At 67.4% G+C, this 57,671-nt stretch carries 42 protein-coding genes and 1 pseudogene (1 of these 43 running past the window's edge); 22 read left to right on the top strand and 21 right to left on the bottom strand.

From position 1 onward, the window contains the following. Positions 1–2,769 carry the 5' portion of an EAL domain-containing protein gene (locus tag SM757_RS09115; protein ID WP_322465182.1) on the bottom strand. Its footprint begins 111 nt before the window's first position, so only the first 2,769 of its 2,880 coding nucleotides appear in the window; its start codon is at positions 2,767–2,769; its stop codon lies beyond the left edge, outside the window. A 397-nt stretch (positions 2,770–3,166) separates the two neighbouring features. On the opposite strand from SM757_RS09115, the gene SM757_RS09110 reads away from it, so the two are divergent. The 8 genes from SM757_RS09110 to SM757_RS09070 all read left to right on the top strand — a co-directional run bounded on the left by SM757_RS09110 (position 3,167) and on the right by SM757_RS09070 (position 15,551). Further along, positions 3,167–4,300, top strand: a complete 1,134-nt coding sequence (locus SM757_RS09110) for an FIST signal transduction protein (RefSeq protein ID WP_066337600.1) — start codon at positions 3,167–3,169, stop codon at positions 4,298–4,300. Next, positions 4,297–5,421, top strand: coding sequence for an ATP-binding protein (locus SM757_RS09105; protein WP_322465181.1), 1,125 nt, complete (start codon positions 4,297–4,299; stop codon positions 5,419–5,421). The genes SM757_RS09110 and SM757_RS09105 overlap by 4 nt, the downstream gene beginning before the upstream one ends. A 134-nt stretch (positions 5,422–5,555) precedes the next feature. Beyond that, positions 5,556–5,885: a toxin-antitoxin system HicB family antitoxin gene (locus SM757_RS09100; protein ID WP_066337601.1), complete on the top strand. Its 330-nt coding sequence runs from the start codon at positions 5,556–5,558 to the stop codon at positions 5,883–5,885. 207 nt (positions 5,886–6,092) lie between these two features. Then, the gene (locus tag SM757_RS09095) at positions 6,093–9,926 is read left to right on the top strand and encodes a response regulator (protein WP_322465180.1); all 3,834 of its coding nucleotides are present in this window, start codon (positions 6,093–6,095) and stop codon (positions 9,924–9,926) included. Positions 9,927–10,061: 135 nt separating this feature from the next. Then, on the top strand, positions 10,062–13,907 hold the full coding sequence (locus SM757_RS09090) for a PAS domain S-box protein (protein ID WP_322465179.1): 3,846 nt from the start codon (positions 10,062–10,064) through the stop codon (positions 13,905–13,907). An 873-nt stretch (positions 13,908–14,780) separates the two neighbouring features. Further along, complete coding sequence (infA, locus tag SM757_RS09080) at positions 14,781–15,041, top strand: translation initiation factor IF-1 (RefSeq protein WP_066337606.1); 261 nt, start codon at positions 14,781–14,783, stop codon at positions 15,039–15,041. Between the two features lie 120 nt (positions 15,042–15,161). Beyond that, positions 15,162–15,371, top strand: a complete 210-nt coding sequence (gene cspE / locus SM757_RS09075; RefSeq protein ID WP_066337608.1) for a transcription antiterminator/RNA stability regulator CspE — start codon at positions 15,162–15,164, stop codon at positions 15,369–15,371. A 42-nt stretch (positions 15,372–15,413) separates the two neighbouring features. Beyond that, positions 15,414–15,551, top strand: coding sequence for a cold-shock protein (locus SM757_RS09070; RefSeq protein ID WP_084267577.1), 138 nt, complete (start codon positions 15,414–15,416; stop codon positions 15,549–15,551). Between the two features lie 112 nt (positions 15,552–15,663). Here the strand turns inward: SM757_RS09070 and SM757_RS09065 are convergent, their stop codons facing one another. Next, the gene (locus SM757_RS09065) at positions 15,664–16,131 is read right to left on the bottom strand and encodes a hypothetical protein (RefSeq protein ID WP_322465178.1); all 468 of its coding nucleotides are present in this window, start codon (positions 16,129–16,131) and stop codon (positions 15,664–15,666) included. Positions 16,132–16,787: 656 nt separating this feature from the next. On the opposite strand from SM757_RS09065, the gene SM757_RS09060 reads away from it, so the two are divergent. The 7 genes from SM757_RS09060 to SM757_RS09030 all read left to right on the top strand — a co-directional run bounded on the left by SM757_RS09060 (position 16,788) and on the right by SM757_RS09030 (position 23,236). Next, entirely contained in the window at positions 16,788–17,684 is an 897-nt protein-coding gene (locus tag SM757_RS09060) for a transglutaminase-like domain-containing protein (protein WP_322465177.1), read from the top strand. 22 nt (positions 17,685–17,706) lie between these two features. Next, complete coding sequence (locus tag SM757_RS09055; protein WP_322465176.1) at positions 17,707–18,537, top strand: helix-turn-helix domain-containing protein; 831 nt, start codon at positions 17,707–17,709, stop codon at positions 18,535–18,537. A 119-nt stretch (positions 18,538–18,656) separates the two neighbouring features. Continuing rightward, positions 18,657–19,115: a DMT family transporter gene (locus SM757_RS09050; protein ID WP_066337614.1), complete on the top strand. Its 459-nt coding sequence runs from the start codon at positions 18,657–18,659 to the stop codon at positions 19,113–19,115. A gap of 269 nt (positions 19,116–19,384) precedes the next feature. Next, positions 19,385–19,549 carry a hypothetical protein gene (locus SM757_RS09045; protein ID WP_157119019.1) on the top strand — a complete coding sequence of 55 codons (165 nt, stop codon included), beginning with the start codon at positions 19,385–19,387 and terminating at the stop codon, positions 19,547–19,549. Between the two features lie 114 nt (positions 19,550–19,663). Next, on the top strand, positions 19,664–20,938 hold the full coding sequence (locus SM757_RS09040; protein ID WP_322465175.1) for a 3-methyl-2-oxobutanoate dehydrogenase (2-methylpropanoyl-transferring) subunit alpha: 1,275 nt from the start codon (positions 19,664–19,666) through the stop codon (positions 20,936–20,938). A 1-nt stretch (position 20,939) separates the two neighbouring features. Continuing rightward, complete coding sequence (locus SM757_RS09035; protein ID WP_322465174.1) at positions 20,940–21,953, top strand: alpha-ketoacid dehydrogenase subunit beta; 1,014 nt, start codon at positions 20,940–20,942, stop codon at positions 21,951–21,953. Between the two features lie 2 nt (positions 21,954–21,955). After that, positions 21,956–23,236, top strand: coding sequence for a dihydrolipoamide acetyltransferase family protein (locus SM757_RS09030; protein WP_322465173.1), 1,281 nt, complete (start codon positions 21,956–21,958; stop codon positions 23,234–23,236). A gap of 19 nt (positions 23,237–23,255) precedes the next feature. Here the strand turns inward: SM757_RS09030 and SM757_RS09025 are convergent, their stop codons facing one another. The 3 genes from SM757_RS09025 to SM757_RS09015 all read right to left on the bottom strand — a co-directional run bounded on the left by SM757_RS09025 (position 23,256) and on the right by SM757_RS09015 (position 25,730). Then, the gene (locus SM757_RS09025) at positions 23,256–24,845 is read right to left on the bottom strand and encodes a helix-turn-helix domain-containing protein (protein WP_322465172.1); all 1,590 of its coding nucleotides are present in this window, start codon (positions 24,843–24,845) and stop codon (positions 23,256–23,258) included. Between the two features lie 237 nt (positions 24,846–25,082). After that, a complete protein-coding gene (locus tag SM757_RS09020; RefSeq protein WP_084267578.1) occupies positions 25,083–25,400 on the bottom strand; it encodes a helix-turn-helix domain-containing protein in 318 nt (105 codons plus the stop codon). 204 nt (positions 25,401–25,604) lie between these two features. Further along, positions 25,605–25,730, bottom strand: a complete 126-nt coding sequence (locus tag SM757_RS09015; RefSeq protein WP_322465171.1) for a hypothetical protein — start codon at positions 25,728–25,730, stop codon at positions 25,605–25,607. Between SM757_RS09015 and SM757_RS09010 the strand changes: the two genes are divergently transcribed. After that, positions 25,729–25,956 (top strand): SWIB/MDM2 domain-containing protein, encoded by a 228-nt coding sequence (locus tag SM757_RS09010; protein ID WP_322465170.1) that lies wholly within the window; start codon positions 25,729–25,731, stop codon positions 25,954–25,956. The genes SM757_RS09015 and SM757_RS09010 overlap by 2 nt on opposite strands. Before the next feature lie 547 nt (positions 25,957–26,503). Here the strand turns inward: SM757_RS09010 and SM757_RS09005 are convergent. The 3 genes from SM757_RS09005 to SM757_RS08995 all read right to left on the bottom strand — a co-directional run bounded on the left by SM757_RS09005 (position 26,504) and on the right by SM757_RS08995 (position 28,974). Further along, on the bottom strand, positions 26,504–27,817 hold the full coding sequence (locus SM757_RS09005; protein ID WP_322465169.1) for a hypothetical protein: 1,314 nt from the start codon (positions 27,815–27,817) through the stop codon (positions 26,504–26,506). 180 nt (positions 27,818–27,997) lie between these two features. Next, positions 27,998–28,330 (bottom strand): hypothetical protein, encoded by a 333-nt coding sequence (locus tag SM757_RS09000; protein WP_322465168.1) that lies wholly within the window; start codon positions 28,328–28,330, stop codon positions 27,998–28,000. Then, the gene (locus SM757_RS08995; RefSeq protein ID WP_322465167.1) at positions 28,327–28,974 is read right to left on the bottom strand and encodes an HAD family hydrolase; all 648 of its coding nucleotides are present in this window, start codon (positions 28,972–28,974) and stop codon (positions 28,327–28,329) included. Before SM757_RS08995 ends, SM757_RS09000 begins: the two co-directional genes overlap by 4 nt. A gap of 288 nt (positions 28,975–29,262) precedes the next feature. Between SM757_RS08995 and SM757_RS08990 the strand changes: the two genes are divergently transcribed. The 5 genes from SM757_RS08990 (at position 29,263) to SM757_RS08970 (ending at position 34,750) form a co-directional block, all read left to right on the top strand. Beyond that, on the top strand, positions 29,263–30,093 hold the full coding sequence (locus tag SM757_RS08990) for a phosphogluconate dehydrogenase C-terminal domain-containing protein (protein WP_322465166.1): 831 nt from the start codon (positions 29,263–29,265) through the stop codon (positions 30,091–30,093). A gap of 80 nt (positions 30,094–30,173) precedes the next feature. Beyond that, positions 30,174–31,418 carry a ribulose-bisphosphate carboxylase large subunit family protein gene (locus SM757_RS08985; RefSeq protein WP_066337629.1) on the top strand — a complete coding sequence of 415 codons (1,245 nt, stop codon included), beginning with the start codon at positions 30,174–30,176 and terminating at the stop codon, positions 31,416–31,418. After that, positions 31,415–32,797, top strand: coding sequence for a 3-oxo-isoapionate kinase OiaK (gene oiaK, locus SM757_RS08980; protein ID WP_322465165.1), 1,383 nt, complete (start codon positions 31,415–31,417; stop codon positions 32,795–32,797). The genes SM757_RS08985 and oiaK overlap by 4 nt, the downstream gene beginning before the upstream one ends. Before the next feature lie 82 nt (positions 32,798–32,879). Next, a complete protein-coding gene (locus SM757_RS08975; RefSeq protein ID WP_322465164.1) occupies positions 32,880–33,902 on the top strand; it encodes a TRAP transporter substrate-binding protein in 1,023 nt (340 codons plus the stop codon). A gap of 137 nt (positions 33,903–34,039) precedes the next feature. Then, complete coding sequence (locus tag SM757_RS08970) at positions 34,040–34,750, top strand: transcriptional regulator NanR (protein WP_066337635.1); 711 nt, start codon at positions 34,040–34,042, stop codon at positions 34,748–34,750. 105 nt (positions 34,751–34,855) lie between these two features. On the opposite strand, the gene SM757_RS08965 is transcribed toward SM757_RS08970, so the two are convergent. The 5 genes from SM757_RS08965 to SM757_RS08945 all read right to left on the bottom strand — a co-directional run bounded on the left by SM757_RS08965 (position 34,856) and on the right by SM757_RS08945 (position 40,251). Continuing rightward, entirely contained in the window at positions 34,856–35,917 is a 1,062-nt protein-coding gene (locus tag SM757_RS08965; RefSeq protein WP_322465163.1) for an L-idonate 5-dehydrogenase, read from the bottom strand. 27 nt (positions 35,918–35,944) lie between these two features. Further along, entirely contained in the window at positions 35,945–36,910 is a 966-nt protein-coding gene (locus SM757_RS08960) for a Bug family tripartite tricarboxylate transporter substrate binding protein (RefSeq protein ID WP_322465162.1), read from the bottom strand. Positions 36,911–36,974: 64 nt separating this feature from the next. Further along, a complete protein-coding gene (locus tag SM757_RS08955) occupies positions 36,975–37,994 on the bottom strand; it encodes a TRAP transporter substrate-binding protein (protein ID WP_322465161.1) in 1,020 nt (339 codons plus the stop codon). A gap of 195 nt (positions 37,995–38,189) precedes the next feature. Next, positions 38,190–39,437: an enolase C-terminal domain-like protein gene (locus tag SM757_RS08950; RefSeq protein WP_322465160.1), complete on the bottom strand. Its 1,248-nt coding sequence runs from the start codon at positions 39,435–39,437 to the stop codon at positions 38,190–38,192. 43 nt (positions 39,438–39,480) lie between these two features. Then, positions 39,481–40,251: an SDR family oxidoreductase gene (locus tag SM757_RS08945; protein ID WP_322465159.1), complete on the bottom strand. Its 771-nt coding sequence runs from the start codon at positions 40,249–40,251 to the stop codon at positions 39,481–39,483. Between the two features lie 98 nt (positions 40,252–40,349). On the opposite strand from SM757_RS08945, the gene SM757_RS08940 reads away from it, so the two are divergent. Next, positions 40,350–41,093 (top strand): FadR/GntR family transcriptional regulator, encoded by a 744-nt coding sequence (locus SM757_RS08940; protein WP_322465158.1) that lies wholly within the window; start codon positions 40,350–40,352, stop codon positions 41,091–41,093. 355 nt (positions 41,094–41,448) lie between these two features. Here SM757_RS08940 and SM757_RS08935 read toward each other — a convergent pair whose 3' ends face one another. From SM757_RS08935 to SM757_RS08905, 8 genes and pseudogenes are all read right to left on the bottom strand, one after another. After that, the gene (locus SM757_RS08935; RefSeq protein ID WP_322465157.1) at positions 41,449–43,365 is read right to left on the bottom strand and encodes an efflux RND transporter periplasmic adaptor subunit; all 1,917 of its coding nucleotides are present in this window, start codon (positions 43,363–43,365) and stop codon (positions 41,449–41,451) included. Further along, a complete protein-coding gene (locus SM757_RS08930; RefSeq protein ID WP_169805931.1) occupies positions 43,362–44,156 on the bottom strand; it encodes an efflux RND transporter periplasmic adaptor subunit in 795 nt (264 codons plus the stop codon). Before SM757_RS08930 ends, SM757_RS08935 begins: the two co-directional genes overlap by 4 nt. Before the next feature lie 98 nt (positions 44,157–44,254). Next, positions 44,255–44,956, bottom strand: a complete 702-nt coding sequence (locus tag SM757_RS35545; RefSeq protein WP_407655747.1) for a preprotein translocase subunit SecA — start codon at positions 44,954–44,956, stop codon at positions 44,255–44,257. A 54-nt stretch (positions 44,957–45,010) separates the two neighbouring features. Next, positions 45,011–46,057 (bottom strand): annotated as a pseudogene (locus tag SM757_RS35540) (preprotein translocase subunit SecA); the annotation flags it as partial. 182 nt (positions 46,058–46,239) lie between these two features. After that, positions 46,240–48,381, bottom strand: a complete 2,142-nt coding sequence (locus tag SM757_RS08920; RefSeq protein WP_322465155.1) for a biotin/lipoyl-binding protein — start codon at positions 48,379–48,381, stop codon at positions 46,240–46,242. Between the two features lie 34 nt (positions 48,382–48,415). Further along, positions 48,416–49,885: a TolC family protein gene (locus SM757_RS08915; protein WP_322465154.1), complete on the bottom strand. Its 1,470-nt coding sequence runs from the start codon at positions 49,883–49,885 to the stop codon at positions 48,416–48,418. A gap of 134 nt (positions 49,886–50,019) precedes the next feature. Continuing rightward, positions 50,020–51,393, bottom strand: a complete 1,374-nt coding sequence (locus SM757_RS08910) for an Lcl C-terminal domain-containing protein (protein ID WP_322465153.1) — start codon at positions 51,391–51,393, stop codon at positions 50,020–50,022. A gap of 7 nt (positions 51,394–51,400) precedes the next feature. Continuing rightward, positions 51,401–57,671, bottom strand: a 6,271-nt coding sequence (locus SM757_RS08905) for a beta strand repeat-containing protein (RefSeq protein WP_322465152.1), incomplete at its 5' end; no start/stop codon positions are given.

Here is a 57,671-nt window from a genome sequence, read left to right as displayed (position 1 = left end):
GATAATGGAGCCGGGTCCGCCCGTGTCCCAGTCCGTGCGCGTCATGCAGTCCGGCAAGACGTCGACGGCGCGCGCGCCGAGCTCGGCGGCGGCGCCGGGTATCAACTCCCGAGCCCCGGCGTTGACGAATGCCAGCGTGCCGTCGCCATCGACGACGACCACCGCCCCAGGAAGGGCCTCCAGCGCATCGCGCGCGCTGGAGGCCGCCAGGGCAAGCAACTCGGTTTCGCTGCGCTGCTGCGCCAGCAGCGCCTCAAGACGTTGGTTCAACGCCTGGTAGTCCGCGTTGGCTGACTCCACCTGACGCGCCAGGCGCCGGTTTTCGTCGGCCAGCTCCTTCTGGCGAAAGGCCTCGGCCACATGACCCCGCAGCAGGCCATCGCCCCAGGGCTTGGTGAGGAACTTGTAGATGGCCCCTTCGTTGATCGCGTCAATGATCGACTGCAGCTCGGTGTAGCCCGACAGCACCATGCGGATCGTGTACGGGTACAAGTCCTTGGCTCGCCGCAGGAAATCCACGCCGGTCATGGCGGGCATGCGCTGGTCGGACACGATGACGTCCACCTCGCATTCGGCCAGGCGCTGCAGCCCTTCGGCCCCGCTGGCGGCTGTGACGATCGTGTAGCCGTCTCGGCGCAGCAGGCGCTTGAGCGAGGCCAGGATGTGCACATCGTCATCGACCAGCAGCAACGTGCGCGTCCTGCGCACCCTGGTCACGAACCGGTCGGGCAGGCGGCGTCCTTCGCGCAACAGCGTGGCAAAGGCATCGGCCGGCAGCGCCGCGCTGAAGACGAAGCCCTGAATCAGATCGCAGCGGTTGGCCGCCAGCAGGCTGAGCTGACCCTCGCTTTCCACGCCTTCAGCCAGCACCTTGAGCTGCAGCCCTTGGGCCATGGTGATGAGGGCGCGCGTGACGGACACGTCTTCGGATGCGGCCGTCACGTCGTGCACGAACAAGCGGTCGATCTTGACCACGTCGATCGGCAGGCTGCGCAGGCGGCTCAGGCTGGAATAGCCGGTGCCGAAGTCGTCCAGCGCTATCTCAACACCCAGTGCCTTGATCTCGCGCAGCACGGCGGCCGCATGGCCCACGTCGGCCATCACCGAGCCTTCGGTCACCTCGACGCCAAGTAACGCCGGGACGGCACCGGTCTCAAGGAGGATGGCCTGAATGTGCTGCGCCAGATCACGGCGCTGCAGTTGCAGCGGCGAGAAATTGACCCCGATGCGCACCGGCGGCACGCCCTCGGCACGCCATTGGGCGATCTGCTGGCAGGCCCGACGCAAGACCCAATCACCCAGCGCTGCGATAAGCCCGGCACGCTCGGCCACGGGGATGAATTCGCCCGGCGAGACGACGCCCAGGGCAGGTGAGGTCCAGCGCAGCAAGGCTTCCGCGCCAGCGACGTGCCCGTTGGACAGATCCACCTGCGGCTGATAGTGAAGCTCCAGTTCGTCGTCTGCGATGGCCTTGCACAGCAGCGCCTCGACACGCATTTCGTGCAGTGCACGTGCGTTGGACTCAGGTTCGTAGAGAACGACCGGACCATCTTGCGTCGCCCGTAGACGGGCGGTCTGCGCAAGCTCAAGCAACTCCACGGGTCGCTGTGCATCTCCCGGAAAGCTCGCAACGCCGATGATGCAGCGGGCGATGATCTCGGTGGTGGAGAGGCGAACTGTGGTCTCCAGAACCTGGCGCATTCGCTCTGCGCGCGCCAGCACGATGGACTGCGCCTCGGTGGCGTCGGCCGGCAGCTTGAGCATCAGTGCGAACTCATGGCTGCCCAGGCGCGCCACGACCTCACCCTCGCTGGCAGTCTGCTGCAACCGCGCCGCCAGGGCCATGGCCAGTGCGTCCCCTGCACAAAAGCCCAGCTTGTCGCGAAGTTCCGAGATGCGCGGCACGTCAATCGCAAGCAGCGTGACGATGTGCTTGTCCCAGCCCGCTGCGACGATGGCGGCGTCGACCTTGTCGAGGAAGGCGGCGCGGTTGGGCAGGCCAGTCACATCGTCCTGCGTTGCCAGCTGCTGCATGCGCTGCTCGGCCTCTCGCTGAGCGGTGATGTCCTGCAGCAGCGCGATGCCGCGCCGCTTGCCAGCCTCGTCCTGCTCGACGCGTCCGCGGTGCAGCACGGTCAGGCGCTGTCCCTGCGCCGTGAGCACACGGTGCTGGAAGTCGAACGGCTCACCAAGCTCAGCGCCACGCCAGATGCCCGCGACGAGGTCGCACTCGTCGGGCGGAACCCAGTCCAACGCGTCAATGCTGCACGCGGGCGCGTCGGCCGCCAGACCCAACAGCTGCTGCAATCCGCTGGACAGCTTGACCAGGCCCTCAGGCAGCGTGATCTCGAAGGACCCCGAGCGGCACAGTGTTTCGGTGCGCTCCAGCATCTGCGCATTCCAGCTCGCCCGCTGCAGCGCACCGGTGAGCTCGGTGATGTCGTTCAACGTGACCAGCACCGCTGGCCGTCCTCCAAAGGGCACCAAGGTGGCGAAGACGCGCACGTCCAAACGGCTGCCGTCGCGGCGTACCATCGGCATTTGTCCGGGGCGACCGACCTTGCCTGCCAAGCGGCGCGCGACGATCTCGCGGGTGCGCTCCAGATGCTCGGGCGGCGCGGCGACTTGATGATGCTGGCCGATCAGATCCTCCCGCGGCCAGCCGATCAGCGCCGCGAACGTCGGATTGGCGTAGACGATGCGTTCCTCCTGGATCACGAAGTGCGCAGTCTGCGAATGCTCGATCAGCGCGCGCGCATCGTCGCCCAACAAGACATCACCGTCGGCTGTCGTCTCCAGAGGGATAGGCGCTTGCATCGGGGTACAACAAGTTTGGATGGGTTGGCCTTGCCGGGCGTGCCGGAGACCGCCGCGCGCGTGGGTGGAGCGAAAAAGCCGGCGCAGGGAGGAATGCCCGCGGCGATGGCTGGGTGCCGCGGCCGGTCGCTCCAGGTGCCGGGTGTCTGCACTGATTCAGCACACATCGGAAGCACCGACCCACTGCCGGATTCTTCGACCAATCCGGCCGTGGGTTGAGGCGCTCGTGGCGCCGGTCGTGACGTTCGCCACAGGAGCGGGAAGCAAAGGCTCGATTCCACTTCGAACCGGCCGATACAAGCGCAGTCTCCCGACGCCGGTCGTCGGGCCCTAGTGCAACGGAGGCTTCATGCACATCGACCAATACCTATGGACTCCTGCCGCTGGTTGGACGCCCGTTCTGCCTGCGGATGAATCGCCGGCGCAGTTGGTATTGCTCTTTGGCGGCGGCGCCTTGCTGCAGCGCAACGAGCCCACGGACGCGCTGCGCGCGGCGTTCCCGCAAGCCACCTGCGTAGGTTGCTCGACTGCGGGCGAGGTGGCTGGAACCATCGTCCACGACGACACGCTGGTGGCTACCGCGGTGCACTTCGAGTCTTGCACCGTGGAAAGCGTTGAGGCGAGCGTCGAGCCCGGCAGCGATGGCGTCGAAGCCGCGCGCCAAGTCGTCTCGGCGCTGGTGCGGCCGGGCTTGCGCCACATGCTGGTGTTCTGCGATGGCCTGTTGGTCAAAGGTGATGCCTTTGCTCATGCAGTGCGCGCGGAACTGCCCGCCGACGTGTGCGCCAGCGGAGGACTGGCGGCCGATGGCGACCGGTTCGCCAAAACGATGGTCTTTCGCGACGCAAAGGCCAGCACCGCCCTCGTGGTTGCCGTCGGCTTGTATGGCGATGCGCTGCGCATAGGCTATGGCTCGCTCGGCGGTTGGGACAGCTTTGGGCCCGTGCGGCGTGTCACGCGGTCTGTGGGCAACCTGCTGTTCGAGCTCGACGGCGAGTCGGCGCTGGCGCTGTACAAGACCTACTTGGGCGAGCATTCACGGGGGCTGCCGGGCTCGGCCCTGCACTTCCCGCTGCTGCTCGAAGACCCTGACGGCGGGCCCGGCCTGGTCCGTGCCGTGCTGGGCGTTGACGAAGCCGCAGGCAGCCTGACCTTCGCCGGTGACATTCCCGAAGGCACGCAGGCCCGACTGATGAAAGCCAACTTCGATCGGCTGATCGATGGTGCGGCCGGAGCGGCCGGCGCCAGCGTGCACCGGCTCAATGGTGTCGAACCCAAGCTGGCACTCTTGGTCAGTTGCGTGGCGCGCCGCCTGGTGTTGCGCCAGCGAATCGAAGAGGAACTGGAAGCCGTGCGCGAAGTCCTGCCGCACGCAGTGCTCGCCGGCTTCTACTCGTATGGAGAGCTGTGCCCACAGGGCAGCGTGGGCAGTTGCGAGCTGCACAACCAGACGATGACGATCACTACCTTCGCCGAAGCATGAGTGCCATTCAGCCTACCGAAGTCAACTCGCTGCGCCTGCACAAGCTGCTGCAGCGTCAGCTCAGACGCGCCTTTGGCTCGACCGATGCGACCCCTTCAGGGCTGGGGAACCTGCTCATGGCCATCAGCCGAGCCTACGAAGATGCTGACGCCGACCGCACGATGATCGAGCGCTCGCTCGACTTGATGTCGCGCGAGCTCAACGATCGCAACGATCGCCTTCGAGCCGAACTGGCCGAGCGCCAGCGGCACGCCGACGAGCAACAGGCGCTGATCCGCCGCCTCGCGCAGACGCAAAGCCAGCTCGTGCAAGCCGAGAAAATGGCCTCTATCGGCCAGCTCGCCGCCGGCGTGGCGCATGAGATCAACAACCCGATCGGCTACGTCGGCTCCAATCTCACGAGCCTGCAGACTTATGCGCAATCGCTGCTGGCCATCGTCGCCGCGTTCGAGGCCCGCCTGGGCGCCTTGCCACCGTCGGAGGCAACAGCCCTGCGGACGTTGATGCAGGAGCACGACTACGACTACCTGCGCGAGGACGTGCCCGAGCTGTTGCGCGAATCCGGCGCGGGCGTGCAGCGCGTGCGCCAGATCGTCCAGGATCTGAAGGATTTCTCGCACGCCGCAGAGCAGGAATGGGTCTGGGCCGATCTGCACAAGGGACTCGATTCAACGCTCAACATCGTGCACAACGAGATCAAGTACGTGGCCGATGTGGAGCGTCGCTACGGTGAGATCCCTCAGGTGCATTGCCTGGCCTCGCAGCTGAACCAGGTGTTCATGAATCTGTTGGTCAACGCCGCGCATGCGCTGGCCGGGCGCGAGACGCACGGCCGCATCGTCGTCACGACCGGGTGCCTGAGCGCGGACGAAGTCTTTGTCGAGGTCGCCGACAACGGCTGCAGCATCGCGCCAGAGCATCTGGGACGCATCTTCGATCCCTTCTTCACCACCAAGCCGGTTGGCAAGGGCACGGGGCTGGGCCTGTCGGTGTCCTACGGCATCGTGCGTCGCCACGGCGGCCGCATCGACGTAGACAGCCGGCTGGGTGAAGGCACACGCTTCCGGGTCTGTCTGCCCGTACGGCACGAAGCACCCGAAGCCGAGCGGGCCGCAGATTAGCTGCGTCGGCGCGGCGCGCAAAGAGCCCACTGGCCTATCACGCACGGGCGTCTGTAGCCGGCAGTTCGACGATACTGCCTGCGGTATCGTGCCTGCTACATGTTGAAAGTCCGGTCAAACCTTGAGGGGAAGGCATGAACCGCTATCCGCTGGAGATCTTCTGGAGCAGCGAGTGCCAGGGCTTCATTGCACAAGCCCCTGATCTTCCCGGCTGCAGCGCTTCAGGCGCCACGGAAGCCGAGGCCGCAGCCGCCGCGCAGCAGGCGGTTGCGGCCTGGGTCGAGGCCGCCCGGGCAGCCGGCCGGGCTGTGCCGGCGCCGCGCGAGGTGCTGCCGCTGCACTGCTACAGCGGCAAGTTCCTGGTGCGCGTGCCACGCAGCCTGCACGCGCGGCTGGCGCGGCAGGCTGCCGCGCAGGGCGTGAGCCTCAACCAGTACGTGGCTGGGGTGCTGGCCCGTGGGTGATTCGACGGTGTCGTCGCAATCGCCCGGTGACAGGGCTTGGCCCTGTCGCGCACGCGCAGCGCCTGCGACGGCTCCAAGCGCCGGTTGCCCACGGCGGCCAGCCGCCCAATCCGGCCGAACACGGTGCTAAAGCCCGCATCACCGAACAAGGCTGCCGACAGGCATGCGCCGAGTCCGATTCAGCTGCCCGGGATTCGTTCGCTGCTGATGTGGCTGGTGCTGGCCTGCTTGCTGCCTTGCGTGCTGGCGGCGACGTTGCTGTTCGTGCATGAGTACCGCGGCGGGCGTGCCAACCTGGAGCGCGACACGGTGCAGACCGCACGCGCGCTCACCCAGGCGGTGGACAGCCAGATCCTCAGGGCGCAGTCCATCGGCCAGGTGCTGGCCGTCTCACCGTCACTGGCCGCCGGTGACTTCGCCGCGTTTCACCGTCAGGCCAAGGAAGCCGTTGTGGCGTCCGGGTTCGTCACCAATGTCCTGCTCAGCGACGCCTCCGGCCAGCAGGTAGTCAACACCGCCACCGAGTTTGGCCAGCCGCTGCCCATGCGTGCCGACCCACAGCGCGTGCGTCCTGTCTTCGACACGGGCCAACCTCTGGTCACGGGCGTCGTGCTCGGTGGGGTACTCAAGCGGCCCGTCATCGGCATCGACGTGCCGGTGCGCGTTCATGAACGTGTCGTGTACTCACTGGGCGTGGGCATTGCAGCGGAGCAGTTCAATACCGTGTTCGAGGCGCAGCGGCTGCCGCCGGACTGGATTGCCGGCGTTTTCGACCGCACCGGCACGCTCGCCGCACGCTCACGCAAGCCTGAGCAGTTCGTCGGACACAAGGCTTCCGCACAGCTGCTGCAGGCCTTCAAGCTAGCCGAGGCCGGCACGACGGAGTCCACCACCCAGGAAGGCATCCCGGTGACGACCTTCTTCAGCTGCTCCCCCACCACGAAGTGGTGCGTGGCCATCGGCATGCCGCGCCAGGCGCTGCTGTCGGGCCTGATGCGCACGCTATCCGTACTGACGGCCGGCGCCGCCGTCCTGCTGTTGTTGAGCTGGGTACTGGCCCGCCGCGTGGGTAAACGCATCGCGCGCTCGGTGGAGGCGCTGACCGTGCCCGCCACTGCACTGGGGTGCGGCGATGTGCCCGAGCCGCCTGTCGTGAGCGTCCGGGAGGCAGCCGACGTGGCGGCGGCCCTCGCTCGCGCGGCCGACCTGCTGCAGCAGCGCGATGCCCTCGTGCAGCACCGGGATGCACAGCTGGACGAGGCCCACCGCTTGGCCCGCCTGGGAACCTGGTCATGGGACCCTGTCACCGGGAGTTTCCAGGCCTCCGGTTCGCTGTGCCGTCTCCTGGGCCAGGACGCTGAGCCTTCCGGCTGGCCGCTGGAAGCGGCGTTTGCCGCCGAAGCATGGCAGCGGCTGCAGGCGGCGGCACGGCAGGCCGCGAGCACGGGCACTGGGTTCGACCTGGAGTTGCCCGCACGCGATGGCCATGGCCGGCTGCTGTGGCTGCACGCCAGGAGCGGCGTGGTGCGTGACGACACTGGCGAAACGCTGGCTCTTCACGGGACGATGCAGGACATCACCGAGAGCAAGCAGTCTGGAGCCGCGCTGCTGCGGGCGCATGAGCGGCTGGGCCTGGCGCAGCGCGCGGCCCGGGCCGGCTTGTGGGAATGGGATCTCGCCATGGGGAGCTTCCACTGGTCCGACGAGCTGTTCCTTTTGTTCGGCCTCGATCCGCAGCGGGACCACGCCGGTATGGAGGCATGGCAATCGGTGGTGCATCCCGACGATCGCCAGCGCGCGCTGGCCGCCGTGACGGCCGCGGTGCAAGAGCGCCGTGCGCTGTCGGTGTCCTACCGCATCGTGCTGGGCGACGGGCAGGAACGCTGGATTGACGCCTCTGGCGGTATCGGTGAGGACAGCGACGGCAAGGGCTTGCGCATGAGCGGCCTGTGCATCGACGCTACCGCGTGGCGCCAGGCCGAGCGGGCAGTGGCCGAGCTCAACGCGACGCTGGACCTGGCTCCGGTGCTGGTGCGCGACTTCGACGGCACGATCCGCCACTGGTCCAAGGGCTGCGAGCGGCTTTACGGCTGGCGCACCGACGAGGCCGTGGGGCGCAACGCGCACGAGCTGCTGCGCACGGTCTTTCCCGTGCCGTTGCCAGCGTTGGAGGGGGTGCTGGAGCGCGAGGGCGAGTGGACGGGTGAGCTGCACCACACCACGCGCGACGGCCGGGTGCTGGCCGTGGTCGCGCGCAAGGCGCTGCGCCGCGGTGCGCAAGGCCGTCCGCTGGCCGTGGCCGAAGCGGTGACGGACGTGACGGCGGCCCGCGAAGCACAGACCGAGCTCGCCCGGCTCAACACCACACTGGAGCAGCGCGTGCAGTCGCGCACGCTGGAGCTGGTGGCCATGCGCGATGCGGCCGAGGCTGCCACACGGGCCAAGAGCGCATTCCTGTCCAACATGAGCCACGAGATCCGCACGCCGATGAACGCCATCATCGGCTTCACCCACCTGCTCATGCGCGACGCCGCGCCGGGGCAGCAGCTGCAGCGGCTGCAGACGGTGGAGCAGGCGGCGCAGCACCTGCTGCGGCTGCTCAACGACATCCTGGACCTCTCCAAGATCGAGGCCGGCAAGATGGTGCTGGAGGACGCCGAGTTCGACCTCGACGTGCTGCTGTCGCGCGTCATCAGCCTGGTGCGCGAGGCCGCGGCAGCCAAGCAGCTGGAGTTGGTGCTCGACACCCACGGGGTGCCGCAGCACCTGCGCGGGGACTCGACGCGGCTGTCGCAGGCGCTGCTCAACCTGCTGTCCAACGCGGTGAAGTTCACCGCGAGCGGCTGGGTGCGCCTTCGCATCGAGCTGCTGCAGGACGGTGCCGCGCAGATGCTGCTGCGCTTCGAGGTCAGCGACACCGGCGAAGGCATCGCGCCCGCGCGGCTGGGGGCGCTGTTCAGCGCCTTCGAACAGGCCGACGCCTCCACCACGCGCCGCCACGGCGGCAGCGGGCTGGGGTTGGCGCTCACGCGCCACATCGCGCAGCTCATGGGGGGCGAGGTGGGCGTGCAAAGCAGCCCGGGCCAGGGCAGCACCTTCTGGTTCACGGCCCGGGTGGGATGCGCTGCGGGCCCGGCCAGGACGCTCACGCCCATCCGGCTGCAGGGGCTGCGAGCCTTGATCGTGGACGACCTGCCCGAGGCCCGCTCTGCGCTCGTCGAGCAACTCTGGGGGCTGGGGCTCAAGGCCACGGCCACGGAAAGCGGCCAGGCCGCGGTGGGCTTGGTGCACGACGCCCGCGCTGGCGGCGGCTTCTTCGACCTGCTGCTCATCGACTGGCGCATGCCGGCCATGGACGGCATCGCCACGCTGGCACAGCTGCAGCAGGCGCTCCCGGGCCCGGTGCCTCCCAGCATCCTGGTCACGGCGCAGGACGAGCCTTGTCTGCACGAACAAGCCAGGGAGGCGGGATTCCATGCCGTGCTGCTCAAGCCCGTCACGGCGTCGGCGCTGCACGATGCGCTGGTGCACCTGCTGCAGCCGGCATCGGGCACGGCGCTCGCCGTCCCGTACATGCCGGGCCGGCAGATGCTGCAGGCCCTCAGGAGTCGACACGCCGGCGCACGGGTCCTGCTGGCCGAGGACAACGCGGTCAACCAGGAGCTGGTGGCCATGCTGCTGCGCGCTGCCGGCCTGGAAGTCATCGTGGCCGAGGACGGCGAGCGCGCCGTCGAGATGGCGCTGGTGCAGGAGTTCGACGTGATCCTGATGGACATGCAAATGCCCCGCATGGACGGACTCGCCGCCACGATCGCCATGCGCAAGGAGCACAGGCAGCGCGTGCCCATCATCGCCTTGACGGCCAACGCCTTTGCGGATGACCGCAAGGCCTGCCTGGCCGCCGGCATGAACGATTTCATGACCAAGCCGGTGGTGCCGGAAACGTTGTACGCGATGCTGGCGAAATGGCTGCCGCCTATGCACGCAGAAGCTTCCCCAAGCTCTTCCGCAATCTCCGGGTACCGGCCGCCGGCGGCGTGATGGTGCGAGAGCCTGCCAGGCACGAATCGTGAGTTCATTCCCTTGTTTCTTCGCCAAGCTGCTGAGCAAATCCATGAAGCCGCTGAATGACGCACCCCTGTGCCGGATCCTGCTGGCAACAGCAACGATGCGGTTATGACCCAAGGGCCTGTGGGCCAGGCGGGCTCGGCTGCGAGCGATGGCGAGGAGCGCTTTCGCGCCATGGCCGAGCTGCTGCCCAGCATGGTGTTCGAGACCGATGAGACCGGGGCCAACACTTGGGCCAGCATGGCGTGGGTGCGCTTTACGGGCCTGAGTCGCGAGCAGCTTGCCGGCGAGGGCTGGCGAGCGGCCATCCACCCGGACGACCTCGCCACCAGCCATGCCGGCTGGCCGCTGTCGGTGGCCACTGGAGCCGAGTTCCTCGCGCGCAGCCGCGTGCGGCGCCACGATGGCGCGTGGCGCTGGCACCTGGTGCGCGCCGTGCCCCGGCGCGACGCCGCCGGCCACGTGCTGGCCTGGACCGGCTCGGCCACGGACATCGACGACCTCGTGCATGGCCAGGCCGCCCTGGAGGAGCAGGAGCGGCGCAGCCGCTTCCTGTTGGCGCTCAACGAGCGGCTGCGCGACCTCACCGACCCGCAGGCCATCGTGGACGCGGCGTCCGCGGCGCTGGGCACGCACCTGGGCGTGGCGCAAGTGGGCTATGCGGAGGTGGAACAAACGCCGTCGCATACGGTGGTGCGCGTGCATCGCGACTGGAACGACGGGCGCCTGACCTCGGTGGTGGGCGAGTGGCGACTGGAGGATTTCGGCGAGTTCGTCGCTGCGGCGATGAAGGCCGGCCGCAGCATCAGCGTGGCCGACGTGCGGCAGGATGCGCGCACCAACGCGCCCGAGGTGCTGGCGGCCTACGAGGCGATCCGCACCTATGCCTGCCTGAGCGTGCCGCTGCTCAAGCACGGCCGGCTGGTGGCGACGCTGTTCGTCAACCACTGCCAGGCACGGCCGTGGCAGGACGTCGAGATCGAGCTGGTGCAGCAGCTGTGCGAGCGCGTGTGGGCAGCGGTGGAAAGGGCGCGTGCCGAGCGGGCGCTGGCGGCCAGCGAAGCCCACCTGCAGGCGGTGCTCGATGCCCTGCCCGTGGGCGTGGGGCTGGCGGACGCCGAAGGCCGGCTCGTGCGCCATAACGCGGCGAACCGGGCGCTGTGGGGCATGCTGCCCGCGACCCACCACCGGGAAGAGTACGGGCAGTGGGAAGCGTACTGGGGCGACAGCGGCGAGCGCATCGCCGCCAGGGACTGGGCCCTGGCCCGGGCGCTTCGCCAGGGCCAGGTCGTGCGTGGCGACCTCGTCGAGTACCAGCCCGTCGGCGGCGGGCCGCGGCGCTGGTGCCTCAACAGCGCAGCTCCCGTGCGCGACGCGCAGGGCCGCATCGTCGGCGGCGTGGCCGTGACGCTGGACGTGACGCCGCTGCGCGCGGCGCAGGCGGCGCTGGCCGAGCGCGAGCGCATCCTGTCGCTCTTCGTGGAAAACGCCCCGGCAGCCATTGCCATGTTCGACACGGGCATGCGCTACCTGGCCGTCTCGCGCCGGTTCCTCTGCGACTACGGCCTGCCGCCAGACACCCCGGTGATCGGCAGCTCGCACTACGAGGTGTGGCAAGGACAGCCCGCGCACTGGCCAGCCCTGCATGCGCGCGCACTCCAAGGCGAGAACGTCGTGCAGGAGCGCGACGCCTTCGTCGGCGCCGATGGCCGCCAGGGCTGGCTGCGCTGGTCCATGTGCCCGTGGCGTGACGGCCAAGGCCGCATCGCGGGCGTGCTGCTGACAGCGGAAGTGATCACGGCGCAGGTGCAGGCCGAGCAGCAGCTCCACAGCAGCGAAGCCCAGGCCCGGCAGGCTGCGGCGCAGCTGGCACAGACCCAGCTGCGGCTGGAGGCGGCCCTGGCCAGCGGGCGCCTGGGCGTGTGGGACTGGAACATGGTCACGGGCGAGTCCTGGTGGACGCCGCAGATGTTCGAGCTGGTCGGGCTGCCGGTGCGCGAGGACGGCGCGGCGCGAGCGGACTTGTTCATGGCCATGTTGCATCCCGAGGACCGATCCGGTGTCGAGCGTGCCGTGGGGCAGGCCCTGGACGGCACACACCCGTTCGACACCGAGATGCGCCTGGTGCGCGCCGACGGAGCGACGTGCTGGGTGCTGGGCCGGGCCGTGGTGCTGCGCGACGAGCAGGGCCGGGCACAGCGCATGGTGGGCGTGAACCTCGACATCACGGCGCAGAAGGTGGCGCAGTTGCGCGTGCAGGAGCTCAACGCCACGCTGGAGCAGCAGGTGCTGCAGCGCACGGACGAGCTGCAGCTCGCAGCCGGGCGTGAGCGCGCCATCCTCGCCAGTGCGGCCAGCGCCATCGTCGCCACTGACCTGGCCGGTCGCGTCACCTCGTTCAATCCGGCTGCCCAAGCCATGTTTCAGAGGAGCGCCGAAGCGGTACTGGGCACCCCGGTCGTCGATCTCTATGACGCGCAGTACCTGCACTCGCACCTGGCCGACTTCCCGCCGGAGGTGCTGCAGGTGCTCTGGCCTGACGACGCCGCCCGCCTCCAAGGCTCACCCGGCGCCGAGCGCAGCGAGTGGATCTACGTGCGCGCGGACGGCACGCGGTTTCCCGGGCTGCTCAGCGTGAGCGTGCTGCGCGACGCGTACGGTGCGCCCCTGGGCTTGCTGGGCGTGGTCACGGACCTCAGCGAGCGCAAGGCGCTGGAAGAGGCGCTGCGGCAGCGCACGCAGCAGGCGGAAGCCGCCAACCGGGCCAAAAGTGCTTTCGTGGCCAACATGAGCCACGAAATCCGCACGCCCATGAACGCCATCCTGGGCCTGACACACCTGCTCGCTGGCGAGGGCGCCACGGCGCAGCAGGCTGCGCAACTGGCCAGGATCGAGGGCGCGGCGCGGCACCTGCTGTCCATCATCAACGACATCCTGGACCTCTCCCGTATCGAGGCCGGCAAGCTGGAGCTGGAGCAGCGCGATTTCTCGTTGCCAGCCCTGCTGGAGCAGGTTCGCTCCATGATCGGCGCCAGTGCCGCGGCCAAGGCGCTGGCCGTGGAGGTGGACATGGGCGACGTGCCGGCGTGGCTGCTGGGCGACGACACGCGCGTGCGCCAGGCGCTGCTCAACTACGCGGGCAATGCGGTCAAGTTCACCGAGTCGGGAAGCATTACGCTGCGCTCACGGCTGGAACAGCAGCGCGACGCGAAGTTGCTGGTGCGCTTCGAGGTTGAGGACACCGGCGTCGGTGTCAATCCTCAGGAGGTGGCGCGGCTTTTCGAGGCTTTCGAGCAAGCGGACGCCTCGACCACGCGCGAGCACGGTGGCACGGGGCTGGGTCTGGCCATCACGCGGCGCCTTGCCGAGCTCATGGGTGGCAGCGCCGGTGCACGGCCCCGTCCGGGCGGGGGCAGCGTGTTCTGGTTCACGGCCTGGCTGGGGCGAGGTGCCGGCGCTCCAACGGCCGAGGCCGCGCCTGCACGCCCTGACGTCGCACTGCGCCAGCGCCACGCCGGCGCACGGGTGCTGGTGGCGGAGGATCACCCCGTGAACCGCGAGGTGGCGCTGGCGCTGCTGCGTAACGTGGGGCTGGACGTCGATTTCGCCGAGCACGGCCAGGCGGCTGTGGAGAAGGCTGTCCGTGGCTGCTACGACCTGGTGCTCATGGACATGCAGATGCCGGTGATGGACGGGTTGCAGGCCACGCGCGCGCTGCGCGCGATGACGAGCCTGCAGGCATTGCCCATCCTGGCCATGACGGCCAACGCCTTCGGCGAAGACCGGCAAGCTTGCCTGGCCGCGGGCATGGACGACTTCGTCACCAAGCCGGTGGAGCCGCAGGTGCTGTACGCAACGTTGCTGAAGTGGCTCGAAAGCGGGCGTGGCGACACGGCAAGGCAGGTGCATCCGGCGCCGCAGCCACCGCCCGGGTCGGACTGGCACAGCGCCTGAGCACCGACCTGCACTGTTAGTCAAGCCGTGGCTGTCGCCGTGCGGGCGCCTTTGCTTGCTGCCCCCAACCAAGCACGCCACCCTTGGCCACAAGCAGGTCCCAGCAGCCGTGAACCGTGGCCATGAGCTCCTTGTGGTCAAAGGGCTTGGCCAAGTAGGCAGCGCAGCCCGCACCCAGGATGCATTCCCGGTCGCCCTTCATGGTCAGTGCGCTGAGCACTGAACCGAAGTCCTCTACACCGGCAGCGTCTCGACGGACGCGTGCTTTGGAGCACATGTGAAAGATACGTGCAATGCGGTTTGGCGCCTGAAGTGGTATATTAGACATGCGCTTGTATTCGATGAAACGATGACTTCCTACGAGTTCGTTTTCTCAACGTAAGCGCCTGGATCACGAGTTGATCTCTCTCCTTTCCCAGGGCTGCTGATTGCTTAGGCGATCTTGATGTTCTGGCTACCTCTGGTTCGCAGCGAATACCCCTGCCAACCAGCGCCTGGACCGAGTTCATCCGCCACACAGGCACGTGCGCCTCGCACGCCACATTAGCCAGACCCGGCCGGCCGTCTATGAAGGCCGTGCCACCGAAAGCACTACATCGACATATCCATCCGGGTAGGCAAGTACCTTGTCTCCCCTCTGACCCGATCTCTCGGGCAGGGCCGCTTCGCCGCCTCCGTCTCCATTCGCAGCGGACGAGGCAGCGCTACGCATGACCGCGTCCTGCGCTTCACGCCGGAATTCGGTTCCGGTGAGGCCGCGCTGCACTACGCCACCGCTCAAGGACTGGACTGGATCGGGCGCACTGCTGCCGACCAGGCTCCGGCCTGATCGAGCCCCGTTTTCCACCCCTTACAGACATCGAAAGTGACCTCATGGCCAAGGAAGAATTGATCGAGATGCACGGCGTCGTTGGCGAAGTTCTGCCCGATTCGCGCTTTCGCGTGAAGCTGGAGAACGGGCACGAGCTGGTGGCCTACACCGCCGGGCGCATGAAGAAGCACCACATCCGCATCCTGGCCGGCGACAACGTCTCGCTGGAATTGTCGCCCTACGACCTGAGCAAGGGCCGCATTACGTTCCGGCACCTGGAGCGCCGGGGACCGCCGCCTTCGGCTCAGCAGCGCAGGCGTTGATAACTCCGCACGCAGCCACACCTCACGACGCGGCTTCTTCGCCAAGAAGCTGCTCCACCGCACCAGCCTGAGCTGGGGCGTAGCTACTTTTCCACTACCGTCACGACAAGGAACGACGACATGACTACCGAAACCGGCACCGTCAAATGGTTCAACGAAACCAAGGGCTTTGGCTTTATCACGCCTGACAACGGCGGCAAGGACCTGTTTGCCCACGTGAGCGAGATCCAGGGCACTGGCTTCAAGACCCTGGCTGAGAACCAGCGCGTGGAATTCCAGGTCACGCAAGGCAAGAAAGGGCCGCAGGCTTCCACCATTCGGACGCTGTAACGCAGCACCGGCGTCCCAATTCTCGCCGGCAACCTTGACCACATGACTACACAAGCCGGCACCGTCAAATGGTTCGATGAACCCAAGGGCTTCGGTCTTATCAAGCCCGACAACGGTGGCAGCGACTTGTTTGCCCACTTCAGCGAGATGGTCTGCGCTGGTGGCTGCAAGGCACGCTGACGCAGCGACGCGGCATCCTCACAGTTCCTGTCGGATGCACGTGGACCGCGCAACGTCCACAGTCATGTTGGGTGGCCAGGCACCATCTTGAGGTGGTCCTGGCCGGGTCTTGTTAAGACATGTCCTTGCTGATGCTGAACACCGGCAACAGTTGGCCAATTCGTACCGGTACGCCTTGGCTGTCAAGCTCGACATATCCAGAGACACCCAACGACTGCTCGTTGCTGCTCACGGAAATCGACAGCATGGGATTCGACGGCGCAGATTCATGCGTCTCGTCTACCGTGCACACCACCATCGATTGCTGCGCTAGATACATGCTGACGGTGATGACTTCAACGCCCGCACCAGCGGCTGCCGTTGCGTCGGCGTCGAACTTGTCCATGGCCTGCAGAACGTTGTCCTTTGGTGGTTCGATATCAAGCAGGGCACGTTCTACGCCGCGCTCCAACTCGGTGGCCTGAAAGGCAATCCAGCGGCCTGGAAAGTCAGAAAACCGCATGCCAGAGCTGCTACAGCTATTGGCGAAGCGGGTGAAAATGGCAGTCAGCGACTCGGGCAACTGCAGCGTATGGTTCATTTGCATGTTCGTGTAATGTGCCATGCCACGAGCCTTTGGCCAGGCTGAAGGGCTTTGAGCGTTGCATTGATTGACAGCGCAACCTTCAGATTTGAGCAGATGCTTGGTCAAGCCCATCATTCAAAGCTTGCCATCCAAGTCGCCTGCAGCAGGCCACGCCGCAATGCCGTGCGCACCGGTCGCTCTGCAACTTTCGGAGCGAAGGTGGTGGTGTTGCCGAAGTCGCTTTCCGGCAGTCTTGCTCTCGTCCATCAAGGCGTGCTGGCGCCAGGATGCCTGGCCACGGCTGCGGCGTCACATAGAGAGTCCCGGCATTGTGGAGATCGAATTGCACACATATCGCCGGCCGCGACCAAGTCCAGGACGAAGCGCTGTGACTGAATTGCGCCCGGTACACCGACATCCTGCTCACACTCACCGAGCCTCGTCCCAAGCGGAAATGATGCGGGAACCGACAACAGCGCGTGTGCCACGAATGCCGCTGAAAGGCGCTCGAAAGTGAACGTTGGGCGGTGTTTCCGCCGCAGCCGTGTGTCTGCGGATCGCACGCCGCTGACTACACCGTCCATCGGCAAGGGATGCCGCAGCGTTGGTCCCGAAGCCTGCGTCGGCTGAATCTTCACCCACGCAACCGCCAGCCATCTTCAAGGATCGTCATGGTCAGGCTCCAGTTCGCTATCGAACTCCGCTACAACGTTCTGTCGCCCTCGTGCGATTTCATCTTCAACATCCAAGCGGCCCATACCCGCAGCCAGACCGTGCGCCACGAGCGCTTGTCTATCCAGCCCTGGCTGCCGTACGAGGTGCAGATGGAGCGCGTCCATGGCAGCCGTTTCCTGCGGCTGCATGCCGGTGCAGGTCCGCTGCAGGTTAGCTACCAGGCCAGCGTCGACATCTGCCACCATGCTCAGCGCACGGACACGATCACCGAGATGCCGGTGTCCCAACTGCCCTTGGCGGTACTGCCCTACCTCTATCCGAGCCGTTACTGCCAGTCTGACCAACTGCTGCGGCTGGCCGCCAGCGAGTTCGGCCACCTGCAGCCGGGCTATTGCCGAGTACAGGCCATACGGGACTGGGTACAGCACCGTGTCACGTTCAAGCAAAGCAGCACCCATTCGGGTACTTCGGCCTTGGACACGCTCAACGACCGGGTGGGCGTATGCCGTGACTTCGCGCACCTGATGATCGCCCTGTGTCGGGCGCTCAACCTTCCAGCCCGCTTTGCAACGGGCATCGACTACGGCGCCGACCCTCGGCTCGGGCCGAGCGACTTCCACGCCTATGTCGAGGTCTACCTCGGTGGACGCTGGTACATCTTTGACCCTTCGGGTACCGGTATCCCGATGGGGTTCGTTCGGATGGGCACCGGACGGGATGCGGCCGATGCCGCCTTTGCCACGATCTTCGGTGCCGTTCAGTCACCACCGGCGGTGCCGCGGCTGCATATCGAGGCGCTGGCAGATCCGCGGGACGGCTGTGTCATGCCCATCCATTGCCTTGAAGCACTGTCTACCGACGACGGGTCACCCCAAGCCGTCGCCCAGGCATGATTCAGTTGTCGGCTCACTCGCGTTGGCCTCGATCGAGAGTAGGATTTCAGGTGATCTGGAATGGGCTGAAGCCGGAAATGCTTCCCGGCGCACCTTTTCTGGCATTGCCTTGAGCGTGCTGATGCATCGCTTGTCCAACCACAACAAGCGGTGCAGCCCCCTTGAAAGCGCTGGCCTGTGGACGTACCGGCGGCCGGCCGGCGGTGGCCTCGTGGAGATCGGCACCGTGCAGGGTAGGGAAGTGGCCTTGCCACCTCACTTGCACGACGAGGACCAGTTGGTGTTCGTCGTCGCCGGCCAGCGCCGCTTCCTCATCGGCGAGACCGTGCGTTGCGCGAGGGCGGGGCAGGCAACGCTCATCCCGGCCGGCACGCCTCACCGGTCGCTGTCTGAGTCCTCGGACGTGGTTTGCATCAACCTCTATCTGGCACCGGGGTGCTACGCCGTGGACAACTTGATGGCAGACCTGTCCCGGAGGTGGCGTTGCGGCCCAGGCCTCGACGAGTCGAGCTTGCTGTGGCTGGTGGACGCTCACCAGATTGCCACGCCAGAGCCCTTCGCTACGAACGCCGGCGAAGGCCTCTGCGATGTACGTCCTGGCCCGGTCTGGCAGGCCGCCCGCGCTGCCGGCCTGAGCCGGGAAGGCTATTCACGGCGCTTCACGCAGCTGCACAGCATCCCGCCGGCCACGTTTCGCATGCTCATGCAGCTCAACGTCGCGCGGCGGCTGTTGAGGGCGGGTCAGCCCATCGCGGCTGTTGCCGCAGAGACCGGGTTCTCCGACCAGAGCCACCTGGGCCGGTGCTTTCGGCGCTTTTTTGGCGTAACACCGGGCCGGTACCGCGCGGGCTGAGCCCGGTCACATCCGTTCTATATCAGGGCGAGCAAGCACCCTATCGTGCCGCTGCGCGCGCACGGTCCAGGTCTTGGCGCCGGGGGCATGCGCAATCGAGCTCAACCAGGGAAAAACGGATGTCGCCTACGTCAACGCTCATTTCTTCGCTCCTTGTCATCGGCGCTGGCATCAGCGTCGCCTTGCAGCAAATCCTCAACGCCAACCTTCGAACACAGCTGGGCTCGCCCTGGTGGGCGGGCTTCGTCAGCTACTTCGTCGGCATGGTGGCCATGCTGCTGGTGGCCACGATGGCGCCCGGGCCCCGTCTGTCACTGCCGAACATCGGTTCTGGCACCGGCTCGTGGATGGCATGGACCGGCGGCGTCTTCGGCGCCATCTTCATCGGGACGGCCATCCTCATGGTGCCGCGGTTGGGCGCAGCCACGGTGTTGGCGCTGATCGTCGTGGGCCAGATGCTGGGCTCCATGGCTTTCGACCATTTCGGCCTGTTCGGAATGCCTCAGCACCCAGCGAGCCTGGTTCGGATGGCAGGCGCCGGATGCCTGATCCTTGGCGTCGTCCTAGTCCGCGCCTAGCGCACAGCCAACCGCGTGAATCGTGCGATGGCCGCCCATGGCGGATCAAAATGGTGGCCGTCGGCCATCGCATGCCACAGTGCCCAGCGCCGCATGCGCGCTACATTGGCCACGTCGAACTCGTTGAGAGGAGGGCGCTCATGCAAAGACCCAGTCCCGTGGGGATGATGCTTCAGTTCGCGTTCGGTTCTGGTCCAGCGCGGCCCAAGTCATCCGGCGGCCCGGCATCCCAGGCCAGTGACGACGCTGCCTGCGAATCATCGCCACAGATGCTGGCGCTGGTGACCGCGGCCAAGGCTTGGTGGGAAGCCAGCCGGCCCGCGGGCTGGTCGCTGGAAGAGCATCTGGCCGACCCGACCGCCGGTTGCCGCGATGGAGCGCAGGAGCGAGCGCTGGCTGAAGCGGTTGCGCAATGGGTGAGGCAGGGCGCCTGACTGGATGGCGCGGCACGGGCAGAAGTGGTGTGCGAGCCATCGCCCGGTGGCGTCTTGGTTCCGCTACGCTGTTGGGCATGTCTGCGCGACACCATCGCGCCGAGGAGCCTGTGGATGTCAAACAGCCCCCGTGAGCCGCTGCGCCTGCATGTCCCGGAGCCCAGCGGGCGACCCGGGCAGCACACCGACTTCTCCTACCTGCACCTGTTCCCGGCCGGCGCCGCGCGCCGGCCACCGATCGATGTCGCGCCAGCCGACACCGCTGATCTGAGCTACGCGCTGGTGCGCGTGCTTGACGATGAAGGCCGTGCAGTCGGCCCGTGGGCGCCGGCTGCCGACACCGCACTGCTCAGGCGTGGCCTTGCTGCGATGCTGCGCACCCGGGCCTTCGACGCGAAGATGTTGACGGCCCAACGGCAGAAGAAGATCTCGTTCTACATGCAGTGCCTCGGCGAGGAAGCCATCGCAACCGCGCACGCGCTGGCGCTGGAGCCGGGCGACATGTGCTTTCCCACCTATCGCCAGCAGGGGCTGCTGCTGGCGCGCGATGACATTCCCATGGTCGAGCTGATGTGCCAGCTGATGAGCAATGAGCGTGACCCGATGAAGGGTCGCCAGCTGCCGGTGATGTACTCGTACAAGCGCGCTGGCTTTTTCACGATCTCGGGCAACCTGGCGACGCAGTTCATCCAGGCGGTGGGCTGGGCCATGGCGTCGGCCATCAAGGGTGACACGAAAATCGCCTCCGGATGGATTGGCGACGGTGCGACCGCCGAAGCCGACTTTCACACGGCACTGACTTTCGCCCATGTCTACCGCGCCCCGGTCATCCTCAACGTCGTCAACAATCAGTGGGCGATTTCCACGTTTCAGGCCATCGCTGGCGGCGAGGCGACGACGTTCGCAGCGCGCGGGGTTGGCTGCGGCATCGCCAGCCTGCGCGTCGACGGCAACGACTTCCTGGCCGTGCTCGCGGCATCACGCTGGGCCGCTGAGCGGGCACGAAGCAACCTTGGGCCGACGCTAATCGAGTGGGTGACCTACCGCGCCGGCGCGCATTCGACTTCCGATGACCCGTCGCGCTACCGGCCCGCCGATGACTGGGAGCATTTTCCGCTGGGCGATCCCATCGAACGGCTCAGGCGCCACCTGATTGCCCTCGGCGCCTGGAGCGACGACGAGCACGAACGCACGCGCAAGGCGCTTGAAGCCGAGGTCGCTGCGGCGCAGAAGGAGGCGGAAGCCCATGGGACGCTGCTGGACGGCCACATCCCTCCACTGGAGTCGATGTTCGACGACGTCTATGCGGCCATGCCGTCACACCTGCGCGACCAGTTGCGCCAGGCCCGCGAGGCCGAAACCGCGCGCCGTGCAGGCAAGGAGGGCTGAGATGGCTCGGATGACGATGATCCAGGCGCTGCGCTCGGCGATGGACGTGATGCTCGAGCGTGATCCGAATGTCGTGATCTTCGGGGAAGACGTGGGGTATTTCGGCGGGGTGTTCCGCTGCACCGAGGGGCTGCAGGCCAAGTACGGCGCCTCGCGTGTCTTCGATGCACCGATTTCCGAGGGCGGACTGGTCGGTGTCGCGGTCGGCATGGGTGCCTACGGGCTGCGGCCCATCGTCGAGGTGCAGTTCGCCGACTATTTCTACCCAGCTTCGGACCAGATCGTGTCCGAGGCGGCGCGGCTGCGCTACCGCTCGGCAGGCGATTTCACGGCACCCGTCACCATTCGCATGCCTTGCGGCGGCGGCATCTATGGCGGCCAGACGCACAGTCAGAGTCCGGAGGCGCTGTTCACGCATGTATGCGGCATTCGCACCGTGATGCCATCGACGCCCTACGACGCAAAGGGACTGTTGATTGCGGCTGTCGAGTGTGACGACCCGGTCATTTTCCTGGAGCCCAAGCGGCTCTACAACGGCCCCTTCGACGGCCACGCCGACCGGCCGGTCGTGCCGTGGTCCAAGCATCCGGCGAGCGAAGTGCCCGAGGGCCATTACACCGTGCCGCTGGAGTCGGCTGCGGTGTTGCGCGCAGGACGCGACGTCACTGTGCTTGCTTACGGCACGATGGTCTTCGTTGCGGAGGCTGCGGTGCTGGAGTGTGGCGTCGATGCCGAGATCGTCGACCTGCGCAGCCTCTGGCCGCTTGATCTGGCGGCCATCGTCGAGTCGGTGAAGAAGACGCGGCGCTGCGTCGTCGTCCACGAGGCGACGCGCACCAGCGGGTTCGGCGCGGAGCTCGCCGCACTGGTACAGGAGCACTGCTTCTACCACCTCGAAGCGCCGATCGAGCGCGTCACCGGCTGGGACACGCCCTACCCGCATGCGCTCGAGTGGGCCTATTTCCCAGGCCCGCAACGCGTGGCTGCCGCGCTGCGTCGCGTGATGGAGGACTGAGCATGGGTGCACGCATCGTCAAGGTGCCGGACGTTGGCGAGGGCATCGCCGAGGTCGAGGTCGTCGAGTGGCACGTGAAGCCGGGCCAGGAGGTCGCCGAGGACCAGGCCCTTGTGACACTGATGACCGACAAGGCCGCGATCGAGATCCCGTCGCCGGCCGCAGGCCGCGTCGCCGCGCTCGGCGGTGAGGTTGGACAATTGCTTGCAGTGGGCTCGACGCTGGTGCGCTTCGACGACACGGCAGGCGGCGAAACCGCCGCGGTTGACCAATCGCGTGATGCCGGCGGCCCGCCAGCCGTTGAGCCGGCCGAGGTGCAAGCGCACCCGCCTTCGTCCGGGCATCGACTTGAGCCGGCCGCTTCCGGCGCAGTGCCGGCTCCGGCACACCCCGGCGAGCGTCCCATCGCGTCGCCCGCGGTGCGCCGCCGCGCCTGGGACCTCGGCATCGAGCTCAAGGACGTGCGGCCAAGCGGTACCGCCGGCCGGATTGTCCATGCCGACCTCGACACGTACCTTGCGAGCCATGGCGCTCAGCCACCACAGGTACCGGCTGCGGCGCCAAGCACGGCTGACGCCGTACGCGACGAGACCGAAGCGGTACCGGTCATTGGGCTGCGCCGGCGCATCGCAATGAAGATGCAGGAGGCCAAGCGGCGTATTCCGCACTTCAGCTATGTCGAGGAGATCGACGTCACGGAGGTGGAGGCGCTGCGCGCTGCGCTGAATGCGAAATGGGAGGGCCGGCGGCCGCGCCTGACGCTGCTCGCGTTCATTGCACGCGCGATGGTGCTGGCCTGCGGCGAGTTTCCGCTGGTCAACGCGCGCTTCGATGATCAAGCCGGTGTCGTCACGCGCCACGGTGCGGTGCATCTGGGCGTCGCGACCCAGACCGAGCACGGACTGATGGTGCCCGTGTTGCGCCATGCCGAGGCGCTCGACCTGTGGGCGATGGCGCGTGAGGTCCTGCGTCTGGCTGAGGCAGCACGCGCCGGGCGCGTGACGCGCGACGAGCTCACCGGCTCGACGATCACGCTGACCAGCCTTGGCGCACTCGGCGGCATCGTTTCTACGCCAATCATCAACCATCCGGAGGTTGCGATCGTCGGCGTCAACCGCATCGTTGAACGGCCGGCATTGCGCGGCGGGCTCGTCGTGCCGCGGCTGACGATGAACCTGTCGTCGTCATTCGACCACCGTGTCGTCGACGGCGTGGACGCTGCGCGCTTCGTGCAAGCGATCCGCGGCTTCTTGGAATTGCCGGCAACACTGTTTGTCGAATGACGCCGCCAGCACTGCTGTTTCAGAGCAAGCGCACTGTGCCCAGCAGCTCAAAGGCCTTGTCTTCCGAAAGCGCACCTTGCCGGTCCTTTAACGCCAGGATCTTGATGAGCGCCTCGGTGATGGGCGCCAAGCCGCCTTCGAGGATCAACGGCGGCGCGGACACTGGCGCCAAATCGCGCGCCGTTTGCAGCGGCTGAGGAGCGCTGACCGATAGCGCAGCGTTCACTGGCACATGGGCCAAGGCCGTGGTGTGAGCCGCCATGGCATCTGCATGCACCACCGGCAGCGTTCCTTGCTTTGGCGGCTGGACGGCCGGCTCAACTTGTGAGAGCAGGTCGGCTTGCACCGGGGTGGCGACAGCAGTGCGAGCCGTATTTCCGGGCAGGTCACTGGCCTCGCTGCGTTGCTCGTGATCGCCTTGGCGCTCAGCTTGACGGCGAGGGCGCGTTTTTCTAAGCACGGTCTCTTCACGGGGCACGCTGACGGTCACGGCCTCTTCTTCAGTGGTGCCGGTTGCGGCCCTCGCCGTCTCATTAAGCTGGGCCGATACCGGGTCTGCCACGGGCATGGCCTCTTTGCCTGTACCCACAGCAGTGATCTGGGCTGGCGCCGTGTCAGGGGTTGGGGTGGTCTCAGCGCCAGCACCCTTGCCACGCGGCAAGGGTGTCAGGCGCTGCAGCGTCACGGCCGGGACATCCGCTACCGTGCGAGGCGCCTCGAACCAATCGCCAGGCATGTCCAGCGCCTGCGCGATGTTCCGGCAGAAGTCCTGGTCCAGGACCTTGCCGCCATTGGCAATGGTGGACATGTAGGGCTGACTGATGCCGATGACGCGTGCCAGGGCACTCTTGGCGCCCTTGCCCTGCAGCAGGAGGCTCAAATTGCGCTGGCGCAGCTCAGGCGACGGCGTCGCGTGGTCCGCTTTCGGGGTGGACTGGGCCACAGTCACTGAGGGCGTGGTCGTGGATGCGGCCTTTGCTGCTTGCATGGAACGGGTCCTGGTGGCTTTCATGTCTTCAACAGGAACGTTGGTTGGGGCCTTGTCCGCTACAAGGGACAGTGTCGCCTGCGCTGCCTCGGCGGAATCTGATGATCCGATGGGAACAGCTTGGCCGAGCTGCGCCGAAGCGTCTTGAACGGGGTTCCCGGCCATGCGTGACGTCGGTTGGAGCACGGCCGATATCACGCCGGCTGACCGCAACGGGTCGGATGCCGCCACTGCTGGCATGGACGCAGCGTCGCCATCGACATCGTCCTCATGCAGGCCAGCTTTCTCTGGGTGTCTCAGCAACTCCAGGGTGCCCTCAGGCACTTCCTTGTTGAGGCCATCCAGCCACTTGCCCGGCAGGTTCAACGCCCGCTCAACATGAAAAGCCGTCTCGTCCGCACAAAGAGCACCTCGGGACATGGCCTCCAGGCGTTCCAGAGGAACCTCTGCCACGAGGGCCAGCGCCTCGCGCACCGGCGCCTTGTCCAGCAACAGCCGCAAATTTGCGGCACGCAAGGCACCGTTGACGCCTTGCTGGGGCGACTGGGGCTTGAAACTGTTTTGCCGCGGTCCGTCGGACCGGCCGTTGGACCCTATATGCAAGACGACGTCGTCGCGCATGGGATCACGAGAGCCCCTTGCACGGCTCGGCCCACGGCTGCTGTCACGACGTTTCGTTTGCCAATCAGGCTTTGCCAAGTGTTCCTCCCGAGTTCAGGATCAAGCAGGTTGTTCAGCCATCGTTCATGGCCTTGTGAACAAGAGTCCGGCCTGCTGTCGAGCGAGTTTTGATCTTCTACTTTACTCGCGCATGCAACACGCGTGCTTTATTACATTCGGGCCCAGCAGGCGGCGTGCTTATCGTCGGTGCCTGGGCCGGATACCGGCAAGTTCGATGCGCAGCGCTTCCCGATCAAACTGAGGATCTACCAGGTCGGGCAGCCATTCCAGCCGTTCATAAAAGAGAAGGGCGGCGGCATAGACGGCCATGGATACCGAAGCCTCGCCACGTTCGAGATTGATGATGGTCGGCGGCGATGCGTTGAGCTCGGCAGCCAGGTCGCGGATCGTCATCCCGCGGCGTTCTCGTGCCAGGCGCAAGTTGGCTCCCAGCGTCGTGAGTGCATTCGTGATTGCCGGAGACAGATCGCGGGACAGTTTTGGGGCACGTGACATGTGTTTTAGTTAAACACAGTCGCGTAAGTTGTTCAAATATAATTGAACAGTTGGTTTCCAACCTTGAATTGATGCTCAGGCATTTCGAGACTGGCTTCAAGCTCATTGGAGAACACATAAGTCTGGAGGCCAAGGTGCTCAAACGGACTGTGCGAACTTGGTCATCAACAACCAGATGTTTTGCTCGACTACTGGGCCAAGCGCTCAATGCGGGAGCCAAACCACACCAGCCATCGCACGCGACTCTTTCAAGGCACCATTGCGGCTCATCACTGCATAGGAGAGCTTGTCCGTGTCAAAAACTGAAACCCAGAAGAACAGCGCTTTCATGAAAGCTTTGAAGCCCAGTCCTGCCCTGGCAGTCATCGTGGGCACCGAGCCACTTCCCCGCACCGAAGTCACCAAGCGCATCTGGGACTACATCAAGCAGCACAACCTGCAGAACCCGGCGAACAAGCGCAATATCTTGTGCGACCAGACCTTGAAGGCGGTCATGGGCAAGGACGAGGTGACGATGTTTGAGATGACTGGCCTGGTCGGCAAGCATTTGGCTTAAGCGCAACTTGCGTCGACAGACTTCGGTCGTGACTCATGAGAAAGCCCTGCAGTGCAGGGCTTTTTTACAAATAACTGGCGAGTAGTTGGTTTTGTCAACCGAGCCGCTGCCACGCCGTGCGGTGAAACGGCAAACCAGATGGGAATTGACCCGTGAACGATCCTGCTCAATAGGTTGGTTCTGTCACAAGAGTGCTGGCCTGGGCAGCGAGACAGCAGCGCTTAAGTTTCTCAAGCAACGAGCGCGCCGATGCCACACGGACAAATGAGTGAAGTGCCCCGCAGTTGCCGTGTCCCAGGCAGTGAGTGGGCTGCTGCAGCGACTTGCGGCTTGATCCACATAGGAGGACATGCGACAAGGCGTGGCTCGCTCAGCATGTTGCCAAGCAGCTTTGCAACGGATCGGCTGCAGAAAGAAGAGGGCCGGCTGAGCCGGCCCTCCAGGGTCACAGACAAGGCAACTGTCACTGACATCAGCGCGTCAGGGCTGCCGTTGGGGGCACCGGTATCGCAAGCGACACCAGCGCCCCTTTCAGCCAGGACGGCCGTTACAGCTTAGGTGCACAGGACGCAAATTTCGACGGGCAACCAGCGTTCAGGCCACCAGCCCCGCCTTGGGGGAAAGCTTCGCCCTTGAACATTCTCAGTACGTCCTGCCAGGGGTTATGCCTGGAAGTATGGCGGTACCAGAAGACGTAATTGCTGTGCAGTTGGTCACGTGCAAAGGTGTAGATTTTGCGCACGTCCACCTGCACATAGGGACCGCCGTGGCGTACAGCTTCATAGCTGTCGGACTCTACCTTCATGCCGATGGGAATCACGCCTTTGGCCTTGTCGTTGAAGACGTAGGCGGATCTCTCCAGGTCCGGGTCATTGATGAAAACGTCAGGTCCGCCCATGCCCACGCCCTTGTCCTTCATGTTTTGGAACAGAGGCGGCACCAGATTGGCTGGGTAATTGATGAACTGCAGCACCACGCTGTTGGGAAAAGCGGCGCGTGCAGCCGTGTCCACTTTGGCCAGGTTGGAGAAGAACTGCTTTTTCTGCGCGTCCGACAAAGGCTTGACCATCATGCCGAAGGCCGTTTCGGTGAAGGTGATGCCTTCGAAGCTGTTGTCCTTGTTGTAGCGTTTGCCCAGGGCCTGGACCAAGGCTATCAAGCGGTTGCGAACATCGTCATCGTGCAGGGAGGCATTCTCGCCATAGGTGCCCTTGATGGTGCCGATGCGAAAGGCGCCACCGCTGTACTGCGCCGTGCGCAAGTAGTCAGGCACGGCCTTGTCGCCGTCGAAAGTCTTGGTTCCCAGCGTCAGGAACAGCCGTTTGCCCTTGGCCTTGGCCTTGTTCAAGTAGCGGTCGATGCGAGAGAAGTCATAGACGCCCTTGCTCTTTTCCAACTGCCGCCAGTTGGCCCGCACCATGATGCCTTTTACATGAGGCATGCCGGCCGTTTCATTCAAGCCGGCGTCGATGACGAAATCACCAGCGTTCGAGCCATATTCGATGTAATGGCCGGGATTCCATTTGGTCACGACGCCGGCTGCCAGATTGGAGGACAGCAAAGCGTTGCTGTCGTTGGCTTGCTCATTGACGAAAGTCAGCGGATCCAGCACCGGGACATCGTCGCCCACGAAATCGTCCGGTCCGAAACGGATCGAATAATCTTCAGTGGAGTCGGCAGTATTTGAAGAGGCCGTCGCCAAACCCAGCGCGATCTCTCTTTGCGCATCGGTGGGCGAGGTGGCGGTTTCCATCTGCGCAACAGTTTCGCTTTGGAGGTCTTCTCCTCCACCGCATGCTCCAAGAAAGACGGAGCATGCAAGGGCAATGGCCAAAAATTTCCTTTGGTTTGAGAATTTCATCCGGTCAATCAACGGCTTGCCTAGGCAGGCACGCGCGGAGCGTGTCACCTGGGCTTGGGCACAGTGGACCTGGCGGGCGCTTCAAAACGCGCCTTCTTTGCTCAGGGTCGATAAGGATCGCGCAGAACGTCGTGGTTCGTAGCGCGTACTGAACGATGCCACGCAATGCTGCAGCAGTCGTTACGGCTCTTTGGATGAGTAAACGAATGCAGACACGCCTTGTCGACGACGTCGGGGTGCTTTTGGTGAAGAAAGTTTCGTAAGCAACAGATTGGCCGTCACGTTGCGCGCCGCAGTGCTGCAGGGCTGGGTGTGAACGTGGCCGTGCTGGAAATGGGCGACCTGCGCATTGTCAGCGCCGCGCATGCACGCCTGAGTAGCGTGGCATTGCACCATGGGCAGATCGGCGCGCGTGCCAATCGGAAAGCCTGGATAGGCACGCACGCACCGGCCGTCACGCAGTGGCCGTGCCTGCAGAGAAATGCCTTGTGCGCCCAGCTTGTCTTCGTTCAAAGCTCGTCCAGCAGTTCCTCCAACGCCGCAAGATGCCGCACCTGTGCCTGCAGTTCTGCAGGCAACAGCTCTGGTGAACCCAGGGCGCAAACACGCATGCCGGCCGCCAAACCGGCGCGCATGCCAAACATGCTGTCTTCCACCACGACACAGCGCTCAGGCGCCACGCCGATGGCGCGTGCCGCATGCAGAAACAGGGCCGGATTGGGCTTGAAGGCGCCGACTTCGTAGGCGCTGAAGATCCGTCCCTGCAGCAGCGGCAACAGTCCCGTGACGGACAGGGTGAGCTCCGTCTTGGCGCGCGGACCGTTGGTGGCCACGCAATAAGGGACGGTGAGCCGCTGCAGCAGTGCCAATGCGCCAGGCATGGGCTGAAGCTGCGTCTTGAATGACTCCGCCATCGTGGCGCGGACGGTCGTCTCGAAGTCTGCCGGCAGTTCACGGCCCCAGCGCTGCGCGATCGTGGCCAACGTGGTGGCCATGCTCTGGCCCTTCATCGTGTCCAGGTCAGCCAGGTGCACCGGCTCCACGCCCAGCGCGAGGGCCTCCTGAGCCATGGCGGCCAGCCCAAGGGGCTCGCTGTCGACCAGTGTGCCGTCGCAGTCGAAGATGACCGCATCAAACCGCGAAGCTGTCGTTTTCATCGCACTCCAGAGCTGTTGGCCATCGTCGCGAGCATCCCACGACTGCCATTGGGCCGCGTCCAAGACGGTTTATGGGACCTGGCGCCCTGCCGGGGCCGCACAGGCCTCACGGTTGGCGGCCCAGGGCCGCCGCAGCAAGAGCAGCACTTTGGCCGGAGCTGGGAGAAACCATGAGACATCAAAATCTACCGACTAGGTATGCTCATCATACCAGCTCGTAAGACACCGCTTTTCGAGGTGTTGGCCGAGTGCTTCCGCTGTTCGAGACCCAGACCTGGAGAGGTAGTGATGAAGGAAAAGATCGCGTTGTTCGGTGCCGGCGGCAAGATGGGGGTGCGCCTGTCAAAGAACCTGCTCAAGTCTGACTTTGTCGTGCGCCATGTGGAGCCCAGCGTCGTGGGCCGCCAGCGCCTGAAAGACGAAGTGGGCCTGACCTGCGTGGACGTCGATGAGGCCTTGGACAATGCCGACGTCGTGATCCTGGCGGTGCCTGATACCCTCATTGGGAAGATCTCGCACGACATCTCGCCCAAGCTGCGCGCCGGGACGATGGTCATGCTGCTGGATGCGGCCGCACCTTTCGCCGGCCATTTGCCCGACCGCAAGGACCTGACCTACTTCGTCGCCCATCCGTGCCACCCGACGATCTACAACGACGAGACCGAAGAAGCCGCGCGGCGAGATTACTTTGGCGGCGGGGCGGCCCGGCAGTCCATCACCAGCGCGCTGATGCAGGGCCCCGAATCGGCCTTCGATTTGGGCGAAGCGGTTGCCAAGGCCATCTACCAGCCGATCAAGAACTCGTACCGCCTGACCGTGGAGCAGATGGCGCTGCTGGAGCCCGGGCTGTCGGAGACCGTGTGCGCAACGCTGCTGCAGGTGATGCGCGACGCCATGGACGAAGTGGTGCGCCGTGGTGTGCCGCACGATTGCGCGCGCGACTTCCTGTTGGGCCACATGAACATCCTGGGCGCGGTGATCTTCAATGAGATTCCGGGCGCCTTCTCGGACGCCTGCAACAAGGCCATCACCTTTGGCAAGCCGCGCCTGATGCGCGACGACTGGCTCAAGGTCTTCGACCGCGAGGAGATCGCCGACAGCATCCGCCGCATCACCTGAGGCGCGGCGCAAGCGCCCAGACGAGGCCCGGCCGCGCCTGCGCGCCGGATGACGGATGCACAGATGAAGAGGAGTTCGCGGTGAGCGAACGGATCTACGCCAGCTATTGGCTGGAAACCGGGGACGACCCGGCCCGCGCGGCGGAAGTGATCGCGGGCGAGCAGTCCAGCGGCACCTTCGTGGCACTGCCCAACGAGACGCCCGAGCTCAAGGCGCGCTCCGGCGCGCGGGTCGAGCGGCTGGAAGTGCTGGAGCGCGTGAGTGCGCCAAGCCTGCCCACCCCGGTGCAGGCTGCCTACTACACCCGCTGCCGCCTGGAGCTGTCGTGGCCCATCGAGAACTTGGGCGCGTCGCTGCCCATGCTCATGGCTACCGTCGCGGGCAACCTCTTCGAGCTGCGCTGCGTCACCGGGCTGCGCATCACCGACCTGCGGCTGCCGCCGTCCTTCGCCGCGGCCTATCCGGGGCCGGCCTTCGGCATCCAGGGCACGAGGCAGCTTTCCGGCGTCGCCGGCGGCCCGCTGATCGGCACCATCATCAAGCCCAGCGTCGGCCTGTCGCCGCAGGAAACGGCCCAACAGGTGCGCGAGCTGGTGCAAGGCGGCATCGACTTCATCAAGGACGACGAGCTCCAGGGCGACGGCCCGCACTGCCCGTTTGACGAGCGCGTGCGCGCCGTGATGCGCGTGGTCAACGAGGCGGCCGAGCGCACCGGCCGCAAGGCGATGGTCGCCTTCAACCTGACCGGCGACCTGGACCAGATGCGCCGGCGCCACGACCTGGTGCTAGCGCAAGGGGGCACCTGCGTCATGGTGTGCCTGAACGCCGTGGGCCTGGTCGGCCTGCATGAGCTGCGCCGGCATGCGCAATTGCCCATCCACGCGCACCGTGCGGGTTGGGGCTCCCTCACGCGCTCGCCGGCGCTGGGCTGGGATTACGCGCCTTGGCAGAAGTTCTGGCGCCTGGCCGGGGCCGACCACCTGCACGTCAATGGGCTGCGCAACAAGTTCAGCGAGAGCGACGACAGCGTCATCGAGGCGGCGCGCGCGGTGCTGGCGCCTGTCATGCCGCAAGCGCCGATGACCGCGATGCCGGTGTTCAGCTCCGGGCAGACCGGGCTGCAGGCCGCGGCCACCCATGCGGCGCTGGGCGGGGCGGACCTCATCCATACCGTGGGCGGCGGCATCTTCGGCCACCCGCAGGGCGTGGCCGCAGGCGTGCAGGCCCTGCGCGCGGCCTGGGATGCGGCCAGGGCCGGCGTGCCGCTGGAGCTGCAGGCCGAGCGTGATGCGGCACTGCGCTCGGCGCTGGGATTCTGGAAATGAGCGCCGCACGCGAGGGCGCGCCGCAGGGCCTGCTGCTGGCCTACTACGGCGACGACTTCACCGGCTCCACCGACGCGATGGAGGCCATGACGGCGGCCGGCGTGCCCACCGTGCTGTTCCTGCAGCCGCCCACGCCCGCGATGCTGCAGCGGTTCCCGCACGTGCGTTGCGTCGGCCTGGCCGGCTCGTCACGGGGCCGCAGCCCGCAGTGGATGGAGCAGCACCTGCCGCAAGCATTTGAGAGCCTGGCGGGCTTGGGCGCCCCGGTGCTGCACTACAAGGTCTGCTCGACCTTCGATTCCTCGCCGGCCATCGGCTCCATCGGCCGTGCGATCGACCTGGGACAGCGCTGCATGCCGGGCCGTTGGGTGCCCATGGTGGTCGGCGCGCCGCGGCTCAAGCGCTACCAGGCGTTCGGCAACCTCTTTGCCGCCGCCGACGGCGCGGCCTGGCGCCTTGACCGGCACCCCACGATGTCACGGCACCCGGTCACGCCCATGGGCGAGGCGGACCTGCGGCGGCACCTGGCGGCGCAGACGGCGCGCCGCATCGAGCTGATCGACCTCGTGCAGCTCAAGGCCGGGGAGGGCACTGCGCGGGTGCTTGAGCTGTGTGGCGACGATGTGCCGGCGGTGTTCCTGGACGTGGTGGACGAGCAGACCCTGCAGGAGGCCGGCCGCCTGGTGTGGGAACAGCGGGGGGATGGCGTGTTCACGGCGTCGTCCTCCGGGCTGCAGTACGCCTTGGCAGCGCATTGGCGCTCACTGGGCTGGCTGCCTGCCACGGCGCCTGGCCTGCCCACGGCCGAGCCGGTGTCCACGATCGCCGCGGTCAGTGGCAGTTGCTCGCCGGTCACGGCGGCGCAAATCCGCTGGGCACGGGCCAACGGCTTCCTCACCGAGCGGCTTCACTTGCCCGCCGTGCTGCACAGCGACACCGCGCAGGCGGAAGTCGAGCGCTGCGTGCGCAGCGCCACGGCGGCGCTGCGGGCCGGCACCAGTGCGCTGGTGTACAGCGCCGAGGGGCCTGACGATCCGGCGGTCACCGGCTTCGATGCGCTGGCGGCCGAGGCGGGCCTGGACCGCCCAACCGCCGCGCGCCGGGTCGGGGAGGGGCTGGCGCAGGTGATGCGCCGGCTGCTCGACAGCGTCGAGCTGCGTCGCGTCGTCGTGGCCGGCGGCGACAGCTCGGGCGAGGTGGCCAGCGCGCTGGACATCGCCGCCCTCAGCGTCGTGGCCGGCATGGCGCCCGGCGCGCCGCTGTGCCGGGCCTGGTCTGCCAACCCGCGCCGCGACGGCCTCGAAATCGTCCTCAAGGGCGGGCAGATCGGCGCGCAGGCGTTCTTCGGCGCCGTGCGCGCCGGCCGGCCCGCACCCTGACGCCGCCCACGCACCAGGCGCGACGCCCGCGCGCCCATGGATATCGGATCGGGCTTCGATCACACCAACAGAGGAGACAAGCATGAAAGCAGCAGTTCGTCATTCCGCGGCCGTTGCAGCCCTGGCTGTGCTGGCGTCCGTCGCGACCGGCGCACAGGCCCAGGTGAGCGAGCGCAACATCAAGTTCGGCTACAGCGTCCACGAGACGCATCCGCTGGGCAAGGGCGCGAACAAGTTTGCCCAGCTGGTGGCCGAGAAGAGCGGCGGCAAGATCAAGATCAAGAACTACCCGTCCACGCAGCTGGGCTCGGAGACGCAGATGATCTCGGCCACGCAAGGCGGCGTGCAGGACATGGTGGGTGTGTCCTCGGCGCCGCTGGTGGGCCTCGTTAAGGACTTCGCGCTGTTTGACCTGCCCTTCATGTTCGCCAACGAGAAGGAGGTCGATGCCGTCGTGGACGGGCCGGTGGGCACGCGGCTCTTCGACAAGCTGGCGACCAAGGGCGTCGTCGGCCTGTGCTTCTGGGAAAACGGCTTCCGTCACGTGACGAACAACAGGCGGCCGATCACGAAGCTCGACGACTTCAAGGGCATCAAGCTGCGCACCATGCAGAACCCGGTGTACGTCGACATGTTCAATACGCTGGGTGCCAATTCCGTGCCCATGGCCTGGCCGGAGGTGTACGCGGCACTGGAGACCAAGGCCATCGATGGGCAGGAGAACCCCTTCGTGATCGTGTCGACCAACAAGATCAACGAAGTGCAGAAGTACCTGAGCGTGACCAAGCACGGCTACTCGCCCTACGCCGTGATGGTGGGCGCCAAGCTGTGGGAAAAGCTCAGCCCGGCCGAGCGCACCATCTTCAAGGACTCCTGCGCGGAAGCCCGCGACTACCAGCGCAAGCTCAATCGCGAGGAGGATGCCAAGACCGTCGCCGAGCTCAAGGCGCGCGGCATGCTCATCAACGAGGTGCCGCCGGAAGCCGTGGCGCAAATGAAGCAGCAGCTCAAGCCCGTGACCGACAAGTACACCAGGGAAATCGGCGAAGACCTGGTCCAACAGGCGCAGGCCGAGATCGACAAAGTGCGTTCCGCGATGAAGTAAGGCCGGGTGGGCGCGCCGGTGCCAGTGCCTGACGTGCCGCCTGGGCCGAATCCGGCACGCCGCAAGCGGGCCGGCCGGTCGATGGTATCGTCATCACACCATTGGGCGCCGCCCAGAAAGACTGCCGGGACCATGTGATGGCTGAAACGATCCAGCGCAAGAAGCTCTACGAACACGTGCTCGAACGGCTGATGGAGCGCATTCGCTCCGGCGAGATCGCCCCGGGTGCGCAGTTGCCGTCAGAGCGTGAATTGATGGAGGAGTACGGCGTGGGCCGTCCCGCGGTGCGCGAGGCACTGCAGGCGCTGGAGCGCTCCGGCATTGTCGAGATCGCGCACGGCGAGCGCGCGCGCGTGGTGGTGCCCACGGCGGAGCGGCTGCTGGCGCAGGTCGCCGGGGGCGCCATGCACCTGCTGCGCACACAGCCGCAGACCCTGGAGTACCTCAAGGACGCCCGTCTGTTCCTGGAGACCGGTACCGCGCGGATGGCGGCGGAACGGGCCACCGAGGAGCAGGTGGCCCGGCTGCGGCTGGCGGTGGCCCAGCACCGCGCCTCCATGGTCAATCTGGAGCTGTTCATCGAACGCGACATGGCCTTCCATCGCGAGGTGGCCGGCATCAGCGGCAACCCGATCTACCCGACCATCGTCGAGGCGCTGTTCCGCTGGGCCAGCGAGTACTACCAGACCATGGTGCGGGCACCGGGCGCGGAGGAACTGACGCTGGCCGAGCATGAGCGCATCGTCGATGCCATTGCAGCGCATGATCCCGACGCAGCCGCTGAAGCCATGCGTGCGCACCTCACACGCTCCAGCGTCCTGTACCAACGCTTGACGAAACAGGCTTGACTTGAGCGGGCTGGATTTCCCCGTCAATAACGATTATGTCAAATAAGGTTGAGTGTTCAACCTGAATGGCGAGCCTGCCTTGACAGCCTGGCGTCGCTTGCCACGTCAAGCCTCTGCACCCAGGCCGAAATCGATGAGCACCTTCATCGCGCGCTTGCGGTCAGCGGCGAGCTCGAAAGCCGACACGGCGTCTTGCATTGGGAAAGCCCGGGTGATGATGGGCGAGAGATCGACGCGGCGGTCGTTGATCAACTTCACGGCCAGCGCAAACTCGGCGTGGAAGCGGAACGAGCCCATGAGCGCCAGCTCCTTGGCCACGATGAGGTTCTGCGGCACGCTGACGTCGCCACCCAGGCCCAGCTGCACCACCACGCCGCGCGGGCGCATGACTTCCAGGCCGTCGCGCAGGGCGCGCTCGTTGCCCGAGCACTCGAACATCACGTCGAAGCTGCCCTTGTCGGCGGCATTGCGCGCCACCCAGTCCTGGTCCGAGGCTGCGTTGATGGTGTGGTGCGCACCCATGCGGCGCGCGATGGCCAGCGCTTCGTCCACCACGTCGGTGGCCACGACTTCCGCCGCGCCGTGCAGCCTGGCGGCGGCGATGGCCAGCACGCCGATCGGCCCGCACCCCGACACCAGCACGCGCTTGCCCAGCAGCGAGCCGGCCCGGCCCACGGCATGCAAGGCGACCGAGAACGGCTCCGCCACTGCGGCCTCGGCCATGGGCACGCCGGGCGCCACGGCATGGCACTGGCTGGCGTTGCACACCAGTGCATCGCGGAAGGCGCCCTGGCTGTGCGGCATGCGCATGGCACTGCCGTAGTAGCGCATGTCCAGGCACTGGTTGGGCAGCCCCTCCAGGCAGAACCTGCACGCGCCGCAGGGCCGGCTCGGGTTCACCGCCACGCGGTCGCCAACCTCGAACGACGTGACGTCGCTCGCCATCGCCGCCACGGTGCCCGCCACCTCGTGGCCCAGCACCATAGGCTCCTTGATCCGGATGGCGCCAAAGCCGCCATGGCGGAAGTAGTGCAGGTCCGAGCCGCAGATGCCGCCCATGCCCACGCGCACGAGCACCTGGCCCGGCCCCAACTCGTCCGTCATCTGTTCGTCCAGCCGCAGGTCTTCCGGGGCGTGGAGGACCAGGCACATGCAGCGCATTCTCATGGGGCTATCCCTTTGGATTGATGAGACTTACTTGGTGATCGTCACCGTGGTGAGCAGCTTCTTGAAGTACGCCGACTGGTCGGCCATGAAGGCCTTGAAGGGTTCGCCATCCATGTAGGACACGATCAGGTTGGTCTTGGCCATGGCGTCCTTGAACGCCGGCTCGGCCACCGCCTTGCGCGTGGTCTCGCGCAGCACCGCCACCACCTCGGGTGGCGTTCCCAGCGGCACGCCCAGGCCGCGCCAGGTGCCCAGCGCCAGATCCACGCCCTGCTCCTTGAACGTGGGCACGTTGGCGTACTGGCCACCCAGGCGCTGCTCGGCCATCACGCCCAGCACCTTGAGCTTGCCGCTGGCCACGTGGGGTCCGATCTCGGCCGGGCTGACGGCAATCGCATCCACATGTCCGCCCAGCAATGCGACGACGCTGGGTGCGGCGCCCTGGAACGGCACGTGGTTGAAGTGCACGCCGGTCTTCTGCTCCACCGCCGCCGCCGCCAGGTGCCAGATGGAGCCGCTGCCGGCATTGCCCATCGCCACGGCGCCCGGGTTCTTGCGCGCATGGGCGAGGAACTCCTCCACCGTGTGCCACGGTGCGTCGGCACGCACGGTGATCGTGCCCGGGTCGGCGTTGAGCCGGGCAATAGGGATGAAGTCCTGGACGCCGAACTTCACCATGCCCAGGTGCGGGATGATGGCCAGCTCCGAAATCAGCACCACGACCTTGTAGCCGTCGGGTGCGGCACGCTGCACCTCGCCCATGGCCAGCCCACCGCTCACGCCGGGCTTGTTGGTCACGACGAAGGGCTGCGGCAGGTACTTGCGTGCCGCGTCGGCGAAGTTGCGCGCCATCACGTCGGTACCGCCACCGGCCGACGAGGGCACGACCAGCTCGATCGGCCGCGTGGGGTAGTCGGCGGCCCAGGCCGGGCTCATGGCCGTTGCCAGCGCCAGCACAGCGCCCAACGTGATGTTCCTGCGGGTTTGCGTCATTGAAGTCTCCTGTGCCGGACGGGGCCGGCTTGTGGTGTTGCTCGTTTTCCCAGCGCCGCAGCGCTTACTTGGCGGTGCGGATGCGCTCGATCTCGGCCGTCATGTCCCTGCCCGTCTCGCCCAGGCCCTGCTTGTGCTTTTCGATGACGGGCTTGAGCCTGTCGCGCATGCGCGCACGCTCCTGCGCCGAGAGCTCCACCACGGCCACGCCCTTGGCCTTGAGCGCGTCCACGGCCTTGGCGTCCATGTCGCGCGACACCTGGCGCTGGTAGGGCTTCACCTCTTCAGCCGCGTCCAGCAGGAGCTTCTGCTCGTCCCTGGAGAGCTGGTCCCAGAACTTCTTGCTGGCCATCACCAGCAGCGGCGAGTAGGCGTGCCGCGTGGCGGTGGCGTACTTCTGCACCTCGTAGAGCTTGGTGACTTCGGCCGTGACGAACGGGTTCTCCTGGCCGTCCACGGCCTTGGTCTCTAGCGCGCTGTAGAGCTCGGGGAACGGCATGGGCACGGCGTTGGCACCCAAGGTGTTGAAGGTGTCGATGAAGACGGGGATCTGCTGCACGCGGATCTTCAGCCCCGCAATGTCCTCGACCTTGGTGATGGGGCGCTTGCTGTTGGTGACGATGCGAAAGCCGTGGTCCCAGTAGGACAGGCCCACGAGCCCCTTGGCCGGCAACTTGTCCAGCAGCTTGCGGCCCACCGGGCCGTCCAGCGCCGCATCGACCTCCTTGAAGTCGTCGAACAGGAACGGCGTGTCGAAGATGCCGAACTCCTTGTCCATGCCGGTCAGCAGGCCCGGGCCCATCATCGACATCTCGATGGTGCCGCCCTGCATCGAGGAGGCCACCACCGCCTCGCCACCGAGCGTGCCGCCCGGATAGAGCTTGATCTTGAGCTTGCCGCCGCTCTTTTGCGCCACCACCTGGGCGAACTTCCTGGCGCCGGCGCCGTGCGCCGAGTCGTCGGTGTTGGCAAAGGCGAACTTGATGTTGCGCTCCTTCACCTCTTGGGCCGTGGCGCCGCCGGTGAGGCTCAGCAGCGAGCCCGTGGCCAGGGCGAGGACGACCGATCGAAAGATGTGCTTCATGGCCTGCATCCTTGAGAAGTACGGGCGAAGTCGGGCAGCGCGACCGGCCGCCCTGGAGCCGGTGGATCGCGACAAAGACAGGAAAGTGAAGATGGGCAGGCGCTGTGGCAGCGCCTTCAGATCACGGGCCGGCCGCCATGCCGCCATCGGCCAGGAAGCTGCGGTGCGACGGCATGCGGATGCTTGGCAAGCCGGTCATGGCGTCTGCAGCGTGCCGTCGACCAGCCGCGTCTGCGTCCAGGTTGTCACCCCGCTCTCACACGGGTACTTGGCGGCCTGGGCCTCGTCGAGATCGACGCCAAGCCCCGGCTTGTCGTTGGCATAGACGTAGCCGTTCCTGAACGCGGGCAGGCCCGGGAACACGTCGAGCAATGCCGCCTTGGGGCCGCGCAGCTCCTGGATCACGAAATTCGGCGGCTCGGTGCCCGACCACTCCTGCACGCCGAAGTTGCGTGCGGCCAGGTCGATGTGGATGTTGGCCGCGTGCGCCAGCGGCGACATGTCGCCGGGACCGTGCCAGGCCGTGCGCACGCCGTACTGTTCGGCAAAGAGCTGCAGCTTGCGCCCGGGCGTGATGCCGCCGACCTGGCTCAGGTGCACGCGGATGTAGTCGATGAGCCGCTCGGCGATGAGGCCGCGCCATTCAAAGGGATGGTTGAACAGCTCGCCCTGGGCCAGCGGGATGCTGGTCTTCTCGCGCAGTCGGCGCAGCCACTCGCCCTCCTCCAGCGGAATGGCATCCTCCAGGAAGAACAGCTCGAAGGGTTCCAGCGCCTGCGCAAACTGGATGGCCTCGATAGGCCTGAGCCGCTCGTGCACGTCGTGGCACAGGTGCACGTCGAAGCCCACCCGGCCGCGGATGCCCTCGAACAGCTTGATCGTCTCGCGCATGTAGCGCCGGCTGTCCAGGTAGACGCCATCCGGCGCGCCCGCCGGGGCGCCTGAAGGCGCGCGGCCATAGCCGCCACCGCCGTAGCCGCCGCTCTGGCAGCGCACGTGCGTGATGCCCTGCTCGCGGTAGCGCTGGATGTTGTCGCACAGCTCGGCCAGGTCGCGCCCGTCGGCATGGCGGTAGATGGGCACGCCCTCGCGTACCTTGCCGCCGAAGAGCTGATAGAGCGGCATCCCGGCCTGCTTGCCCTTGATGTCCCACAGCGCCATGTCGATGCCGGAGATGGCGTTGTTCTCGATCGGCCCGTTGCGCCAATAGGCGTTCTGGTGCATGAGCTGCCACAGCTCCTCGATGGCCTCGGCATCGCGGCCGATCAGCAGCGGGCGCAGGTACTGCTCGACCAGGCATTGCACTGCGAGGTGCCTGTAGGCGAAGGTGGCGCAGCCCAGCCCGTAGAGGCCGGGCTGGTTGGTCTCGACCTTGACCACGAGCAGGTTGATGCCCTCGGGGGCGGTGGCGATGGCCTTGATGTCGGTGATGAGGGTAGCCATGGGGGCAGTGGATGTTGTCGTGGAACGGGAGTGAGTGCAGGGCTCAGAGCACGGCCAGCCAGCCGCCATCGACGTAGATGATCTGGCCGTTGACGTAGTCCGATGCCGCAGAGGCGAGGTAAACCGCGGTGCCTACCAGCTCCTCGGGCTTGCCCCAGCGCTGCGCCGGGTTGCTGGCCTTGACCCACGCGTCGAACTGCGGGTTGTTGACCAGCGCCGTGTTCATGTCCGTCAGGATGTAGCCCGGACCGATGGAGTTGGCCTGGATGTTGAACTGCGCCCACTCCGCCGCCATGGCGCGCGAGAGCATCTTGATGCCGCCCTTGGCCACCGTGTAGGGCGCCACCGTCGCGCGCGCAGCCTCGCTGGTGAGCGAGCCGATGTTGACGATCTTGCCGCCTCGCCCGCGCGCCACCATGCGCCGCGCGGCCTCGCGTCCGACCAGGAAGGCGGCCGTGAGGTTGGTGTCGATGACGCGCTGCCAATCCTTGACGTCGAGTTCCAGCATGGGCTGGCGGTGCTGGATGCCGGCGTTGTTGACCAGCACATCAATCTCCAGCCCCTGGCGGTCGAATGCCTGGAATGCTGCAGCAACGGCCGCCTCGTCGGCCACGTCGAACACGCTGCCATGGGCGGCTATGCCCCTGTCGCGCAGCCTGGCCACGGCGTCTTCCACCGCGGCGGCCTGGCGGCCGTTGACGATCACCGCTGCGCCGGCGGCCCCCAGCCCCTCGGCCAGGCAATAGCCAATGCCGCGGGCTGAACCGGTGACCAGGGCGGTGCGCCCGTTGAGATCGAACAACGTGGTGCTCATTGCATTTCCTCAGGACTTACCTCATTTGTATCACGTATGATGTTTAACGCCTTCAGGGTTGTCCCGGGTAAAGGTCATACGTGATATAAAATAATGCAATGACGACCAAGTCCCCGGCACCCCGAGCCACTTTTCAGGAGCAGGTCCTGGAGCAGTTGGGTCGTGACATCTGCTCAGGCCGCTACAAGCCTGGTGTTGTGCTGCCGCCTGAAGGCGAGCTGTGCGAGCGCTTTGCCTTCAGCCGCATCGTCATCCGGGAAGCCGTGAAGTCGCTCTCCGCCAAAGGCATGCTCGACGTGCGGCGCAAGGTGGGCACGGTGGTGCTCGATCCGCGCCACTGGAACCTGTTCGACCCGGACGTCATTGCCTGGCGCGCGCAGTCCACCGTCGTGGATCCGGCCATGACGCGCGACCTCATGGAACTGCGCCGCATCGTCGAGCCCGCGGCCGCCCGGCTGGCGGCACGGCGGGCCACTGAGCAGGAGCGCCAAGCGCTGCGTTCGGCCTACGCGGCCATGGAGCGGGCGGTCGCCGGCGAGGGGGATTACGTGACGGCCGACCTCGCCTTCCACGCCACGGTGTTGTCCGCGGCCGGCAACCAGTTCGTGCGCCAGATGCAGGAAGCGATGAACGCCATCCTGAAGGCGAGCTTCAGGATCAGCTCGGAAAAGCCCGGCGGCCCGGCCTTCACGCTGCCCATGCACGAAGCGTTGTGCCAAGCCATCGAGGAAGCTGACGAGAAGGCGGCGGAGCTCGCCTCGCTCAGGTTGATCGAGCAGGCCGAGGCCGACTTGCTGGAGCAACTCCAGATCGAGCAGCACGCTTCGGCCCAGGTTGCCTGAGCCTGGGCGCGTCATTGGCACGATGCGCCACTGCCGGCCACGAGCAGTACAGCGTACTTACAGCGGTACTTCCGCGATCAATGCCCTGGGGGTTGCTGCAACTCAATGGCAATCGAAGAGCACGCAGTCTGTTGAACTGAACCGGACCCTTTTGTCCAACAAGACAACATACGAGGCTTTTCTCTGAGAAGCCACTCGTCCCGACTTGCGACGGACGCGGTGATTAAAGGGAAGAAAAAGGGACGTTATAAAGTGAAGCTCAGCGACCGGTTTGGGCTGGTTGGTATTTCTAGTATGTTGTTGTCTTGCTGATTTCACAACACAGGCCTATGCACATCGGCCGCACCCGCGGTGCTCACCACCAAAACGTCATGTGCAGCATGTCGAGCAGCTTGTGCGTCCAGATCCAAATGATGCGGCGCTCACCCGTTTCGATCAGGGCCAGCCCCGTCATTCCCGGCCGCCACCAAGCCGCAGCGGACTCGTCCAGCACGACTTTCAATGTGAACTGCCCGCCCTGGCCTCCTTTGGCTTGCGCCAGTGGCACCAACTTCTCCACCCGGAAGCCAATGTCGTGGTCGGGCTGGCTCAGCAGCCGCAACCGTCCACGAGCCTGCGGCGGCAGTTCGCGCACGTCCCGCTCCGACACATGGATCACTGCATACAGGCCTTCGATGCGAGCCAGCCGGAACAGCTTGTCGCCCTGACGCACCGGCGAACCGGAAAGCTCCTTGCGCTCGCCCTCCACCAAGACGCCCGTGAAAGGCGCGGCAATCTGTGCCTGCTGCAACTGGAACTGCACGCGCTCCATGCGTGCCTGTGCTTGCGTGGCACGGGCCAAGGCAATCTGAGTCTCGGCGGTCTGGGCCAGCGCGCGGGCACGATCGGCCTCGGCCTCGTAGCGCCGCACTTCCGATTGCAAGTCGGACGCCTGCAGCGACAGCTCTCGGGTGTCCAGTTGGGCCAGCACGGTGCCCTGGTTCACGGTGTCGCCGAGATTGCCCTGCACTTGGCGTAGAAATCCGTCAAACGGCGCGCTCAGCACCTGGACGCTGTCCGTGGTCAGCTCCCCTGGCGCCTCGATCCGGTAGGGCCATGTGCCGAAGCAGATGACCCCCAGCGCCGCCACGGCCGCCGTCACCAGCAGCTTGCGGCCCGGGTGCTCAGGGCTCAGCCAGGCCAGAAGCCGCCTGCGCAGATGCGCATGCCATCGTGCGCCCCACCATTTCGAATGCCCGCGCAACACCGTCAGCCAGGGCTTGAGCAAGTGCAGCGCCACGACGACCTGGTGCAGTTGTTCCTTGTCGAAACCGCCCTCCCGGCGCGCCAGCGTCAACGCCAGCGGCGAATCGCGCTCGGCAGTCCCGTCGCGGCACACCAGGGTTGCCAGCCGGTTGAACCCGGTCTGGCGGCTCAGGCGCTCGTGCGCCAGCGTCACGGTGGAACTGCCGGCCGGCACGGGGTGCAGGATGTCCACGTGCTGGTCCACAGCCTCTTCGAGTGCGGATTCGATCAGCTGCACGTTGTCGGCCTTGCGCTCAAAGCGGTCGATGTGGCTGATCGCCTGCACGTGCGCCTCGCCGTCTTCGTACCAGCCCAGCACCACCTGCTCGCAGCCCAGCACGGCCGCCACCGAGTTGACCAGGCTGAGCGTTGCAGCACCGAAATCGCTCTCCTGCATCACGCGCGCCACCAGATCCAGCAGCTCAAGCAGGCCAGGCTGCGCCGGTGCGTCACGGCCCGCGCCCGCCTGCGCGCCAGCGGCGGTGCCAGGTGCATGCGGCGTGGGCGATGGCGCCGGCATCGACGCCGGCAAATCCGCCACCAGTTGCGCACGAACCAGTATTTCGTTGATGGCCGTGCGCTCGCGTCCCGGCACCTCCAGCAGCGCCAGCGTCGGCCCGCTCGGACCCAGCAGGCGCACGGCGACCGTGATCTGGCCGTCCGCCTGCGGCGCGTAGGCATGGCCCTGCGCCAGCGCCCGCGGCGCGAGCTCGGCCAGGCGTGCGCTCGCGCCTGTGACCAGCGCGCTGTCAGGCGCGGCGTTGGTGCCCAGCAGCCGCCAGGCACCACCCTCCTGCGCCGCGCGCAACACCACCGCCGCGCGTGCCCGGCAAAGCAGGCTCAAACAGGCGCACAGGCGCTGCCAGTAGGCGTCATCGTGCTTCGCATGGCGCAATGTGCGCAGGGTGTCTATCAGTTGCGCAGGATCGATGCGCGGCGGCGGGGGCGCCGCCACCGGCGCCTCAGGCTCCTTGAGATCCGCGCTCACGACACGCTCTCCACCCGGAGCCTGGCCTTCACGCCAGGGCGGATGCGCCGCTCGGGATTGGGTATGTGCACCCGCACCTCGACCAGCGAGCTGGCCGCATCAACCACCGGCGACACGAAGCTCACCCGGCCGGCCTGCGGTTCCTTGACCGCGGGATCGTCCAACCGCACCGACAAGCGTGCGCCCTCGCTGAGCTTGCGCGCCGCGGCCTGGCTGACGTTCACACGCAACTCGCACACGCTCTCGTCCACCAGGCGCACCACACCGTCTCCTGGTGCAGCCCATTCGCCGGGATGGACCTTGATCATGGTGATCACGCCCGCGATAGGCGCGTTGAGCACGCGCAGCGCCTGCTCGCGCCGCGCCAGCTCCAACTCCGCGCCCTCGCGCTTCTTGGACTCGCGCAATTGCTCGGCCCGTCCGCCGGTGGCCTCCAGCTCCATGCGCAGCTTCATCACCTCTTCGCGGCTGACGGTGCCGGCAGCCTCGTACAAATCCGAGGCGTCCTTGACCAGGCCGTCCAGGATGGAGCGCCGCTGCTCGACGGCCGCCTGCTCCGACGTGTCCTTGACGATGATGCGCCGCCGCTCCTGCTCCACCTGCTGCAGCCGTGCGTCCTGGCGCAACAGCGCCTGGCCGGGCTTGACCCGCTGGCCCACCGTCACCAGCACCTGGTCGACCACGCCACCCACGTGCACGCTCAGCGTCAGATCGCGCAAGGGGTAGACGATGCCCACGAAATCCGCATCCTGAGCCCACACGCCGGTCGCAGCCGCGCTGAGCAACGCCATGGCGGCCATGCGCCTGCAACCATCTCGAACAACCGTTTTCACTGCCCGTCTCTCCTGAAGCCGGTTCGGCCCGTGCCGCCGGCCCTGAATTCCAACGCTCACCCGGCGCCGTCACTGGCAAAGGCGAGCTGCTTGCGAAGCTGTTGCTCGCGCAAGCGCAAATAGCGCCGCTGCTGGAAGGCCTGCCGCTGCGCGCGCCGCTGCGCCCACCGGACCAGCACGTGCGCCAGCGCACCACGCCAGCGCGGGCTGCGTGCCAGCAGATCGCGCAGCGGCACCAGCCAGAACGGCAGGTGGCGCTGCAACAGGTCGTCCTCCAAGCCGACGAAGGCTTGTGCGAAACCGGGCTGACCCTGGCGCCCTGCCCGGCCAAAAAGCTGCCAATCCACCCGCTCGGACTCGTGCGGCTCCACCATGAGCACCTGCAGGCCGCCCTGCTCGGCCACGCCCGCACCCAGCAGGATGTCGGTGCCGCGACCGGCCATGTTCGTCGCCACCGTGATGCGCCCCGGCTCTCCAGCCAAGGCAATGATGTCGGCCTCGCGCTCGTGCTGCTTGGCGTTGAGCACCTCGCACGCCAACCCACGCTCGGCCAGCCTTTGCTGCAGCATTTCGCTGTCGCCCAGACGGCGCGTGCCCACCAGCACCGGCATGCCGCGCCGGTGCAACTGCTCCACGCACTCGAGCACCGCCGTCCATTTGGCTTGCGCATCGGCGAAATGCCGCAGCGGCGGCACACGCAGGCGGCTCGGCAGCCGCGTGGGCACCACGAAGGTCAACAGTCCATAGGTCCACCACATCTCGGAGCGCACGCCCTGCAGCGTGCCGCTGGCACCGGCCAAATGATGGTAGAGGCTAAAGAATTCCTGGAAGCTCATGCGCGCCAGCGTCTTGGACGGCTGCGAAATCTGCACGCCCTCGCGCGCCTCTATCGCCTGGTGCAAGCCGAAGCTCCACGTGCGGCCCGGCATGACACGCCCGGTGTTCTCGTCCAGGATCTGCACTTTCCCGTCCTGCACGATGTAATGCCGGTCACGCAGGAACAGGTCGCGCGCCGACAGGGCCTGGCGGATCAGGTCGTCACGCCGTTGCGGCGCATGCCACACCGCGGGCAGCCGCCGCGTGGCGGCTTCCAGCCGCTCACGCCCTTGCGAGGTGAAATCGATCTCGCGCAACTGCGCATCGAGCCGGTAGTCGCGCTCGGCCTCCAGTTCCTCGGCCACGTCACGCGCGGCCAGAACCGCCTCCATCAGCAACTCGTTGGGCTGCGGCGCCGAGATGATCAGCGGCGTGTTGGCCTCATCGATGAGCACGCTGTCGGCCTCGTCCACAATGGCCGAATACAGGCCACGCTGGCGCACGCAACCCTGCTGCGGCCGCAACTCGCGCAGGCGCCGGCGCATGGCGTCCGATGCGCCGTCCAAGGCGATCTGGTCGAACAGGTGGTCCGCCAGCAGTTGCTTGCTGGTGGCATACACCAGGTCCGCGGCGTAAACGTCACGCAACTGCTGCGGCGACAGCCCGTGCACCGCCGCGGCCGCGCTGACGCCGCAGCGCCGGTACAGCGGATCCATCAGCTCCACGTCCCGCTTGGCCAGATAGTCGTTGGACGTGATCACGTGGCAAGGCAGGCCGCGCCAGCCGCGCAGCACGCCCACCAGCGCCACGGTCAGCGTCTTGCCCTCGCCCGCGTTCATCTGCACGAGCAGGCCTTCGTGCATGGCCAGCGCGGCCAGCAACTGCACCCGGTAGGGCAGGCGCTGGAGCGTGCGCTGCGCGGCCAGGGAGATGGCGGCCAGCGCTTCGATGCGCAGTCGCCTGGCCGCGTCGCCGCGCAACTGGTCAAGCCGGAATGCACTGCGCTGCTGCGCCAGCCGGGCGTCGAGCGCCGCATCGTCCATGTCGGCCCAGGCCTGCTGCAGCGCCAGCACCTCGGCCGCGTCGCGCTGCAGACGGCGCTGGAAGCCGCCGACCCGCTGCTCACCCCAGCGCAGCCAGTCGCGCCAGCGGGCCCCCGTCGGCTGCTTGTCGCTGCACGGTGGCGACCAACGGAAGTCGGCCTGTGCGGCAGAGGTCGTCGTGCTCACAGCCTGTAGCGCTTCTGCATCATTTGGAGCAAGGCCCGGCGCGCCTGCTCGAACAACGGACGCGAGGGCAGCGGCACACGCAGCCAGCCCGTCATCCCCTGCATCACCTGGGCCTCTGCGGGCTCGAAATAGGCCTGCAGCTCGTAGTAGGGATCCAGCGCCTGCAGCCCTTCCGGGTCGTCGGGCTTGACCGCCACGCTGCCGCCGCCGTGCCAGCCCAATGCCGGCGACGGCAGCTTGTCACGCTGGTAAGGCACCAGCACCAGATGGCTAGGGTGAATCACCAGTTCAGCCTGGCCGTTGAGCCGCAGCTCTGCGCCACGCAGGTCACGCTCGAACAGTTCCTTGGCCTGCTCCTGCGACACCACGGCCGAGAAGCGCATGCTGCCCGGGTTGCTGAGCTCGCCCAGCCCATGGCCACGGCCCAGCCAGTTGTGCAGCCGCTCGTGCAGGGTCTCGGCCGCCCAAGTGCCGTCGTGCCGTGCCCGCACCGTCAGCTCGGCCTGGCGCGCCTGCAGTTGGGCCAGCCGCTCCTGGGCCACGGCCAGCCGCTTGTCCAACGCGCCGACCTCGGCCGGCGCCTTCTCCAGGGCCTGGTTGCGCAGCACTTCGGATTCACTGGCACGTGCCTGGGCCTCGACGATTTCCAGCTCCAGCTCGGGATTGCTCATGCGCAGCAGCACCTGGCCGGCCTTCACCGGCGCACCGTGGGACACCTCTATCGTGTCCAGCCGCCCCGGCGCGTTGGCGGACACGCGCGTGTACTCCACCGTTTCGACCATGCCCGGCGCCCGTAACGCATCGGCCCAGGGAAACGCGCCGATGACGGCTACTGGCACCAGCACCAGCGCCAGCGACACCGACACCGCGCGGCGCCGGTTGCGCATCAGCGCCGGGCTGCGCAGATGGCAGACCCAGCGCCACCCCGGCAGGATGAAGGCCAGCACGAGCGTGATCAGCGCAAACACCACGGCCACCGCCGGCCAGTTGTCCGCCAGCACCAGCAGCATGGAGATGAACACCAGCACCCGGTAGCAGAAGCTCACCGCCCCGTAGAGCACCAGCCACCACCACTCGCGCCGGTCCCGCGCCGGCGGCTCCAGCCCTTGCGTGCCCAGCAGCCAGCGGTTGGCCAGATGGCTCCACATCTGGCCTGAGCGCTGGTAAAGGTTGGGAATGTCGAGCAGGTCCGACAGCACGTAGTACGCATCGAAGCGCAGCAGCGGGTTGCCGTTGAAGACCAGGCTCGAAATCGAGCCGATGACCATCACGTTGAAGGCCAGGCTGTTGACCAGCCCGGGACCGGACCAGGCCCAGACCATCACGCCCAGCGCCGCCAGCACCAGCTCCACGATCACGCCGGCGGCGCTCACCAGCGCGCGCGCGCGCCGGTCGCGAAACGACCAGCTTCCCGTGGCGTCCACATACGGCAGCGGCACGCCCATGAGCAACATGATGCCGAAGGCATGCACTTCGCCGCCGAAGCGCTTGACCACATGCGCGTGGCCCAGCTCGTGCAGCACCTTCATCAGCGCGATGCACAGGTACAGCCATCCCAGGTTGCTGGCCGCGAACATGCCCTCGGCCTGGTTCCACAGCCGGTGCGACTGCGACAGCGCCACGGCAGCGCCGGCCACGCACACCAGCAGCAGCAGCGCGCCCATCTGCCAGCTCACCAGCCAGTGCGTGAGCGCGGTCTGTCGGTCCAGCCACCGGTTGGGGTCCCACAACGGGATGCGGATGGACAGGAAGCCCAGCACCTTGCCCTGCAGCTCGCGGCGGCGCTGGCCCCTGTAGCGCTCGAAGATGACCTGGCTGTCCGACAGCGTGTCGTGGAACAGCAAATTGGACTGGTGCAGCTGCGACAGCAACTGCATCACTTCCTCCTGGCCCGGTGCCTCGGTGGGCATGTCGCGCAGGCATGACTGCCACACCTCTTCCACCGTGCGCTGCGGCGTGAGGCGCGACACGAAGGCGTAGGCCTGCGGCGTGATGCGGAAGAAGCGCTGCGTGTAGGTGTCGCGCAGCACGTACCAGTGCTGGCCGCGAAAGCGCTGCTTGTGCACGGCCACCGTGGGCAAAAGGCTCAGCCTGGCATCGGCCACGCGATGCCAGGATTCGCTGAACGTGCGGCTCACGGCCGGTGCCCTTGCGGCGAAATGGTGTGGGGCTTCATTCAGGAACCCGCACGCCGAAGGAATCCAGCAGCCGGCCGGTCAAGGCACGCACCGACAGCTCGGCCAGTTGCAACCTCACGTCCGCATCCAGCAGCCGAAGCCGGCTGTCTTCAAGCCGGTCTCCGGTTTCGACCAGCACGCGCAGCCGGGCCCGACCGCGCTCGTAGTGCATGCGCTCGGCGTCCAGGAGCTTTTCCCGGCCCTGCACCTCCTGCTGCAGTTGCTGGCGTTCCTGCGAGATGGCCTTGAGCTGTGCCGCGCGCGACATCCATTCGTTGCCCAGCGTGGTGGCCTCGGCTTCCGCTTGCAGCCGCGCCGCATCGCGCTTGAGCATCTGCGCACCGCTCTTCTCACGAGCGCCGTCGTTGCCGACGGGCATCTCCAGCGCGGCACCCACATACCAGCCCGGATGCCGGTTGTGCAGCGACGTTTCCAGCCCCGGGCGGAAACCGCCGCTCAGGCTGTTGCGGCTGTAGCCGAGCTCCAGGCTCAGGTCCGGGCGCTGCAGGTCCTTGGTGTAATCCAGCCGGATCTGCTCCTGTTCCAGGCGCAGCATCGCAATGCGGTAGGCCGGCCAGGTGTCGGCAAGCTGCGGCGGCAGGTCGAGGTCGGCCGTCGCGGCCGGGGCTTGCGGCCGCAACGGCTGCACGGGCGTGAAGCGCAGTTGCGGCCGTTCCACGGCGCTCATGTTCAAGAGATTGCGCACGCGGGCGTTGGACTCGACCAGTTGCTGCTGCGCGCGCGCGACTTCCGTTTCGCGGCTGCCAATGGCCACATCGGCTTCGAGCAGATCCACGCGGGGCGCAAAACCGCGGTCCACCAGGCGCTGGGCGATGTCGCGCAGCTCCATGGCCGAGCGCACCGCCCGTTGGCGCATGGCCAGCATCTGCTGCGCGCGGTAGAGCTGCCAGTAAGTGCTGGCCGCTTCGCCCACGGTGTCGAGCAGCTGCTTGACGAAGCGCTGCTGCTCGATCTGCTGTTCCTTCTCCGCCACGCGGATCGCGACCTCCGTCATCTGGCGCCCCGCGCCGCGCAGCAGCGGCTGCTTGACGGCCAGCGTGAGCGTGCCGCGGTACTCCCGGTCGTCGCGGGTGGCGAGCAGGTTGCTGGCACGCCGGTGCAGGTCGTGGGAGAGCTCGAAGGTCGCCCCGCTGGGCAGCTTGCCACGCACGCCCACGTCCGTCGCGTTGATCTGCTCCAGCGCGCTTTCCTTGTCGACGTTGGTGAGGCTTTGCGTGCGCTCCTCGTAGGTGCGAGGATGGTCGTAGACGTCGCGGCGCAGGCGGCTGAAGGCCGTCGGGTCGTAGAGGGCACGCTCGGCCTGCGTCAGCTTCTCCGATGCCTCGGCCTGCAGCCGCGCCGCGTTGGCGCTGGCGTTGCGCAGGACCGTCCACTGCACGAACTGCGTCAGGTCGAGCGAAAGCTCCGAACCGGCTGGCTGTGCCCAGGGCACCCCGGTGTCCACGCCTGCATCGGCAGCCGTTGCACAGACGCACGCAAGCCACAAGCCGGCCACGGCCAGCAGCTTGCGGCAATGTCGACGCCGTTGCGCATGCAAAGGTGCCGGCGTAACAAACTCATTGCCCATCTACTCCAGAGCTATGGTGTTGTGTTGAAGACGCGGTTGCGGACATAAATCACACGGGCCTTGAAGGATTGAAGCATCGGACTCACATCGCCATACGAGAAGTCCGCGCCCCAGGCCATGGCCGGGCCGGTGCCTTGGGCTTGCGACACATAAGGCGAACCGGTCCAGAACATCTGCGAGAACGTGGAACGGTTGGCGTCGCCGCCGTAGAAGCCGGCATCCATGGCCGGCTTCGTGAGGCTGCGTACCGCAAGCGAATCCATCTCGTTGCGGTTGGGCAGCCGCCAGTCACCGTAGCCGCCCGGCAGGCTGGCATTCACCGACTGTACGCCGGACACGGCCTCCGTCCACGAGCTGAGCGTTGGTTGATTCGGGATAAGCCACATTAATTCACGCCGCGTGTCAACGATGACGAAGTCGCTGCCCGCGGCGCTTCGGGTGTAGGGCTGCACCGAAGGGTCGGCGTCGTTGATCAGCGATGCGCCCGCCACCCAGCGCACCCGCGCGCTGCCCGGCGCGCTCACATCCTTGCCGGCCGAGCCCTGGTTGCCGAAGTCCACGCTCCACGACTTGCCGTCTACGTCCAGGTAGGCGTCGCTGGACTGGAACACGGTCGCGGGCGTGGCCGGAAAGTAGGCCAGGTCCACGGCGGCACCGCTGCCCTTGCCTGCGTGAACGATGGACATCAGCTCATGCACCGTCGGCTGGCGCCAGCCGATGTGGCCGCACAGCCCGGCCGTGGGCGCGCTGTCGGCCATCCCGCGGCTGTCCTTCAGCCACATCAGGCCCGTGACGTTGTCGCGGGTGCAGGTCCAGACGTTGGTGGGGTAAGCGGGGCTGGCCGGGCAGGCGTTGGAGGCGTCCAGGGGATGGCCGGAGCTGCAGATCCGGGTGAAGTCGAACCCCAGCTCCCCGGCGCCTATCTTGGTCAGCCGCGCGGCCTGGGCATCGCGGCCGGTGGCGCCATCGGGCGCCAGCACCGTGCCATTGGCCGCGGCAAGAATGCCGGTGTCGTTGAGCAGCGTGTCGTGGCAGTCCACCTTCACGCTGCTCACCGGTCCCTCGACCGTGCCGGCCGCCCCGGCCGTGACGGCACACATCTGGCCCTGCGGATGCTTCTCGACGCTCACCGAGTAGCTGGAACCACTTGCGAAGAGCTGCTGGAACTTGAAGCTCAGCGCCGCGTACGACGCCGTGCTGAAAGTCTCTGTGCTGCCGGCGACACCCAGGGTCAGCGTGGTGCCCGGACTCAGCCCGTTGATGACACCTCCCACCGGCGAAGGGCTCGCCCCGCCACCGCCGCCACAGGCGGCCAGCAGCGATGAAACGAGCACACCGGGGATCAGGGTGCGGCCCCAGGAAATTGGACGTTGTTCAGTGTTCATGACTCAATCAGAAGGAGATGTCTTCCACCCAGTAGTCAAAGCGGCCGGCGCCGGTGCTGAGCACACCGGCGGAAACCGGCTGCGTGGCCACGCCACCCAGCAGGAAGGCCTGGCCGAGCTCGCTGCCCAGCTCCGCGGTGCCTGCCGGGGCGGCCTGCCACGTGACGTCGGTCGACGTCGGCGAGGACAGCCGTGAAGCGATGCCCCAGCCCGGCGCAGCCAGCACGGCGGCGGACTTGGCTGCCATCGGCGCAGCCCGGGCGGCGGACTTGCCGGACACGATGACGCTCGTGTTGACGTCGATGAGCTGGACGTGGACCGTGCCGCCATCGAGCACCACGACCTGCACGGTGCCGTCGGACTGGGTCTGGCGCAGCACCACGCCGCTGGGCGCGAGCACGCTGACCTGGCTGCTGTTGACCCGCAACGGGTTGCCGGCTTCGCCCTGCACCGGGCCGAAGCCCGAGACCACCACGGTCTGCGCCGTGACGTTCACGGTGTTCGCGGCGGTGGCCGAGAGGATGCGCGCCGTGCTCTTGTCCGCCAACACGGTCACGGTGTGGTTGGCGGCCAGGATACGACCGACGCTCACGCCATCGGTGCTGCTGAGCTTCACGTCGGCCGTGCTGGTCAACACGCTGGAGGCGCTCATCACGACCTTGCGGCCCTGCAGCGTGAGGGCGTCGGCGATGCTGAGCAGGCCTTCGACGCGCAAGTCGGCCTGCCGGCTGGCATAGCCGATCTCCACGCCTGCGAAGCCACCGGCCAGCGCCTGCAGCGATGCCGCGTCGACCAGTGCCCCGCTGCCCGTGCCGACGAGCACGGCCGTCTGGTCGCTGGTGGGCCGCAAGGTCAGCGTCGTGCCCGGCTTCGCAGCCTGGACGGAGCCGTTGCCGCCCCGGAAAGCCACCGACGACGCGCTCAACACGACCTGGCCGCTCAGCCGTGCCTGACCTCCAAGCACGATGCCCTGGGCCTCGCTCATGCCGATCTGCACGTCGCTGAGCACCACCGGCGCCGCGCCGTTCACGAGCAGCGACTTGCCCTGGATGCTGCCCTGCAGCGTCACGGTCGCGCCGGCGGCGGCGCGGATCTCCACCGCGTTGAGGAAGCTCACCGTGCTGGAGCGGCCGTCCACCGTCACGGAGCCCGTGTGCTCCGCGCTGCCGATGACGATGCGGTCGTAGCCGGCGCGCATGCGCGTGAGCGCGGCGTTGTCGACGTACCACGCGTTGTCACCCGGCACCGGCTGGGTGGGCGCGGAGCGGCCGATGACGATGGCTTGCGCCGGATCCACCGGTCGCAGGGTCAAGGTGCTGCCCGCAGCCTGCGTGCCGTTGAGCACCTGGCCCTGGGCACCCCACTCGACGCTGCGACGGCTCTGGAGGGTCAGTGCGCCCTGCTCGGAGCGCAGCGTGGCGTTGATGTTGATCGTGCCCTGCTGCGCCACCAGCGTGATGCCGCCGGACCCCTTGGTGCTCACGGCATCGGCGCCGCCGGTGCCGGGTTCGAGCCGGATGTCGCCCGCCAGGGCGGTGAGCTTGACACCCCCATTGGCGCTGGTCTTCAGGCCCGCAAGGGCGCCCAGCGAACGTGCCAGCACGCCGCCATCGGCCTGCACCTGCTGGTACCCGACCGCCACGGTGCTGACCGTCACGCCATCCGTCTCGACCACGTCGATGCCACCGCTGCCGGCCTGGGCCGCCAGCGTGGCCACGGTGGTGGCCAGCGGTCGGCCTTGGCCGATTCGCTGCCCCGCCACCAGGCTCAGACCCTGGGCGCGCACGTCCACGGCGCTGTCGCCCGCGTCGAGGATGCTGCCCGCCGTGGCCGTCACGCCGACATTGCCGGCGGTGCTGAGCTTGCCCAGCGTCACGTTCTGCGCCGCCAGCAAGCGGATTGCACCGCTGGCCGTGGCCACCGCGGTCTGGTCCACCATGGTGATGGAGCCGCTGCCCGCTTCCAGGTCCACCGTTCCTGCACCACCCGTGCGCAGCCCGCCCGTGCCGGTGAAGCTCACCGAGCGTGAGCCCAGCACCGTCACATGGCCCGTGCCGCTCACGATCCCGGCCCCAACGATGACGTCCGCGTCCTTGCCCAGCGTCTTCAGCAGCACGTTGCCGCTGCCGGCGGCGCTCACCGCCGTGCCGGCCACGCCGGCGTTGCCGCCGTTGGCCGTGCCGTCGTTCAGCGTCAGCGTGCCGCCGGCCACCAGCACGATGTGGCCGTTGTTCAGCGACACCAGGTCCGACTGCGCCGCGTCGCTCACCACCGAGGTGGTGGCGCCCGCGCCCAGCTCCGTGACGCTCACGTCCACGCTGCCCACCGTCAGCGCATCGGCCTCGTCCACGAACACGCCCGCGCCTCGCGCACTGAGCGTGCCCACGGCCAGCGTCAGGTGGCGTGTGGCCGTGCCGATGGCACCGCCGGCCTGCAGCCGCAGCGTCGTCGCGCTGACGTTGCGCGTGCTGCCCGCGGCGTTGGCGATGGCGCCCGTGTCGGCCAACAGGCTGACGCTGGTGGCCGTGACGTTGCCCACGGTGACCGAGGTCGCCGCATGCAGCCGCGCGCCGGCGCCCGTGACCTTGGCGTCGCCGGCCATGGCCAGTGCGCCGCCGCGGGCGTCGATGGACACCGTGCCCGTGCCGGCCGTGCTCACGTCCACACCCGTGGCCGTGGCGCTGCCCAGCAGCACGCTGCCCGCGGCCTTGAGCGTGACCTGCCCCGTGCCGCTGGCGATGTCGCCGTTGACCACCAGGTTGCCGCCCAGCGACTGCAACAGGATGGAGCCCGTGCCCGCCGCGCTCACCGCCGTGCCTGCCACGCCGGCGCTGCCGCCGTTGGCCGTGCCGTCGTTCAGCGTCACCGTGCCGCCGGCCACCAGCACGATGTGGCCGTTGTTCAGCGACACCAGGTCCGACTGCGCCGCATCGCTCACCACCGTGGTGGCCGTGCCCGCGCCCAGCTCCGTGACGCTTACGCCCACGTTGCCCACCGTCAGCGCATCGGCCTCGTCCACGAACACGCCCGCGCCGCGCGCGCTGAGCGTGCTCACCGCCAGCGTCAGGTGGCGCGCGGCCGTGCCGATGGCACCGCCGGCCTGCAGCCGCAGGTTCGTCGCGCTGACGTTGCGCGTGCTGCCCGCGGCGTTGGCGATGACACCCGTGTCAGCCACCAGGCTGACATTGGTGGCCGTGACGTTGCCCACGGTGACCGTGCTCGCCGCATGCAGCCGCGCGCTGGCGCCCGTGACCTTGGCGTCGCCGGCCATGGCCAGCGCGCCACCGCGCGCGTCGATGGACACCGTGCCGGCCGTGCTCACGTCCACGCCCGTGGCCGTGGCGCTGCCCAGCAGCACGCTGCCCGCGGCCTTGAGCGTGACCTGCCCCATGCCGCTGGCGATGTCGCCGTTGACGATCACGTCACCGCTCGTGGCCTGGATGAGGATGGAACTCGTGCCCGCCGCGCTCACCGCCGTGCCGGCCACGCCGGCGTTGCCGCCGTTGGCCGTGCCGTCATTCAGCGTCAGCGTGCCGCCGGCCACCAGCACGATGTGGCCGTTGTTCAGCGACACCAGGTCCGACTGCGCCGCATCGCTCACCACCGCAGTGGCCGTGCCCGCACCCAGCTCCGTCACGCTCACGCCCACGCTGCCCACCGTCAGCGCATCGGCCTCGTCCACGAACACGCCCGCGCCGCGCGCACTGAGCGTGCCCACGGCCAGCGTCAGGTGGCGCGCGGCCGTGCCGAGGGCACCGCCGGCCTGCAGCCGCAGGTTCGTCGCGGAAACGTTCTTCGTGCTGCCTGCGGCGTTGACGATGGCACCCGTGTCGGCCACCACGCTGACGCTGGTGGCCGTGACGTTGCCCACGGTGACCGTGCTCGCCGCATGCAGCCGCGCGCTGGCGCCCGCGACCTTGGCGTCGCCGGCCATGGCCAGCGCGCCACCGCGCGCGTCGATGGACACCGTGCCGGCCGTACTCACGTCCACGCCCGTGGCCGTGGCGCTGCCCAGCAGCACGCTGCCCGCGGCCTTGAGCGTGATGTGGCCCGTGCCGCTGGTGATGTCGCTGTTGACGATCACGTCACCGCTCGTGGCCTGGACCAGGATGGAGCCCGTGCCGGCGGCGCTCACCGCCGTGCCGGCCACGCCGGCGCTGCCGCCGTTGGCCGTGCCGTCGTTCAGCGTCACCGTGCCGCCGGCCACCAGCACGATGTGGCCGTTGTTCAGCGACACCAGGTCCGACTGCGCCGCGTCGCTCACCACCGAGGTGGTGGCGCCGGCGCCCAGCTCCGTGACGCTCACACCCACGCTGCTTACCGTCAACGCATCGGCCTCGTCCACGAACACGCCCGCGCCGCGCGCACTGAGCGTGCCCACGGCCAGCGTCAGGTGGCGTGCGGCCGTGCCGATGGCACCGCCGGCCTGCAGCCGCAGGTTCGTCGCGCTGACGTTGGTGGTGCTGCCCACCGCGTTGACGATGGCGCCCGTGTCAGCCACCAGGCTGACATTGGTGGCCGTGACGTTGCCCACGGTGACCGTGCTCGCCGCATGCAGCCGCGCGCTGGCGCCCGCGACCTTGGCGTCGCCGGCCATGGCCAGCGCGCCGCCGCGCGCGTCGATGGACACTGTGCCCGTGCCGGCCGTGCTCACGTCCACGCCTGTGGCCGTGGCGCTGCCCAGCAGCACGCTGCCCGCAGCCTTGAGCGTGACGTGGCCCGTGCCGCTGGCGATGTCGCCGGTGACGATCACGTCACCGCTCGTGGCCTGGACCAGGATGGAGCCCGTGCCGGCGGCGCTCACCGCCGTGCCGGCCACGCCGGCGATGCCGCCGTTGGCCGTGCCGTCGTTCAGCGTCACCGTGCCACCGGCCACCAGCACGATGTGGCCGTTGTTCAGCGACACCAGGTCCGACTGCGCCGCATCGCTCACCACCGTGGTGGCCGTGCCCGCGCCCAGCTCCGTGACGCTCACGCCCACGCTGCCCACCGTCAGCGCATCGGCCTCGTCCACGAACACGCCCGCGCCGCGCGCGCTGAGCGTGCCCACGGCCACCGTCAGGTGGCGTGTGGCCGTGCCGATGGCACCGCCGGCCTGCAGCCGCAAGCTCGTCGCGGAAACGTTCTTCGTGCTGCCTGCGGCGTTGGCGATGGCACCCGTGTCGGCCACCACGCTCACGTTGCCCGCGCTGACGTTGCCCACGGTGACCGAGGTCGCGGCATGCAGCCGCGCGCCGGCGCCCGTGACCTTGGCGTCGCCGGCCATGGCCAGCACGCCGCTGCGCGCGTCGATGGATACCGTGCCCGTGCCCGCCGTGCTCACGTCCACACCCGTGGCCGTGGCGCTGCCCAGCAGCACGCTGCCCGCGGCCTTGAGCGTGATGTGGCCTGTGCCGCTGGCGATGTCGCTGTTGACGATCACGTCACCGCTCGTGGCCTGCACCAGGATGGAGCCCGTGCCGGCGGCGCTCACCGCCGTGCCGGCCACGCCGGCGTTGCCGCCGTTGGCCGTGCCGTCGTTCAGCGTCAGCGTGCTGCCGGCCACCAGCACGATGTGGCCGTTGTTCAGCGACACCAGGTCCGACTGCGCCGCGTCGCTCACCACCGTGGTGGCCGTGCCCGCGCCCAGCTCCGTGACGCTCACGCCCACGCTGCCCACCGTCAGCGCATCGGCCTCGTCCACGAACACGCCCGCGCCGCGCGCGCTGAGTGTGCCCACGGCCAGCGTCAGGTGGCGCGCGGCCGTGCCAAGGGCACCGCCGGCCTGCAGCCGCAGGTTCGTTGCGGAAACGTTCTTCGTGCTGCCTGCTGCGTTGACGATGGCACCCGTGTCGGCCACCACGCTCACGTTGCCCGCGCTGACGTTGCCCATGGTGACCGTGCTCGCCGCATGCAGCCGCGCGCCGGCGCCCGTGACCTTGGCGTCGCCGGCCATGGCCAGCGCGCCGCCGCGCGCGTCGATCGACACCGTGCCCGTGCCGGCCGTGCTCACGTCCACGCCCGTGGCCGTGGCGCTGCCCAGCAGCACGCTGCCCGCAGCCTTGAGCGTGACGTGGCCCGTGTCGCTGGCGATGTCGCCGGTGACGATCACGTCACCGCTCGTGGCCTGGACCAGGATGGAGCCCGTGCCGGCGGCGCTCACCGCCGTGCCGGCCACGCCGGCGATGCCGCCGTTGGCCGTGCCGTCGTTCAGCGTCACCGTGCCACCGGCCACCAGCACGATGTGGCCGTTGTTCAGCGACACCAGGTCCGACTGCGCCGCGTCGCTCACCACCGCA

Source organism: Azohydromonas lata (assembly GCF_034427735.1).
Taxonomy (GTDB): domain Bacteria; phylum Pseudomonadota; class Gammaproteobacteria; order Burkholderiales; family Burkholderiaceae_C; genus Azohydromonas; species Azohydromonas lata.
This window is presented reverse-complemented; position numbering and strand designations above follow the sequence as displayed.

Excerpts from the sequence above, each read along its gene's own strand:
- SM757_RS35545 (WP_407655747.1), bottom strand. The coding sequence starts at position 44,956 with ATGTGGTGGACCTATGGACTGTTGACCTTCGTGGTGCCCACGCGGCTG.
- SM757_RS08965 (WP_322465163.1), bottom strand. The coding sequence starts at position 35,917 with ATGAGAATGCGCTGCATGTGCCTGGTCCTCCACGCCCCGGAAGACCTG.
- oiaK (WP_322465165.1), top strand. The coding sequence starts at position 31,415 with ATGAGCGCCGCACGCGAGGGCGCGCCGCAGGGCCTGCTGCTGGCCTAC.
- SM757_RS09045 (WP_157119019.1), top strand. The coding sequence starts at position 19,385 with ATGCTGGCGCTGGTGACCGCGGCCAAGGCTTGGTGGGAAGCCAGCCGG.
- SM757_RS09095 (WP_322465180.1), top strand. The coding sequence starts at position 6,093 with ATGTGGCTGGTGCTGGCCTGCTTGCTGCCTTGCGTGCTGGCGGCGACG.
- SM757_RS08955 (WP_322465161.1), bottom strand. The coding sequence starts at position 37,994 with ATGAAGCACATCTTTCGATCGGTCGTCCTCGCCCTGGCCACGGGCTCG.
- SM757_RS09015 (WP_322465171.1), bottom strand. The coding sequence starts at position 25,730 with ATGAAAGCGCTGTTCTTCTGGGTTTCAGTTTTTGACACGGACAAGCTC.
- SM757_RS09050 (WP_066337614.1), top strand. The coding sequence starts at position 18,657 with ATGTCGCCTACGTCAACGCTCATTTCTTCGCTCCTTGTCATCGGCGCT.
- SM757_RS09060 (WP_322465177.1), top strand. The coding sequence starts at position 16,788 with ATGGTCAGGCTCCAGTTCGCTATCGAACTCCGCTACAACGTTCTGTCG.
- SM757_RS09010 (WP_322465170.1), top strand. The coding sequence starts at position 25,729 with ATGAAAGCTTTGAAGCCCAGTCCTGCCCTGGCAGTCATCGTGGGCACC.
- SM757_RS09035 (WP_322465174.1), top strand. The coding sequence starts at position 20,940 with ATGGCTCGGATGACGATGATCCAGGCGCTGCGCTCGGCGATGGACGTG.
- infA (WP_066337606.1), top strand. The coding sequence starts at position 14,781 with ATGGCCAAGGAAGAATTGATCGAGATGCACGGCGTCGTTGGCGAAGTT.
- SM757_RS08940 (WP_322465158.1), top strand. The coding sequence starts at position 40,350 with ATGACGACCAAGTCCCCGGCACCCCGAGCCACTTTTCAGGAGCAGGTC.
- SM757_RS09090 (WP_322465179.1), top strand. The coding sequence starts at position 10,062 with ATGACCCAAGGGCCTGTGGGCCAGGCGGGCTCGGCTGCGAGCGATGGC.
- SM757_RS09005 (WP_322465169.1), bottom strand. The coding sequence starts at position 27,817 with ATGAAATTCTCAAACCAAAGGAAATTTTTGGCCATTGCCCTTGCATGC.
- SM757_RS08930 (WP_169805931.1), bottom strand. The coding sequence starts at position 44,156 with ATGGCGTTGCTCAGCGCGGCTGCGACCGGCGTGTGGGCTCAGGATGCG.
- SM757_RS08995 (WP_322465167.1), bottom strand. The coding sequence starts at position 28,974 with ATGAAAACGACAGCTTCGCGGTTTGATGCGGTCATCTTCGACTGCGAC.
- SM757_RS09040 (WP_322465175.1), top strand. The coding sequence starts at position 19,664 with ATGTCAAACAGCCCCCGTGAGCCGCTGCGCCTGCATGTCCCGGAGCCC.
- SM757_RS09070 (WP_084267577.1), top strand. The coding sequence starts at position 15,414 with ATGACTACACAAGCCGGCACCGTCAAATGGTTCGATGAACCCAAGGGC.
- SM757_RS09025 (WP_322465172.1), bottom strand. The coding sequence starts at position 24,845 with ATGCGCGACGACGTCGTCTTGCATATAGGGTCCAACGGCCGGTCCGAC.
- SM757_RS09030 (WP_322465173.1), top strand. The coding sequence starts at position 21,956 with ATGGGTGCACGCATCGTCAAGGTGCCGGACGTTGGCGAGGGCATCGCC.
- SM757_RS08975 (WP_322465164.1), top strand. The coding sequence starts at position 32,880 with ATGAAAGCAGCAGTTCGTCATTCCGCGGCCGTTGCAGCCCTGGCTGTG.
- SM757_RS08990 (WP_322465166.1), top strand. The coding sequence starts at position 29,263 with ATGAAGGAAAAGATCGCGTTGTTCGGTGCCGGCGGCAAGATGGGGGTG.
- SM757_RS09110 (WP_066337600.1), top strand. The coding sequence starts at position 3,167 with ATGCACATCGACCAATACCTATGGACTCCTGCCGCTGGTTGGACGCCC.
- SM757_RS08960 (WP_322465162.1), bottom strand. The coding sequence starts at position 36,910 with ATGACGCAAACCCGCAGGAACATCACGTTGGGCGCTGTGCTGGCGCTG.
- SM757_RS09065 (WP_322465178.1), bottom strand. The coding sequence starts at position 16,131 with ATGAACCATACGCTGCAGTTGCCCGAGTCGCTGACTGCCATTTTCACC.
- SM757_RS08950 (WP_322465160.1), bottom strand. The coding sequence starts at position 39,437 with ATGGCTACCCTCATCACCGACATCAAGGCCATCGCCACCGCCCCCGAG.
- SM757_RS08945 (WP_322465159.1), bottom strand. The coding sequence starts at position 40,251 with ATGAGCACCACGTTGTTCGATCTCAACGGGCGCACCGCCCTGGTCACC.
- SM757_RS09100 (WP_066337601.1), top strand. The coding sequence starts at position 5,556 with ATGAACCGCTATCCGCTGGAGATCTTCTGGAGCAGCGAGTGCCAGGGC.
- SM757_RS08970 (WP_066337635.1), top strand. The coding sequence starts at position 34,040 with ATGGCTGAAACGATCCAGCGCAAGAAGCTCTACGAACACGTGCTCGAA.
- SM757_RS09020 (WP_084267578.1), bottom strand. The coding sequence starts at position 25,400 with ATGTCACGTGCCCCAAAACTGTCCCGCGATCTGTCTCCGGCAATCACG.
- SM757_RS08910 (WP_322465153.1), bottom strand. The coding sequence starts at position 51,393 with ATGAACACTGAACAACGTCCAATTTCCTGGGGCCGCACCCTGATCCCC.
- cspE (WP_066337608.1), top strand. The coding sequence starts at position 15,162 with ATGACTACCGAAACCGGCACCGTCAAATGGTTCAACGAAACCAAGGGC.
- SM757_RS09105 (WP_322465181.1), top strand. The coding sequence starts at position 4,297 with ATGAGTGCCATTCAGCCTACCGAAGTCAACTCGCTGCGCCTGCACAAG.